Genomic DNA, 57671 nt, shown 5'->3' on the forward strand with positions numbered 1-57671 from the left:
TGGAAGAAATCGTCCGTGCTACCACCAAAAGGTGGGAAGGCGAGGTTCTGGAGTTCAACGGCGAACCGGATCATGTGCATCTGCTCCTGGAGCTGACGCCGCGCACCGCGCCATCTGCGTTCGTGAATAATCTCAAGACCGTCACCTCGCGACTGATCCGCAAGGAGTACGGGGAACACATACGGCGCTACTACTGGCACAAGCCGGTGTTCTGGTCTCGCAGCTACTGCATCATCAGCGTCGGCGGTGCGCCGCTATCGGTCCTGAAGCAATACATCGAACAGCAGGAAGCACCGGAGTGATGGCGCTACGCGCCATGCGCCGCTTCACCACTCCCTAAGCCGCTGAGCGGCTATAGGCGGAGCACTGCGGCGCTATTTGGTAGATGAAGCCCACCCGGGCGCGACGGTGGAGGGTCCGGTCACGCTCGGCCAGGCTGTCCAGGCGCCGACCTTCCACCAGGATCCTGCCATGATCCGGGGCCTCGATGCCGCAGATCAGGTTCAGCAGCGTGGACTTGCCCGAGCCGGAGCGTCCCACCAGGGCCACGATCTCGCCAGCATGGATCCGAGCCGTCACCCGGTCCAGCACTACCCGTGCCTTCCCGCCCTCCCGAAAGGACTTGCTCACCGCCTCCAGCACCACCAGGGCTTCCCGGGCGGCGACGGTCGTCGGCTCTGTGGTCTGCGTCTGCCGATAGTCCATGACTACGAATCCTCCGTTCACAGAATCGTCATGTGAAAACCTTAACATCAGCGGCCGAAACGGCCCCGGCGGGCCGATCCTGATACCCAAGGGGAGTGCACCGGCCCGTGAAGATCCTGATGATCAGTGATGTGTTCTTCCCTCGCATCAACGGTGTCTCCACTTCCATCGCCACCTTCCGGCGTCAGCTGCGCCGGGAAGGGCATGACGTCACCCTGATCGCGCCGGCCTACCCCGCGGGACATGAGGGAGAATCCCATATCCTGCGCATCCCCTCCCGCTACGTGGTCCTGGACCCGGAGGACCGGATGATGAAGGCCCGGCGGATCATGGCCCATGCCGATGAACTGGCCCGGGAAGGGTTCGACCTCATCCATGTGCACACCCCCTTCGTGGCCCATCACGCAGGTCTGGCCCTGGGACGGCGACTGGGCATCCCGGTGGTAGAGTCCTACCATACCTATTTCGAGGAATACCTGTTCCATTACCTCTCCTTTCTGCCCCGGACCTGGATGCGATCCGTGGCGCGTCACCTGTCACGGCGTCAGTGCAATCAGGTGGATGCGGTCGTCGTCCCCTCCCGGGCCATGGCCGAGATCCTGACGGGCTACGGGGTGAAAACCCCCATGTCCATCATCCCCACGGGGATTCATCAGGAGGCCTTCGCCGGCGGGGACGGCGCCGCGTTCCGCCACCGCATGGGCATCGACCACGACACCCCCCTGCTGGTTCATGTGGGACGGATTGCCTTCGAGAAGAACATCGATGCCCTGCTGCACATGATGGTCGACGTCCGCCGGACCATCCCCGACGCCATGCTGGTGATCGCCGGCGACGGACCCGCCATGGGCCATATCCGCCGCCTTACCGGGCAACTGGGGCTGGAACCGGCGATACGGTTTGCCGGTTACCTGGATCGGCGCACCACCCTGCTGGATTGCTACCGGGCCGGCAACGGCTTCGTCTTCGCCTCCCGCACCGAAACCCAGGGACTGGTTCTGCTGGAGGCCATGGCCCTGGGCGTGCCGGTGGTCTCCACCGCCGTCATGGGTACCCGGGACATCCTCTCCACCGGCGAGGGCGCCCTGGTGGCGGCGGATGACCGGGACCTGGCGCGACAGGCCATCCGACTGCTGTCCGATCCGGAGCTGCAACAGACCCTGTCGCACCAGGCCCGGCAATGCGCCCTGGCCTGGAGTGCGCCGGAGATGGCCGCGCGCATGCTGGCGCTTTACGGCGAAGTCAGTCACGGCGCCCGGGTTGACGGGCTGTCACGAGACATTCCGTAGCGCCGGACGGATTGCTATAATCGACCGCCCTGCACCCAGAGGCGGCCGATGCCCATGGCGCCGTCCCCGGTTCCCGTAACACGCATCGCTTGAGCGACCCTCCCCCGTGCCATCCGTTGCCGCGGATGGAGTGTGTCCTTGGCGGAGGCTGCCGATGGAGTTGGAATTCGAACAATACCTGCCCGAGATCCGCGAACTCCTGGCGCGGGACGAGCACGAGGCCCTGCGCCGTACCCTGGACTCCATGCGCATCCAGGACATCGCCCATGTGCTGATGGCCCTGGAAGATGATGCCGTGGAACGGGTTTTCAACGCCCTTGCCCGCGGCCGCAAGGTGGACGTCTTTTCCTACCTGGATCCCCATCACCAGCACGCCCTGCTGGACCGCATCGCCCAGGCCGATGCCCGCCATATCCTGTCGGAGATGCTGCCCGACGACCTCACCGCCCTGCTGGAGGATCTGCCCCGGGACGAGGTGCGCCGGCTGCTGCGGCTGTTGCCCTTTCGCGCCATCCGCCGTGCCCTCACCCTGCTGGACTACCCGGATAACAGCGTCGGGCGCCTGATGACCCCCGAGTTCGTCGCCGTGGCGGCGGACTGGTCCATCCAGGACAGTCTGGACTTCATCCGGGTGCAGAAGGCACGGGGCGAGATGGCCAACGTGATCTTCGTCATCGATGACGAGCGTCGCCTGCTGACCAGCATCCCCCTGGGGCGTTTCGTCATGGGCCGGGCCGACGAGCCGGTCTCCAGCCTGGGCACCGAGCCCATGATCACCCTTTCCGTCAACGCGGATCGGGCCGAGGCGGTCCGGTTGATCCAGCACTATGACCTGGAAGTGCTGCCGGTCACCGACGATGACGGGGTGCTGCTGGGCATCGTCACCGTGGATGACGTGATGGACGTGGTGAAGGAAGAAACCACCGAGGACTTCCACAAGCTGGGCTCGGTGGGCGCCCTCAACCTGAGCCTGCGGGATGCCCGGCCTTCGCTGCTCTACCGCAAGCGCATCGGCTGGCTGCTGGTGCTGGTGTTCCTGAACATGTTCGGCGGCATCGCCATCGCCAGTTTCGAGGACACCATCTCGGCGGTGGTGGTGCTGGTGTTCTTCCTGCCCCTGATCATCGCCTCCGGCGGCAACGCGGGGGCCCAGGCCTCCACCCTGATGGTCCGGGCCATGGCCACGGGAGACGTGAAATCCTCCGACTGGTTCCGGCTCTGGGGCAAGGAGCTGTTGGTGGCCACCTCCCTGGGCCTGACCATGGGCATTGCCGTCTCGGCAGTGGGCCTGTGGCGGGGCGGCCCCGAGATCGCCCTGCTGGTGGCCATGGCCATGGCCATGGTGGTGGTGGTGGGCAGCATGGTGGGAATGATACTGCCCTTCATCCTCAGCCTGGCGCGCCTGGACCCGGCCACCGCCAGCGCCCCCCTGGTGACCTCGGTGGCGGACGTGGCCGGCATCCTGATCTATTTCAGCCTGGCCGTGGCGATTCTGAACCTGCCCGCCGCCGGTGGAGGCCTGTGACATGACCGAGACTGCCACCCTGGAACGCCCCGGCCTGGCCGATCTACCCGCCCTGCTGGTGGAACAGGACTGGGAGTGCATCCAGGCCCTGCTGGCGGATCTGGCGGAGCCGGACATCGCCCACGCCCTGCTGCCCGGATTGGCGCGGGCCGAACGGGTGCGGCTGATGCAGCTGCTGCCGCCGGAGCGGGCCTCCTCGGTCTATGCCTACCTGGATACCGGCCTGCAGACCGAGCTGCTGGAGGATCTCACCGACGAGGAAAAGACGCGCCTCATCGGTGAACTGTCCTACGACGATGCCGCCGCCATCCTGGACGAACTGCCGGATGAACACACCGATTCCCTGATGGAGATGCTGCCGGAGGCGGACCAGCAGGTGCTCAAGGCCCTGCTGGCCTTCCCGGAGCACAGCGCCGGCCGTCTCATGACCCCGGAGTTCGTGGCCCTCTCCCCTGCCTGGACCGTGCGCGAGGCCCTGGATCATGTGCGTGAACAGGCCCATGTGGGGGAGACCCTCAACACCCTGTTCATCACCGATGACGCGGGTCGCCTGCTGGGCTGGATCAGCCTCCAGGACCTGCTGCTCTCCCGTCCCCGGACCCGAGTGGAACAGCACTACCACCGGGATGTGATCCGCATCCACACCCAGGAAGACCGGGAAGAGGCAGCCCGCCTGATCGGCCACTATGACCTGCAGGCCTTGCCGGTGGTCGACGAGGACAACATCCTGGCGGGCATCATCACCGTGGACGACGTCATGGACGTGGTGGAGAAGGAAGACACCGAGGACTTTCACAAGATGGGCTCGGTGGGCGTGCTCAACCTGAGCGTGAAGGATGCCACCGCCGGCATGCTTTACCGTAAGCGCATCGGCTGGCTGGTGATCCTGGTGGTGGTGAACATCATGAGCGGGGCCGCCATCGCCTTCTTCGAGGCGGCCATCGAGAAGGTGGTGGCCCTGGTGTTCTTCCTGCCCATGGTCATCGCCTCCGGCGGCAACGCGGGGGCCCAGGCCTCCACCCTGATGGTGCGCGCCCTGGCCACCGGCGATGTCCAGGCCCGGGACTGGTTCCGGCTCTGGGGCAAGGAGTTGGTGGTGGCCCTGGGCCTGGGCACCACCCTGGGACTGGCGGTCTGGCTCATCGGTCTGTGGCTGGGGGGCACGGAAGTGGCCATCGCCATCGCCATCTCCATGGTGCTGGTGGTCATCACCGGCAGCATGTTCGGCATGGTACTGCCCTTCATCCTGGCCCGGTTCAGGCTGGACCCGGCCACCGCCAGCGCCCCCCTGGTGACCTCGGTGGTGGACGTGGCCGGCATCGTGATGTACTTCGCCGTGGCCACCCTGGTGCTGCGGATGGCGGGGATGTAGCGCTCAGAAGACGTGCTCCACCATCATCTGGACCGAGCACAGGCCCCGGTACTCGTTGCTGTCCAGACGATAGGCCAGGTGCATCCGGTCCCGGTCCTCCGGCCAGTCATCCGGATCGGCGTTGAAGGCAATGCCGGTGATCGCTTCCCCCCCTTCGGGATGGCGCAGGCGCAGGCGCAGATGCCTGCCCTTGAGCCAGCGTCGCTCCAGCACCAGGAACTCCCCGTCGAACAAGGGTTCCGGGAAACCCTGCCCCCAGGGTCCCCCGGCGCGCAGGGCCTCGGCGGCCTCCAGGGTCAGCTCATGGGGGGCCAGCGGGCCGTCGCTGAGGACCACCCCTTCCAGCGCCGCCGGATCGACACGCCGGCGCACGGTCTCGTCAAACACCCGCCGGAAGGTCTCGAAATGCGCCACCGGCAGGCTCAGACCCGCCGCCATGGCATGGCCGCCGAACTTGCTCACCAGGCCCGGATGGGCCGTGGCAATGGCATCCAGGGCATCCCGGACATGCAGCCCGGGGATGGAGCGGGCCGACCCCTTGAGCAGACCGTCACCGGCATCGGCGAAGGCAATCACCGGCCGGTGCACCCGGTCCTTGATGCGGGAGGCCACGATGCCGATCACCCCCTGATGCCAGGTCGGTTCATACAGGCACAGGCCGTGACCCGCCGTCTCCGTCAGCCCGCCTTCCAGCAGCCGACTCAGGCCGTCCAGGGCCTGATCCTGCATCTGCGCCTCCACCTCACGGCGATCCCGGTTCAGGTCGTCCAGGGCCTGCGCCAGGGTCAGGGCGCGCACCGGATCATCGGTGAGCAGACATTCGATACCGATACCCATATCGTCCATGCGCCCGGCCGCATTCAGGCGCGGCCCGGCGGCAAACCCCAGGTCCGTGGCCACCGCCCGGGCCGGATTGCGGCCCGCCACCTGCAGCAAGGCCAGGATCCCCGGCGCCGCCTGCCCGGCCCGCATGCGCCGTAACCCCTGCTCCACCAGGATGCGATTGTTGCGATCCAGGGGCACCACGTCCGCCACGGTGCCCAGGGCCACCAGATCCAGCAGATTGCCCAGGTTGGGCTCGGGGATGCCCCGGTGCTGGAACCAGCCCTGCTCGCGCAGGTGGGCGCGCAGGGCCGCCATCACATAGAAGATCACCCCGACCCCGGCCAGGGCCTTGCTGGGAAAGAGGTCATCGGCCAGGTTGGGATTGACGATGGCCTCGGCCTCGGGCAGCCGCGCCCCGGGCAGGTGATGATCCGTCACCAGCACCCGCATGCCCCGGTCCCGGGCCGCCATCACCCCGTCCAGACTGGAGATGCCGTTGTCCACGGTCATGATCAGGTCCGGCCCCCGGCCCGCGGCCACCGCCACGATCTCCGGCGTCAGTCCGTAGCCGTACTCGAACCGGTTCGGCACCAGATAATCCACTGCCGCCGCCCCCATGGCCCGCAGGGCGCGCAGGGCCAGGGCGGTGCTGGTGGCGCCGTCGGCATCGAAATCCCCCACCACCAGGATCCGCTGCCCCTCGGCCAGGGCCTGGGCCAACAGGGCCGTGGCCCGATCGATCCCGCCCAGGGCACGGAACGGGGCCAGACGGGACAGGGAGTGATCCAGCTCCGCCGGGTCCATGACACCCCGGTTGGCATAAAGCCGGGTCAGAAGGTCGGCGCCGTCGACCGCGGCCCGCGCCCGTTCCAGCCTGCGGGCGGCCTTCATGGGGCGTGCTCCGAGTCGGCGACCCCATGGTATTCGCCGAACGGACGGGGTCGCCGCCACCAGCGCCAGCGCGCCCGGCCATCCAGCCATACTCCCCGGCCATCCTCACCCTGGATCACCAGGTGCCGGAACCGGCCCCGCCCCAGGCCCTGACACAAGGGTTCGAACCAGGCCTGCTCCAGAGCGGCCAGGGCGTGCATCCAGGCCTCCAGGTCATCCGCGACGGCGGCCGCAAAAAGGTCTTCCAGCACCACCAGCACCGGCCCGGAGGTCCGCCATGCCGCGGCGGTGTCCGGTGGGGGATGCAGGGGCGTCCCGGTCCAGCGGCACAGCCCTTCCAGCAGTGGGCCGCGTCCGTGGGCCGCCGCCCATCTCCCCGGCGGTGGTGGGTTGGGCCAGCGGCCGCCGCCCCAGAGCCACAGGCTGTTCACCGGGGCCTCGCCCCGGGCCTCCCGGGCCTCGTTCGCCGGCGCGCCGAACAGCAGCATCTGCAATTCCGTCAGATCCCGTTGCCAGTCCCGGGCGGCGGCACCCTCCCGGGGCAACAGCCCCCCCACCCGCTGTCCCATGGCACGGGAAAGGGGCACCGTGGTCAACCCTGGGTCCGCCTCCAGGTACAGATGCCATTGCCCGGGGGCGGTGGCGTGCAACGTCCAGGGGCGCGCCTGAAAATGATCATTGATCCGGGCGACCAGGGAATCGCTCTCCGCGTCGGTCAGCGACGGGCCGACGGCCCGGGAAAGGATCAGATCATCCATGCCCACCGTCAAATGCACCGGGTCGGCACAGAGCCAGTACCCTTCGGGCACGCCGTCGGTGACGGCCAGCCGGGTCAGGGCGCCCATGGGGGCATCGGCACCGGCGCCAAAATGCCGGCACAGCAGGGTTTCCAGGGCATCCGCGCAGGACTCGACCGGCCGGCCCCGCGACCACAACCATTCCAGCGCGGGATAGCGTCCCAGGCCGCCATAGTCGGCCTGCCACCGGGCAACGCGCATCAGCAGGCCCGGCAGGATCAGGTAAAGGGCCTGATCCGCCACCGGTGAAACGGGGTGCGGCATCATGTGAGTTCCCTGGTCGGCATAGCCCTGCCCACCGCCGGCGGCTGCCCCGACGCCAGTTGCCGATCCAGCAGGGCCATGAAGACCGGAATGTCCAGAGGCTTGGTCAGATATTCATCAAAACCAGCGGCTTTCCCGCGGGCCACATCCCGCTGGGTGGCATTGGCGGTCAGGGCAAAGACCGGCGTCGCCGCTGTCTGCACATCTTCCCGCAGGCACTGCAATACCCGATATCCGTCCATGCCCGGCATGTTGATGTCCAGAATGATCAGATCCGGCCGATGGCTGCGGGCCAGGGCCAGCCCCAGATCGGCGCTGGGCGCCTGCAACAGACGAATGCCCGGATACCTGGCCAGGATCTGTGCCACCAGGCGCAGGTTGGCCGGATTGTCGTCCACATGCAGGACACAGTGATGCAAGCCGTCGTCCCAGGAGGAATGCGGGGCGCCGTTGGTGCCTGTCGGTGCCGCCATCGAAGGTGCCTCCACCGCCACCGGCAACTCGAACCAGAACAGGCTCCCACCGCCCGGCCGGGGTTCCACTTCAATGCGGCCCCCCATCAGTTCCGTCAGACGCAAGGCGATACTCAGGCCGATGCCCGTCCCCTCGGTGATCGCCCCATCATCCTGCCCCAGGCGGTTAAAGGGTTCGAACAACTCGTCCAGACGCGAGGGATCGATGCCCGGGCCGGTATCGGCCACGCTCACCCGGATCGTCTCCCCCGCGGTGTCCAGCCGGGTCTCCAGCCACACTTCGCCTTCCGGGCGATTGTACTTGATGGCATTGGACATGAGATTGATCAGCACCTGCTTGAGCCGGGTGCGATCAGCCAGCACCACGTGCGTCTCGGGGCAGCTCGGATGCAGGCGTATCCGCCGCTCTTCCGCCAAGGGACGCAGCAACATGACACACTCGGTCAGCACCGAGGCCATGGCCACCGGTTCCAGGGACAGCTCGATCTTGCCGGCCTCCAGCCGTGACAGATCCAGAATCTCGTTGATCAGTTCCAGCAGGTGCCGACCGCCACGCAGGATCTCGCGCACATTGTCCTGCTGCTCCTCACCCAACGCCGGGTCCGCTTCCAGCAACTGGGAAAACCCCAGTACCGCGTTCATGGGCGTTCTGAGTTCGTGACTCATGCGGGACAGGAATTCGGACTTGGCCCGGTTGGCCTGCTCCGCCCGCTCCTTGGCCTCATGCCACTGCTGCATGGCAAGGTGACGTTCCTCCTCGGCACCGAGTGCGGCCGCCAGCAGGGTCAGCAGGCGCTGTTCCTCCTCGGTCGGGCGCCAGTGACGCACAAATACGACACACAGGGAACCCACCGCCTCACCCTGGCAATATACCTTGTGGCCGAAATAGGCCTTGAGGCCATAGCGCCGTATCGCCGGATCCGTCTCAAAATAGGGGGAGCGCTCCAGATCCTCGATGATGAGGCATTCCAGACCGGCGTCCTGGATCAGGCCATAGCAGACATGGCCTTCGGGGTCATCCTCCAGGGGCATATCCGGCGGACTGTTCCAATGGCCCAGGCTGCAGAGTCTGCCGTCGATCATTCGGTTGTACAAGGCCGCATCGCTGCCGAACAGTTCACCGCACAGACGGGTGATCTTCTGGACGTTGTCGTCAAAATTCGGTCCCATGCTGGACAGGCTTTCGGTCAGATTCATCAGTCGCCGCTCGGCCTGCTTGCGGTCGGTGACGTCACGGAGGATCCCCAGTGCATGCCAGCCCGTATCCAGATGCAGCAAGGACAGGGACAACTCCACCGTGATCTCGCGGCCGTCCTTGCAGCGGGCCTGCAACTCCAGGGTCCGGCCCATGGCAGTGCCGCAGCCGCTGCGCTCGATATTTACCAACTTGCGCCTTTTGATGCCCGGCAGGCCCCCGGGTACAATCATGTCATGCAGATTCTGTCCGACGGCTTCCTCCCGGGAGTAGCCGAACAGGGCTTCCGCCGCCGGATTCCAGAAGGCCACCCGGCCACCGGGCGCCATCAGGATGATCGCGTCCCGTGCCGACTCGGTGATGGAGCGCATCAACGCACGGCTTCTTTCCAGTTCCTGAATACGCTCCTTCACCTGCCGCTCCATGTTATCCGTCGCCATCATCGGGGCGGCCGGGTCTGACCATCCGATCGGGATTGGCCAGGCGGGCAATCAGTACCGCCAGCACGATGGCCGGCAGGCCGACGAGGGCCGATGACACGAAGAACCAGACCCAGCCCACCTGCTCGGCCAGAAGCCCGGTAAAGCCCGCCAGAAACTGACCCGGCAGCGTCATGATGGAGCTGAACAGGGCGTACTGGGTCGCCGTATAGGCGCTATTGGTGAGGCTCGACAGATAGGCAATGAACACGGAAATGGCCAACCCCCCGCTGATATTGTCCGCCATGATGGCAAAGACCAGACCATACAACTCCGGACCCAACCCGGCCAACCAGGAAAAGGTCAGATTGGTCAGGGGAGCCAGACAAGCGGTGGCGATGAGCATCCGGGTGATGCCGAAACGCATCACCAAAAGCCCTCCCAGGGCGGCCCCGGTCAGGGTCATGGCCAGGCCGAAGGCCGCGGCCACGTTGGCGATCTCCGTCTTGGTAAAGCCCAGGTCCAGATAGAAGGGATTGGCCATCACCCCCATGAAGATGTCGCTGATGCGAAACAGGGCCACGAACAGCAGCACCAGCAGGGCCGTCCTGCCGTACCGGTGCCAGAAATCGGCAAAGGGACAGACCACCGCGCTAATGAACCAGGCGGTGAAGCGGCGGCGCCAACCGCGATGGGGGGTACGATCCAGATAGTCCACCACCCGCTGCTCCAGTTGCCGGGTGCCGCCATCGATGATCACTTCCGGCTCGCGGATGATCAGGGTGGTGATCACGCCCACGGCCATCAGCGCGGCCATCACCCCGTAGGAGAGGCTCCAGTCCCCCACCGCGGCCAGATGCAGGGCGCCTGCCCCGGCGGCCAGAAGGGCCACCCGGTAACCAAAGATATAGGAGGCCGCCATGGCCCCCTGCCGGTCCCGGCTCACCGCCTCGATGCGATAGGCGTCGATGGCGATGTCCTGAGTCGCCGACCCGAAGGCGGTGAGCACCGCCCAGACGGCCACCAACCACAACTGCTCGCGGGGATCGGTCAGGGCAATGCCCAAAAGCCCCAGGGCGATCACCCCCTGGGCCAGGATCATCCAGGCCCGCCGCCGGCCCAACAGACGGGTCAGGAACGGCAGGGGCATGCGGTCCACCACCGGTGCCCAGAAGATTTTGATGCTGTGGGCCATGCCCACCCAGCTCAGGAAACCGATGGCGGCCAGTTCCACCCCCAGATCCCGCAACCAGGCGGTGAACGTGCCTCCCACCAGCAGCAGCGGCAAGCCGGCGGCAAAACCCAGGAACAGCATGCCGATGACCCGGGGATGCCGATAGACGGACAGGGCGCCGCGCCAGTCCCGGCGGTGTTCTGGAACGACCTCGGTACTCATGATGCGCGGCACCCCCGGCAAGGTTCGCGGGAACAGGACGAATGACGGGCACAAAAAACCCGGCCCTAGGCCGGGTTTTTCGGGATTTGGTCGGGGCGAGAGGATTTGAACCTCCGACCACCTGCACCCCATGCAGGTGCGCTACCAGGCTGCGCTACGCCCCGAGAAAGTGCAGCATTATAGGGGGTATATTTTCATTTGTGAAGGTTTTTTCAGTCAAAATTCCGAATATTTTTTCACGAGGACTTCTGCCGCAGGATATGCAGGATCTCCTCCAATTCCAGCCGCATCTGTCGGATGATCTGCTGGCTCTGGGAGGTATCCTCACGGGCCTCCTGCCCCGACAGTTTCTGTCTTGCGCCGCCGATGGTATAGCCCTGCTCATAGAGCAGGCTGCGGATCTGCCGGATCAGGATGACATCCTGTCGCTGGTAATAGCGGCGGTTGCCTCGCCGCTTGACGGGCTTGAGGGAGGGGAATTCCTGTTCCCAATAGCGCAGCACATGGGGTTTGACCCCGCACAGCTCGCTGACCTCCCCGATGGTGAAATAACGCTTCCCCGGAATGGCCGGGAGTTCGCTATTGTTGCCCGCTTCCAGCATAGGACTCGACCCTCGCCTTCAGTTTCTGACCGGGACGAAACGTCACCACGCGACGGGCGGAAATGGGGATTTCCTCACCGGTCTTGGGATTGCGACCGGGTCGCTGGTTTTTGTCCCTGAGGGTGAAGTTGCCGAATCCGGACAACTTCACCTGCTCCCCCGATTCCAGGGCGCTACGGACTTCCTCGAAGAAGAGCTCCACGAGCTCCTTGGCCTCACGCTTGTTGAGCCCGAGTTCTTCATGCAGCCGCTCCGCCATCTCCGCCTTTGTCAATGCCATCGATCAAGCTCTGAGGGTCGCCCCAACCTCTTCTTGTAATTTGGTCACGATGCCGTGGATCATCTCGTCCACTTTTTCGTCGGTAAGAGTGCTGGATAAATCCTGTAAAATCAAGCCTAAAGCGAGACTTTTTCTACCTTCCGGCACACCCTGCCCAGTATACACGTCAAACAGGTTCACACCCTTGAGGGCCTCGTGACCGGCGCCCTCGATGATTTCCACCACCCGGGCGGCCGGCAGGGCGGCATCCACCAGCAAGGCCAGGTCACGACGGATGGCCGGGAACCGGCTCTGCTCCCGGAATCGGGGCAGACGGCCCCGGCAGACCTTGTCCAGGGACAGCTCGAACAGGAACACCGGCATTTCCAGGTCCAGCTCGGCTTCCAGCGCCGGGTTCAGGGCGCCCACCCAGCCCAGGGACTCTCCGTCCAGCACCAGTTCCGCGCTCTGGCCCGGATGCAGTGCAGGATGGCGGGCGGCCCGCCAGCTCACCCGCCGGTCCAGCCCTGCCAGGGCCAGCAGGGATTCCACATCCCCCTTGAGATCGAAGAAGTCCACCGGGCGCTCGGCCTGCCCCCACTGGGCCGGCAGCAGGGCACCACAGATCAGGCCGGAGACGACCTTTTCCTGTTTCAATGCATCGCCTTCGGGCACGAACCTCAATCCCGTCTCGAACAGTCGCACCCGAGTCTGCTGACGATTGAGGTTGTGCCGGGCCGCCTTCACCAGCCCCGGCCAGAGGGTGGTGCGCATCACCGCCAACTCCGAAGAGAGGGGATTGGCCAGCTTGAGCGGTCGGGTATCCGGGGAGAACCGGGCTTCCAGGGCCTCGTCCACGAAACTGAAGGTGATGGCCTCCAGATATCCCAGGTCGCACAGACGGGACCGCAGGCGCCGAGGATCCACCCGCGCCTCGTCCAGCCAGGTGATGCCGGGGCGGACCAGGGGCAGCTCGGAAGGCAGATCGTCATAGCCATGAACCCGGGCGATCTCCTCCACCAGGTCTTCCTCGATGGCCAGATCGAAGCGGAACGAGGGCACCGTCACCTGCCAGGCCTCCCCTGCCCCGCTCACCTCGCAGCCCAGGGCCACGAGGATCTCCCGCATCCGCTCGGGCGGCAGCGCCAGGCCCAGCAGACGACTCACCCGGGCAGGCCGCAGGGTAATGGGCGCGCGCACCGGCACCTGGGATGCCTCCTCGGCGACAGTGGCCGGTCCCGGGGTACCGCCGGCGATCTCGCATAGCAACTGCGTGGCCCGCTCCAGGGCACGCAGGGGCAGCGCCGGGTCCACGCCCCGCTCGAAACGATGGGAGGATTCGGTATGCAGCCCGTGATGACGGGCACGCCCCGCCACGGCCGTGGGCACGAAGTGGGCCGACTCCAGGAATACATCCCGAGTGTCATCGGTCACGCCGCTGGCCTCGCCGCCCATGATGCCCGCCAGGGCCAGCAGCTTGCCTTCGTCGGCGATCACCAGATCATCGCCGCCGAGGGTGAGCGGCTGGCCATCCAGCAGTACCAGGCTTTCCCCGGCCCTGGCCCGACGCACCACGATGGCACCATTGAGCACGGCCAGATCGAAGGCATGCATGGGCTGACCCAGTTCCAGCATGACGTAGTTGGTCACATCCACCAAGGGACCCAGGCTGCGGACCCCGGCCCGGCGCAGACGTTCCTGCATCCACAGCGGCGTGGGCGCGGCGGGATTCACGCCCCGGATCACCCGGCCGGCATAGCGCGGACAGTCCGCGGCCGCCTCCAGGCGCACCGGAAAGACGTCCTCGCAGGCCGCCGGCACCGCCGGCACCTCAAGCACCTTCAGGGGCCGACCGGTCAGGGTCGCCACTTCCCGGGCCACCCCGGCCATGCTCAGGCAATCGGCCCGGTTCGGCGTCAGGTCCACTTCCAGAACCAGGTCATCCAGCCCCAGCAGTGCACGGATGTCCATGCCCGCCGCCGGTTCGTCCGGCAGGGACATGAGACCTTCATGGGCCTCGGACAGACCCAGCTCGCGAGCGGAACAGAGCATGCCGAAGGACGGCACCCCCCGTAACTTGGCCTTCTTGATCTTGAAATCACCGGGCAGGACCGCGCCGACCCGGGCAAAGGGGGCGCGCATGCCCACGTGCACGTTGGGGGCGCCGCAGACCACCTGCACCGGCTCGCCGCTGCCGTCATCCACCTGACAGACCCGCAGCTTGTCTGCGTCCGGATGAGGGTCCACGGCAATCACATGGGCCACCACCACGCCGGTAAAGTCCTGCGCCACCGCCGTGACGGCGTCCAGCTCCAAGCCCGCCATGGTCAGGCGATGGCCCAGGGCGTCCACCGCCAGGCCGTGATCCACCCACTGACCCAGCCACTGATTACTGATTTTCATAGATACTCAACCTTGGATTCGGAATGGGTTAGACGAACTGGCGCAGGAAACGGATGTCATTGTCGAAGAACAGCCGCAGGTCGTTGACCCCATAGCGCAGCATGGCCATGCGCTCCACTCCCAGCCCGAAGGCAAAGCCGGAATAACGTTCGCTGTCGATGCCCACATGCCCCAGCACATTGGGATGCACCATGCCGCAGCCCATTACCTCCAACCAGCCGGTCTGCTTGCAGACCCGGCAGCCGTGGCCGCCGCATTGCACGCACTGGATGTCCACCTCGGCGGAGGGTTCGGTAAAGGGGAAATAGGACGGCCGAAACCGGGTCTTCAGATCGTTCTGCTCGAAGAAGGCCCGCAGAAAGGCGTCCAGCACGCCGCGCAGATGGGCAAAGGTCACCTGCTCATCCACCACCAGCCCCTCCACCTGATGGAACATGGGACTATGGGTGAGATCCGAGTCGCAGCGATAGACGCGACCGGGGGCGATGATGCGCAACGGCGGCGCCTGGTTTTCCATCACCCGCACCTGCACCGGCGAGGTATGGGTGCGCAACAGGGTGGTGGCATCGAAATAGAAGGTGTCGTGCATCGCCCGGGCCGGGTGATGGGACGGGATGTTGAGGGCCTCGAAATTGTGGTAATCATCCTCCACCTCGGGACCTTCCGCCACCGCAAAGCCCAGCTGCTCCAGCAGGGCCTGGATGCGCTCGATGGTCAGGGTGACGGGATGCAGGCCGCCGGGCTCCTGACGCCGCCCCGGCAGGGTGACATCCAGGGTCTCCGCCGCCAGACGGGCCTCCCGAGCCGCCAGTTCCAGGGCCTCGCGGCGCGCCTCCAGGGCTTCGGCCACCACCTGCTTGGCCTGATTGATGGCCTGCCCGGCCTCCCGGCGCTGCTCCGGTGGCAATGCCCCCAGAGACTTCAACTGTTCGGTGATGACGCCCTTCTTGCCCAGGTAGTGCACCCGCAGCTCATCCAGATGGCGCAGATCGGCAGACGCCCGGATCGCTGTGAGCGCCGCGTCGGTGAGATTGGAAAGGGATTCCACGTGGAGCTTCCGTCGTTGCGTTGAAAACAAAAAGGGGAAAGGCCAGGCCTTTCCCCTTTTGACGTTCCCGCCCCGCCGTGCGGGGCAGGCCTGCGTCCGCAGTGCTTACGCCAGGGCAGCCTTGGCCTTCTCGGCGATACGGCCAAAGGCGGGCAGGTCATGCACTGCCAGATCAGCCAGCACCTTGCGATCAATCTCGACGCCGGCCTTGTTCAGACCGTCGATCAGACGGCTGTAGGACAGGTCGAACTCACGGGCCGCGGCATTGATGCGCACGATCCACAGGGCGCGGAACTGACGCTTGCGCTGACGGCGGTCACGATAGGCGTACTGACCGGCCTTGGTGACGGCCTGCACGGCAACGCGATAGACGTTCTTGCGGGCACCATAGTAACCTTTCGCCTTGTTCAGCACCTTTTTGTGCTTGGCGTGGGCGGTTACACCTCTTTTGACTCGGGCCATGCTCTAAACTCCTGGGTGACTCGGCTCAGCCGTTGGGCAGCATCTGACGCACGGCGGCCACATCCGAAGCATGGATGTGGGCGGCGGAACGCAGGTGGCGCTTACGCTTGGTGCTCTTCTTCGTCAGGATGTGACGACGATGGGACTGGGCACGCTTGAAGGCGCCCGAGCCGGTCTTGGTGAAGCGCTTGGCGGCGCCCCGATTGGTCTTCATCTTCGGCATCTTTGAACTCCGGATGATGTCGCCTGGTTGACGACATGTTGGTCGAGACGCACAGGTGTACCGTGACCCGTGCATCCGTTTTATTGTGGCTACCGGCTACTGCCGACTGCTCACTTCTTCTTGGGACTGATCACCATGATCATCTGGCGACCTTCCATCTTGGGGCGCTGCTCCACCGTGGCCAGTTCGCCCAGATCGGCTTCGATCCGGTCGAGCAACCTTGCACCCAGCTCCTGGTGCGCCATCTCGCGACCGCGGAACCGGATGGTGACCTTGCATTTGTCACCATGCTCCAGAAAGCGGTTGAGATTGCGAAGCTTGACCTGGTAGTCGCCTTCGTCCGTTCCCGGACGGAACTTGACTTCCTTGATCTGAACCTGTTTCTGATTTTTCTTGGCAGCCTGCGCCTTCTTGCTGTGCTCGAACTTGAATTTACCGTAGTCCATGACTCGGCAGACCGGTGGTTCGGCCGTCGGCACGATTTCCACCAGATCCAGATCCGCCTCTTCGGCAATTCTCAGAGCTTCGCGAGTCGGCATGACCCCCATGTTCTCGCCGTCTTCACCAATCAGGCGCACCTGGGGAACATTGATCTGCTCGTTTAATCGGTTCTCTTTACCAGCGCTGATATGTCAATCCTCCAAAATGGAATGGCCGCGGCTCGCGGTTTCGAGGGAGAGACGCTGAATCAGGGAATCGATCTCCATCGACCCCAGGTCTCGCCCATCGCGCGTGCGCACGGCGACTGTACCCGTATCCTTTTCCCGGTCCCCCAGGACCAGCAGATACGGCACTCGTTGAAGCGTATGCTCGCGGATTTTAAAGCCGATCTTCTCGTTTCTCAAGTCCGCCTCGGCGCGGAACCCCTGCTCGCGCAGCAGATCGGCCACCTGACGGGCATAATCGCCCTGTCGATCGGTGATGGTGAGCACCTGCACCTGCACCGGCGCCAGCCACAGGGGGAAGTGACCGGCATAGTGTTCGATGAGCACGCCGAAGAAGCGTTCCACGGACCCCAGCAGGGCGCGATGGATCATGATGGGCCGTTTGCGGGTGTTGTCGTCCGCCACGTATTCCATGTCGAAGCGCTCCGGCAGGTTGAAGTCCAACTGCACGGTGGAGCACTGCCATTGACGGCCGATGGCATCGCGGATCTTGATGTCGATCTTGGGGCCGTAGAAGGCGCCGCCCCCCTCGTCCACGTCATAGGCCAGTCCCTTCTTCTCCAGGGCCGCCCGCAGTGCGGCGGTGGCGTGCGCCCAGATGTGATCGGAACCCACGGCCTTGTCCGGGCGGGTGGACAGGTTGATGTCAAAGTCCTCGAACCCGAAGGCCTGCAGCACCGCCAGGGTGAGGTCCAGAATGCGCAGGATCTCCGCCTCGATCTGGTCCTCTCGACAGAAGATGTGGGCATCGTCCTGGGTAAAGCCACGCACCCGCATCAGGCCGTGCAGGGCACCGGACATCTCGCGGCGATACACGGTACCCATCTCCGCCCAGCGCAGGGGCAGGTCCCGATAGGAACGCAGCCGGTCCTTGTACACCAACACATGGAAGGGACAGTTCATGGGCTTGAGCTGGAAGGCCTGGTGCTCATCATCCATGGGCTCGTACATGGACTCGGCATAGAAGTCCGCGTGCCCGGAGGTCTTCCACAGTTCCAGATTGGCGATGTGGGGAGTGTAGAGGAACTCGTACCCTGCCCGCTCGTGCATCTCGAACCAGAACTGCTCGATGGCGCGACGAATGCGGGCGCCGTTGGGGTGCCAGAACACCAGACCGCCGCCGGCATCCTCCTGGATGGAAAACAGGTTCAGCTCCTGACCGATGCGACGATGATCGCGGCGCTCCGCTTCCGCCAGGCGGTGGAGATAATCCTCCAACTGCTGCTTGTTGGGCCAGGCGGTGCCGTAGATGCGCTGGAGCATCTCGTTTCTGGAGTCCCCGCGCCAGTAGGCGCCAGCCACCTTGGTGAGCTTGAAGGCCTTGAGCTTGCCGGTGCTGGGCACGTGCGGCCCTCGGCACAGGTCGGTGAAATCACCCTGGCTGTACAGGGAGATGTCCTCATTGGTGGGGATGTCGGCGATGATCCGGGCCTTGTATTCCTCCCCCTGTTCGCGGAAGAATGCCACCGCCTCGTCACGGGGCATGACCCGACGCTCCACCTTCAGGTCGGCCTTGGCCAGTTCCTTCATCTTCGCCTCGATCTTTTCCAGATCTTCCGGATGGAAGGGGCGCTCGTAGGCGAAATCATAGTAGAACCCGTCCTCGATCACGGGACCGATGGTCACCTGGGCGCCGGGATAGAGGGTCTTCACCGCCTGGGCCATGAGATGGGCGGTGGAATGGCGGATCATGTCCAGCCCTTCCGGATCCCGGTCGGTGATGATGGCCAGACGGACATCGTCCTCGATCAGATGGGACGCATCCACCAGGCGATCGTCGATCCTGCCGGCCAGGGTGGCCTTGGCCAGACCGGGACCGATGTCGGCGGCCACCTGGGCCACGGTGACGGGCGCATCAAAGCTGCGCCGGCTGTTGTCGGGGAGGGTGATGACGGGCATGCGGAATATCTCCTGCGCCGGCCTGTACGAGGGGTCGTGCGCTGTTCGTGATGAAGGGAAAACCCCGTGGGAATGGGCGTCGGCCTGCTCATCCCGGGGTAAGGATGACCGGCGGCCCGGCCGTTGTCGGCGTCTGAACCCGACAACGGCACTCAGGCTAGCGAAATTGATGAAAAATCACAAGTCATCCGCGAGAACCGGGCGTCAGTCGCGGCCAAGGGCCTCTCCCACGGGGGCTGCTACCCAAGCCGTTCCCGGAACGCGTCCATCACCAGGACCAGCGTTCGGGATGAGTCACCGCCTGACCCTCGCCCAGGGCCTTCAATCCCTTCACGCACCGAATGATCAGCCAGACAAACCAGAACAACAGCACCAGATACCCGATCAGGACAAACGCCAGCAACACGCCCACGACCATGTACACCAGCCCCATCCAGAAAGTGCGGATCTGGAAATCATAATGGCTTCTCAACCAGCCACTGCTGTCCCCCCGATAGACATAGGCCACGATCACACCGATCAGCCCCGTCAGACCGACGATGGGCGAGATCAGATACAGCACATAGATGATCTTCGGCATCAGGGTCTGATCCTTGCCCGGCTGTCCAGCCGCCGTGTTTCCAGAAATCTCCGACATGTCCGGTTCTCCCATGAGGTTGAGACGACACTACCGGCCCGCCCCCGCGGTCGGCAGAAAGGCACAGGATAGCATTGGGCCGAGAAAGCACCACTCAGTCGATCAGATCCATCCGCAGCTTGCCGGCGGCCTCCCATTCCCCGAGGCGCCGGGCCGCCTGATCCAACGTCAGCCCCTCACGCGCCGCCAGGATCTGCGCCAGGGCCGTGCGCACCCCCTCTCCCAGGGTCCGGGCATTGCCGCAGACATAGATCACCGCGTCACGGTCCAGCACCCAGTCCATCAGCGTGTCGGCGGTGCCATGCAACCGGTCCTGCACATAGCCGCCCCCATCCGGATCCCGGGAAAACACCGCATCCAGCCGGTGCAGATACCCGTCCCGATGCCAGGCTTCCAGCTGCTCGCCATGGAAGAAATCCCCGGCACGCTTGCGATTGCCGAAAATCAGCCAGGCCGGACGGCGGGATTTCCGGCAGGCCTGCTCGGCGATGAAGCCGATGAACGGGGCAATCCCGCAACCAGCGGCCAGCATGATCATCGGCCGTTCCGGGTCCTCGGGAGGATTGAAATCCGGATGGGCACGCCATTGCCCCTCCAGCACGTCGCCCTCCTTGAGTTGCCGGCACAGCAGACCCGAAGCCTTGCCCAGCCGCTGCGACCCATCCGCCTCCCGATGGGTCACCAAGGCCACGGTCAGCAGGATCGAACGTGGATCATCCTCCGGCGTGCTGCCGATGGAATAGGGTCGCGCCGGCTCACCGGCACCAGGCCGCACCAGCAGTAGATCCCCCGGCCGGAACGCCAGCGGCGCGGCGCTTTCAAACCGCAGGCTCCAGACCTCATGGGTATCCGGGTCGGTTGGGTCATTGAGTTGGCGACGCTCCCGCAGGGTCAGCCGGACCGGCAGGTCCCCCCGGGGCGCGGCCACGTCGCCAAGACCGATACCCAGCAGGGCGGCCACCCGGTCCAGCCATCGGCGCCAGTCCGCCGCCGGATCCCCGTCCACTTTCACCATGGGCAGGGTTTCCTGGCCTCCGGCGGCCAGCAGGGCCGCGCGCAACTGCTCGCCCCCCCGACAGAAGTGGGTATAACCGCGATCCCCCAGGGCCAGGACGGAAAACCGGCAACCGGCCAGATCCGCCCCCTCCAGGGTCTTGAGAAACGAACGCGCCTGTTCCGGTACTTGCCCTTCACCCGCCGTGGACGCGATCAGGAACACCTGACGAAACCCCTTGAGTTCCACCGGGGTCAGCCCCGCCAGCGAGGCATGCATCACCCGGGCACCCCCGGCCTGCAGGGCCTGACGGGTCAGATCGGCGAGCCTGGCTGCCGTCCCGGTCTGACTGGCGTGGGCCACCAGGATATCCGCATCCGCGTCACCGCTGCGCCGGCGACCCTGGCGGATACGTCGGGCCCAAGACCAAAGCCCTGTCCCCATCAATCCCATCAGGAGCACGGACGCCAGCAGATTGAGCAGGCCGGACCAGGCACCGGCCCAGGTGCCTTCATGCAGGGACTTCACCAGGCCCGGGAAGCTGTCCTGCCGGATCACTCCATGACGGCTCACCACGTACACCGCCTCGCCGGCAGGGTCCACCCCCCGCACCGCCGCGGCCGAGTTCTTCACCCGAGTCACTTCCCTCACACCGGACAGATCACCGGTGGCCATGGCCGTCTCAATGGCGGGCGCCATGCCCATGCGCGGGTCCTCGGGATATAGCGGCGGCAGCTGGGGCGTGCCGATGTGCAAGGACATGAGGATCCCGGTCACCGAGACCATCAGTACCAGCGGCAGGGCCACCCAGCCGCCCACCACATGCCAACCCATGAGGGTCCGGCGCAACCGGGGCCAGGCCAGGAAGGGGCCGACAATGATCACCAGCACCATCAGGTAGGTGGCGATCTCCACCACGATGGCGGCATTCAGCAACAGGTCCTTGTGCAGATGTTTGATGGTATTGAAGAAATCACCCTGCTCGCCGCGAGGCTCCAGCGCTTCACCGGTGCTCAGGTCAAAGCTCATGAATTGGGAGCGGCTCTGCTGGCGGAACTCCAGCAGCACCACATCGCCCGCCTCCACCGCCACGGACCGCGCCCGCTGCCCGGGATCGACCTGGTTGAGCAACCGCACCAGCGCGGCGGCATCCGCCGGCGTCTCGGCCGCGGGCCCGGAACGCAGGTCATCCAGGATGGGATCAAAGGAGAGGATCGCCCCGGTCACGATGATGAGGGCGAACAGAGGCAGCAGAAGCAGGCTGAGCCAGCGGTGCAGCCAGCTCAGTGTCCGTTTTAGGCCTGGGGTCATGGGTGTTGTCCTTGATAAGGTTCAATACGCCTTTTTATCATGTACGCATGACGGCATGATCCGTTGACCCGGCCATCCGGCTGCCTGTCCCTCCCCTACGGCAAGGCCCGGAAATGCTGGATGCGAGGGGCGCGATCCCCGATCAGGAAGGTGTCGAGGACATAAAAGCTGTCGTCCGGCGCCATTTCAATCCGTACCGGATCGTCGAAATGGCCGTCCCGCCCCCCCGGCGCACCCAGCCTCACATGCAGTGAACCATCCCCGTGGAAGGCCTGAACATGATGGCCCTCGGTGACGAGGATGTACCCCCTTGAATCCACCACCAGCGCCTTGGGAATCGACAGTCCGCCCAGATACCCCCCCTCTCGCCGGATGAGCCTCAGAAAATCGCCATCGGCATCAAACACCTGGATCAGACCATTGTTCTTGTCCGGCATGAAGATGCGCCCATCGGCCACGGCAAAGGCGTCCTCGGGATACTGGGGGAACCCCTCCATCTCATTGGAGTACCTTTCCCGCTCTCGACCCGCCTGATGCAGAAAGTTTCCCTGAGTATCAAAGCGCAGGACACCGAATTTCATGGGGTCGGTGATCAGCAGGGTACCATCCGGCGCCACGCGGATCTTGCGCGGACTGCGCAACACTCCCGGCTCTGCACGCTGCTCATAGGTGCCGATGGTCCCCCAGCCGCGCAGGAACCTGCCTTCGGCATCAAAAACCTTCACCGGCGGACCGGATTCACCGGCATCCAGCACATAAAACTCGCCTCCCGGCCCAACAGCCAGCGACTCGGGCGCGCTCAGGGCTTCCGGTGTCGTGCCCCACTGCCCGAAGTGCGGCACCCACTCGCCATCCCGGTTCAGACGCAGGATCCTGACCACGCCGACGGCGCCGTCGTCCGTCTTCTCCTCCCAACGCGCCAGCGCCCACAGGGTCCCGTCGGGACCCACCGCGATATCCCTGGCCCCGCGCAGCTCCCAGGTGGCCAGGTGCAACTGTTCCGACAGCATGGGCTTGGGCGCCCTGTCGGAAGAAGCCAGGATCTGCAGACGAATCCGGTGCTTGCGATCAGCGTCGATCATCTCGTCCAGGACATGCAACCGACCGGCATCATCGACCTGCAGGTCCCGCAGGAACATGAACTCGCCGGTGTCGGTTCCCTGCCGACCGATGACATTGAGCAACTGTCCCTCGGGGGAAAACTGCAGTATCCGCCCATGGGCGGTATCGGCAAGAAACACATGCCCCCGGCCATCCACGGCCATGGAGCCACCCCGCCAGGCCATCTCATCAGCCGGGGAGGCCAGGATATTCAGCAGTTCGCCCTCGGCGGACAGGCGCTTCACGCGATGGGTATCCCCCACATGAATGATGCCGTCGGCGGCAATGCGCATGTCGCGGATACGGCCGTACTGATGTGCTTCCCGGCCGTTGGGACCACTGAAAAAGGCCAGGAACCGGCCATCCGGCGCAAATTTCTTCACGCCCTTGACCCCGGAAAAGTCCGAAGCGGCCTCCACTACGTAGATGTTGCCTTCATGGTCCAAGTCCAGATCAAAGGCGCCGCCCACCTGAGTGATCTCGCCGCTGAAGGCAATCACCTCGGAAGGACGCTCCGTTCCCGGAAAGACCTTCACGAGGGGCGAGGCATCCCCCATGGCCATCCGCGAGACGATCAACGCCCCCTCCTCGTCGAAGATGCCGTTGTGGACGTAGCCCAGCGGCCGCCCCTCATGGGTCAGCGGCCAGGGAGACCCCTCCGGCTGCAGGGTCTCGGCGTCCAGCCTTGCGATCGCAGCCTCCGAATGGCGGTCCGACTTGAACAGCACATGCCAGCGGCCCTGCGGATCCCGCAGTAACCGGGATGCCTCCATCCTCGTCTCCTGATCCGGCAGCTTGAGGTCAACCGTGCGGATGACCTCATACCAGGGTCCCGCCCCCGTGACGACCGCGGGATCGGCCTTGGCCGCCACCGTATTGGCGGCACGGGTGTCCTCCGCCGGCGGGCTCATGAGCACCAGCAGCGTCTTCAGCCCGTCAAGCTGTGCCGAAGACAGCGCGGCTTCATCAATCCAACCCTGGATACGACGCCTGTCCGCGGCCAGCAGATCCAGACCCTGCCCTCGCAGTTCCATCGCCAGACTACGGTGGCGATCCGGCAACAGCCCGTAGGCGGCCAGCGCACGCACGGTGAGACGATCCTGCTGCTCCAGTGACAGCAGCTCATCCGGCCAGGACACCGATGCCGCTCCGGACGCGACGGACATGACCGACAGCCAAAGCAGCAACAACAACATCAACCCGCGTATTGCACTCATGGCATGGATTCTCATCATGAAGAAAAGGCCGCCCGTCTCCGGGCGGCAAGGGTGATTGACATCCCGTCAAAACATTTCCTGGTGTAATGCCGCCGGTGCATCGGGTTCTGCCCGCGGCGGCGGCACCTTGGCGCCGCGACCATGCCGCAACGCCATCGAGACGGCCAGCAGGCGGGAGGGATCACGGAGCATGGCCGTGCCCACCACCCGGTCAGGCTGGATGCCCACGTCCGCGCAGCTCTCGCCCCCGGGGAGCCATACCATCCGGTTGGTCAAGCGCAGCACGGAACCGTCCGACAGGCCGACATCCCTCTGGCTGCTGCACTTGCCGAAGGTCGGGCGACCCACGATCTTCGCCCGTCCGTGATACTGCAGGGCACCGGCAAACACCTCCGCCGCACTGGCGGTCTCCGGTCCCACCCAGAGCACCATGGGAAAATCCACCTTCCCGCCCGGCGGGGCATGAAACACCGTGGACCTGCCGTCGGGCCCCTGCATGCTGCCCAGCACCGCACCCGCGGGCAGGAACAGGGCCGCCATGTCCAGCGCCTCGTACAGATCTCCGCCGCCGGAGTCCCGCAGATCCAGGATCAGGGGTGCGGCCCCCTCGGCGGAGGGAGGCGATGCCGCCAGCACGAAATCCAGCGTTGCCAGCAGTGCCGGACGGGTCAGGCCGCCGACGAAATCCCGCACCCTGACGATCCGCTGACCGGAGGCATCCACCAGTTCCACATCCAGGGGCCGGAATCGCTCTCGGACCATCGTCAGCCTCACCGGCGCCGCATTCAACCCCGGGGGCAACAGGGTCAGGGTGACCGTGCTGCCTTCCGTGCCCCGCAACAGGCGCAGCAATTCAGCGGGAGCCACGCCCGTCACGGACAGCCCATCGACCTCCAGCAACCACATGCCTTCCACGACACCGGCCAGGGCGGCACCGCCGCCCTGGTAAGGCAACAGCATGACCTCGTCCTGCTGGAATACCAGATCGGCACCGATGCCGACCCAGGCATCCCGACTGAGCATGGGGGAACGCCAGGTGCCCGCGGGAAAGTAACGGGCATGGGGATCCAGCGCCCGTAACTCCCGCTCGAAATTCGCGGCGGACAGCCCCTCCAGTACCGACTCGGCAGGTGGATGCAATGCGTGTTCCCGCATGACCTGACGAATCTCATCCAGGGGAACCGAGCCCTCACCGTCCCCATGGCCCCAGGCCGTGCCTGCGATGGCAATGGCGATGGCGCAGGCCAGAACCGTCAGCCCCCGTTTCAACGGGCAAGTTCCAGGGACAGCTGCATCAACAGCTCATATTCCTGCTGCAGGGCCTGGCGCTGCTGCTCCAGCTGGCGGCGGCGCAGATCCGCGTCGCTGTCGCCAAGCCCGTCGCCTTCCAGGGCATCCAAGGCCGATTGCTGACGTCCCATCTGCTGTTTCAGCGCCGCCAGACGGCTCTGCAGTTCCCGTACCCGCTGGTCACCCCGTCCATGCTGCGCGCTCAGGGCCGCGACCTCGCGATCCAGGGACGCCACGTCCCCGTCGAGCCGTTGCAAACGGGCACGCTCCGCCGCCACCTGTCGGGTCTGCTCGGCCCTGCGGGTTTCCAGGTCACTCCGCTCGCCTTCCAGTTCCTGCTGGGTCCTGCGCAACGCCTCCAGACGCGCCTCGCGCTCCTGCACCCGGGCGTCATAGGCACCGCTGCCCAATCCCTGAATGCCGCCCAGAAGCCCGCCTTCCCGGGGGTCGGTGGAAGTGGCGCACCCACCCAGCCACAACACCATGGGCAGGGTGATCACCATCCGTCTGCAAGCCTTCATACCGACAACCTCTGATCAATGCGGGCCAGCTGGGTGCTGCCTTCCCGGAGCTGCTCCAGATTGGCCTGCAAGGCCGCAACCTCCTGCTCCAGGCGGGCGATGTAGGGGTCATCCTTGGGACGCCCCTTGCTCTCCTGGGCGAGGATGGCGTTCTGAACCTTGAGTTCGTCCTCCAGGGTCTTTTCCAGCTTCTGTGCCGTCTCGATACGTCCCCTGAGGTCATCCCGACGGGCCTGCAGGGTACGGCGGTCCGCGTTGCCGGCGTCAAAACGGGCCCGCAGGTTGCTGGACTCGGTTTCCAGCTGGGCAATTTCGCCGCTCAGACGCTGGTTGTAGGCCACCGTGGTGGTGTTGAATTCCGCCACCCGGGCGATCTCGCCGTCCAGGAAATCCTCGGTGCTGGCGTAGGCCTGCTTGCGCTTGGCTATCTCGTTGCCGACGGCCAGGCCGACCCCGCCGCCCAGCAGGGCACCCACCGCGGCACCACGTTCGCGGTCGATGGCATAGCCCAGCAGGCCGCCGATCAGGGCACCGGCGGCGGCCCCCTCTCCCCGGGTACGCTGCTGGTCATCCATGGTGGCGCACCCGCCCAGCAATGCCGCCGCGCACAGCAGTGTCAGCCCCTTGCACGTCTTGTTCATCTTCATCCCCTCATGGTCACAATCGAATGATGCATCAGCCGTCGGTGAAGTCCCGGAAACGTGCCCGGTAGTCTTCCAGCCAGAGATCCAGGTCGGCCCGCCGCTGCTCGTTGAAGTCCTCCGCATGGGTCTTGAGCAGTTCCAGCACCACCTGCTCGCGCCTGGGTGTCTCACGGGCGGCCAGGGCGGCAAAGGCCTGTTCAATGTAGGCCGGCTCGTAATCGCCCAGGGTGGAAACCTTGTCCCGGTAGCCCTGCAATTGCGCCCGGGCGGCCTCGTCCAGATCCCTGATCGAGGCCTCCACCGCCGTCACCTGCTCCTGGTAGCGGGTGGACAGTTCCGCCAGCCGGCGGGCGGTTTCCAGACTGCCTTCAAGACGCTGGAGACGGGACAGGTAGACACTCAGGTTCACCCCGTTGCGGGCGGCATCCTGGGCCAGACTGCGGGCACTCTCCCGCTGGGCCATATCCAGTCGCTCCCTGGCCCGGTCCATGTGGGCCTGCACCGCCGTCAGCGGTTCCCTGAGCGCGGCATTCTCCTGCATCAGCCGGGCCAGGATGGGCTCCACCGTCCCCAGTTGCACCGAGGCCTGGGCCACCAGGTTGTCCAGGGTGCGCCCCACAGGCATGGTGCGTCGCCACTCCGCCCGGTACTGGTCGTATTCCTGCTCGATGCGCTGGCGCTGGGCGGTACTGACCACCACGTTGGCGCCGATGGCCAGACGCACGCCGGTATTGAAGGACCGGCGTTCCTCCATGCGCCCCTGGTCCGGATTCCAGGCATAGGCATCCAGCTCGGCCCGCAGGGCACTTCTGAGCTCGGCCGGCGGCGTGGAGACACTGCCGCCCCGGACGGCGATCCCGCCCGGCTTGCCCTGCCAGACCTCGGGCCGGAACAGGCCGGCGGTCATTTCCTGGGCATTGCCCAGCAAGTCATGGAACCCCAGGGCGTCGGCCCGGCGCAGGCCGACCGACCGCAACTGATGACGGGCATTGCCCAGATGCCAGGCATATTCATTGATTTCCCGCTCGGCAAAGGGCAGACGATCGTTGAAGGTGCCCGCCTGCAGGGCCGGCAGCCCCCCTCGGGCCACATATTCCCACTCATCCTCGGTGGGCAAGCGCAGGAAGCCGGGCACGCCATCCACCCGGGGCAGTGCCTTGACGCGTTCCGGGTGTGCCGGATCGAACAGCCACTGGTTGTAGCGACGCACGAAGGCCTGGATGTCCTGATGGCTGACGAAGGTCAGCGGCAGGGTCAGGGCATCCCGCAATGCCCGCCCCTGCAGGGTCGGTAATTTCTGATCCTCCGGGTCGCCGCTGACTGCCAGCAGGGATTCCATGCCCATCACCGCCACATACTGGGCCCGGGTCAGTTCGTACTTGGCCAGGATGATGTCCCAGCCCTGCCCGTCCGCGCTGGGAAACGAACCGCTGATCTGAGTGCGCTGCAAACCCTCGAAGATCCCGCCGGCCGCATCCCCGATCTGGATAATGCGGTCCTGATCGCCCCAGAACCCGCTGCCCGGGACCCGCACCGCCCGGAACACCATCTCGGCGTTGTCGGGCATGGGCAGAACGATGTCGCCCGGCGCCGGACGAGGGTTGAAGAAGGTGGGCGTGAGTCCCTCGTCGGCACCGGCCCAGGGGGCCGGCAGGACCATGATCAGCAGCATCCAGAGAAGCCGGAACCGACGATGCATGGATGTACGCCGTTCATTGTTCACGGATGGCCTCCGCGGGATCGATATGAGTGGCGCGCCAGGCGGCCACCAGGGAAGCCAGCACCGCCAGCGACAAGGTGGCGACGATGGCCGTCAGGACATGGCTCGGCGGCAGGGCGCAAAAGCGCTCACCGGGCGCCAGCTCACCGGCAAAGGTACGGTTGATGGTCATGGCCAGGGCGGCGTAGCCGGCAAAGGCGGCCAGCAGCCCCAGGGCGGCGATCATGGCCCCTTCCGCCACCGGGAAGAAAAACACATGCCGGCGCGCCAACCCCAGCAGACGCAACACGCCCAGATCCCGCCGCAGACGTTCCACGGAAGCGTAGAGACTGGCGATCAGGACCGCCGTCCCACCGCTGATCCCCAGCAGGGCGATCAGCTGGAACAAACGGCTCAGTCCGGCATCCAGGATCCGGATGCGTTCGATGGCTTCCACCTCGGCGATGAACTCGATGCCCTGGGCTTCCAGCCTGCGCGCCAGATCGGGGACATCGTCGATGCCCTGGGCATAGAGACGAAATCCCCGATACCCTCCCCGCGCCATCTCGAAACGACGCCCCTCCGGATCGTGGATCACGGCCCGCTGGGTGGCTGTGCGCAACACCCCCAACAGTTCCACCGGCACCACGGGTCGATCCAGGTCGGTCTGCCCCCGGACCCATAGTTCCAGGGCCAGGGGGGCCACGCCATCGCTGCCGAGAACCAGACGGGATGCCGGGACCTCGACATTCCCCGGCAACAGCACCGAGGCCAGACGATCTCCATCCGCGGCCGTCCCGGTGAAGCCGCCCCAGGGCAAGGGGTCCAGCCCCAGAGACGCCGCCTGTTCCGGGGTCAGAGACAACCCCGCCGGCGACCCGGGCAGTCCCGTTCCGGCATGGAGCCTGACCTGCGTCACATAGGGCAGCAGCCAGCGTTCCTGACCCCTGAGCTTCTGTTCGATGGCGCGCAGATTGGAGAGGGTGATGGCCGTCCCCGGTGTCAGCAGTTCATAGGCATGCAGGCGCGACGGCGGGGTGAAGCCCAGCAGGGCGCGGATGCGTTCCGAAGATGCCTCCTGCATCCGGGCGAAGCCGGTATTGATCACCAGGCCGGTGCGCGCAATGGGATCCAGCGGACTCTCCAGCAGGAGGATGGCGCCATCAAAGCTCAAATGAGGCTCCGGCGTCTCTCCAGGCCACCCCCGGCGGGACGCACCGTAGCCTTCCTTGTAGGCTTCCACATCCAGTACCAGCGACAGGGGGGCGTAGATCCGGGGCAGATGTCCGGCCCGGGATGCCAATACGGAGACGATCTCCAGCACTTCCTCGGCCTGCTCGGTGCGCCCTGCCCGCGACCGCGTCACCCGCACCGTGAGCCGATCACCGGCGGCCACTCCCAGGCGCCGCGCTGCCTCATGACTGAGCACCAGCTGGTCCTCGCCGGGGATGCGGGCGCCGTTTTCCAGCAGCAGCGGGTCTCCCGCCGCCGTGGGCACCAGATCAAAAAGCTCCGTCCTGCCGGTCCCCGGATGCACCACCTGCAGCACCGAGGAGAGGGGCAGGATGGTCGGCGTGACAAAGGCCACCCCGGGCCACCGGGCCACCTCGTCGAACCAGGCGGGGGCATACTGTCGGGTCTGGGCGGGCCGGATCTCCCGGAATACCGGGTCCTCCACCAGGCGCTCGCGCAGGGTCTCGATGGTGCCGTGCTTGAGTCCCATCAGCACCAGCAGGGGGGCAATCACCGCCGCCAGGGCCACCACCAGGCACAGGGTGAGAATCCAGTCATGGCGCAGATGGGAGGCCGCCAGGGCGGGAATGAGTCGAAACGGGCTCGGCCGTGGCATGGACAGCTACCGTCCGGCAGGGAGCGGACGACAGACGGAGCGAGTCCTTTGCGCGGTAATCTGTTGTACGTCGAAGGTATAGAAACGGTCGGCATGGTCACTGACCAGATCCACGTCATGGGTGACCATCACCACCGCCATGTCTTCATCCCGTGCCAGGGCATGAAAATCCTGCATGATGTCCCGGGCGCGGGTCTTGTCCACCGCCGCCGTGGGTTCATCGGCCAGCACCAGACGGGGGGAATGGGCCAGGGCCCTGGCAATGGCCACCCGCTGACGCTGCCCCACCGACAGGGCGTGGGGCATGCGATCCAGGCAGACCGTCACTCCCAGACGCCGGGCGAGGTCGCTAATGCGCTGCGCCTGCCCTGCCCCGGAACCGCCCCGGATGCGCCCCGGCAAACGGATGTTGTCACGCACGCTGACAAAGGGCAGCAGCCCGCCGGTCTGCAGCACATAGCCCAGATAATCACGCCGCAACCCCGCCAGTTCGGCCTCCCGGGAACGGTTCCAGAGTACCCGCACGTCGATGGACGGGGTATCCCGGCGAGGCTTGAAGTGGAACCGGTCCGCCTCCGTCGGCGCCATCACCATCGCCAACAGATCCAGCAGCGTGCTCTTGCCGCAACCGCTGGCACCCACCACCGCCACCATTTCTCCGGCAGTCACCGAGAAGGCCGGAACCTCCAGCTCAAAACGACTCCCCCCCTGCTCCCGGTGCTTGACGACCCCTTCCAGGCTGACCATGGCCGTGGACATGCCTTGCATCCTCACCATTCGCTCAGGGCAAATAATCAAGATGCAGCGGATAGACCATGTCCCTGTCTTCATCGGCATCGTTGAGACGGAACCAGGCATCCACCTGTTCGTTGATGGCCCGGTACTGCTCCAGCTTGGCCAGGATGCTCCACTCCAGCTGGGAGCGCTGCTCCGTGGTCATGCTGGCAAACATCTCATCGGTCAGGGACAGGATGTCGCTGCGATAGGGCAGGCTCTGGATGAAGGCGGGCAGCAGACCCGTCTCCGCCAGACGGGCGCCCCGACCGATCTCCTCCGGTCGCTTCATGGTCTGTCCGGCCACGCCCTGCAGGGCCTCGAAGAACTGGGCCTGGGTCACCTCGGCCCGCATCAGGGCCTGCACCACCATGTCCAGGGACTGGGCCAGAGAGCTGAGCTGCTCCCGGTTCACCAGTACGCGCACCTCCAGGGCCCGGTCGGCGGGATTCACCAGGTCACGATCCAGCGACCAGGCCACCACATCCTTGGGCGGATGGGCATCCCGCCCGATGTATTCCACCATGGCCGCCTTCCAGAGACTTTCCACCGACTCCGGCACCGACACCGGCGCGTTGGCGCTACCAGGCAATTCGGCACCGATGGTGGTGGTGAGCAGCTGGCTGATACCACCGGTCACCCGGTCCGCCAGGGATTGATATTCGGCTTCCTCAAAGGCATTGACCGCTTCCAGGGCGGAACGGGACTCATCGCCGCGAACGCGGGAAAGCCGGCTGAACTGGGCATGGGCAATGGGATGATCCTCCACTGCCCGGGGGTCCTGCAGATGAATGGCAAGCAGGTGAACCTGGGCATCATCCAGTTCCCGGCGCAGGTCCGTTTCATCCTTCCCGGTGACGTTCTGGGGATGCCCCTTGGGATGGGAACTGGCATCCCCGATCATGATCATGAAACGCAGGGCCCCCTCGCGCCACTGGCTGCGCAAGGCCGCATCCACGCCGGCAAAGACCTCCTCGGCATAATCCAGACTGCCCACCTGCGTGGCCCGGGCGGAATTGCCCAGCAGTTCCACCAGCGTGTTGCCGTCCACCAGGGTCGGCGTATGATTGCGGGTCACGTATTCCAGGGCGGGAATCACCTGGGTGGAGTCCCGGAACGTCACCAGACCGAAGCGGAAGCGGTCGGCGGTCTCGCCGGTGAAGCGGCGGGTCATGCGGATCACCGCCTCGCGGGTCATGTCGATGAAGGGCTGCATGCTGCGGGTGGTGTCGATCACGAATACCACGTCCACGTTCAGATCACCGGTACTGCTGCCGGCCTGGGTTCTGCCCACCTGGGACTGGGTCCGATAGGATGCGTCCTCCAGGGTGTCGGCACCGCGCTGACGCGGCACCGCGGCCGCCAGTTGCAGCAAGCGGGCATCGTCGCCGTGGATTCGGGTCTCCCGCCAGTCAATGATGGGCAACATGTAGAACTGACGGGTGATGTCAACGAAACGGGCCGGCTCCATGCTGATCACGGAGTCGGGCACCTCGCCCTTGCCGATGCCCTGATAAATGGCCCTGGCCCGTCCCGCCATGTCCATGTCATCCACCACGGCTTCCAGGGCCTGGAGATCCCGGAACATCAGCACCGGGCTGCGTCCTTCGATGGCATCCCCCGGGTGGGTATAGGACACCAGCAGTGCCTGCCGCCACTCCAGCAGGTCCCTGGCCTGCATCCAGCCGTCGGACTGGGTCCGACCGGCGCCGACCCGGTACCATCCCCGAGGATCCGCCCCCTGGGTGAAGTCCAGGTCACGGCGTTCGAACACATAGAGGGGGCGAAAAGCCGGCACATTGGCCATGGCGATCATGCCTTCTTCCGCCCGGGGTTCCCGATAGATGTGGGAGAACGGCCTTGGCAATCCCCTGAGCGGCAGATCGGTGGCGATCTCCAGACAGGGGACGTCGCCGGAACAGCGTATCTCGTCTTCCCGGACGCTGCCGGCGGAGGCGGACTCATGCCCCTCGGTGCCTTCAAGCGCCCAGAGCGCGGAAGTGGGCGAAGGATGGCCCGCAGTCCCCTCCAGGGCCGAAAGATCGGCCACGGCGGGGCCGCTCAGCAACAGCCCAAGCCAGAGGGTGGCGCGACTGATTTGCCGGTCGGCAATGGACGCAGGATTCATCAGCGACTCTCCGGAGGCTGTTGTGGTGACAGCCCCATTCTGCGCCGGAGCGCTCCTTTTAATAAGTCGTCAACCTGTCAACCATCCATTGGAGCGATGTAAACCATGGTGTAGACTCCCGCACAAGATCAGCAACTTGGGATGTCAATGACGCTTGCTCCCCAACATATGGTGAGGATCGGCATCGCCGCTTTCTTCATCGCCTGGCTGACCACGTTCCCCATGTCAGGAATCCTGCTGACTCACGAGCAGTTGATGCCGTGGTTCCTGGCCCCCCACATTCTCGTCCTGCTCGGATTGGGCCGCCTTGCCGGCCGCATGCCGTTGCAGCGACTCCAGCAGCTGATACGCATCAGCCTGATCGGGACGGTGGGTTTGAGCTTGCTGGCCCTGGAACTCAACGGCGGATGGTCCATTCCCCTCATGGTCTTGCTGGGCATCGCCTCCGCGCCGGTCTCCCTGCGCATGGGGCAATATCTCAAAGCCTCTGAACGTCCCATCGTCTTTGCGGCGCTGGCCCTGGCCGCCGGCAATCTGCTGTCCCTGATCGTGGTCCTGATCCCCCTCTCGCCCCAGCTCAAGCTCACCTTCGTCAGCGTCCTGCTGCTGTTCCTGCTCACGCCGCTGGGACCCGGACAACACCGCCGGGAACCGGAAACCGCAAAACTGGGGCGATTGCTGAGCTACCTGCCCTTCATCTTCGTGTTCCAGATCGTCTCGGGATTGATGTACGGCGGTCTGATCCCGGCCTATGAGGCCCATGCCGTCGCTCCCGGGCTGGAGGTGATCTTCTACGGCGCCGGGGCCATCGGCTGTCTCTGGCTGGTCAAATACACCCAACCCACCGCCATGCTGATCGGCGTGGTCTCGGCCCTGACGGCGTTCGCCCTCTGGTCACTGCTGCCCAGTGGGGCGGGCATCCACGGGGCCATGTTCTTCATGATGGTGGCGGCCGGCATCATTGATCTGCTGCTGCTGTTCCTGGTGCTGAAGCAGACGGATCTGGTCCGTGCCTATGGTTACGGCGTCGGGGTACTCTGCGGGGGGATCCTGGTGGGACATCTGCTGAGCATGGCTCTGGGAGGGGCGGCCGATACCATTGCCTTTATCGGCCTGATTCTGCTGAACATGGCCGTGCTCAGCCTGTATCTTCCCAGGAGAAAATCCGAAGTCCAGGCAGTCGATGAACCTGCCGAACAGACGCCGGAGACGCGGTTACCCGACACCCTCGTCCAGATCCTGTCGGACCAGGAACAGCAGGTATTGCGCCAGGTGTTGACCGAAAAGACCTATCGGGAGGTCGCCGATGCCCTGTCCATCTCGGAATCGTCGGTCAAGACGTACATGCATCGCATTTTCCAGAAAACCGGGGTCTACCGGCGGCATCAGCTACTGGAGTTGATCCGTAACCCGCGGGCGGGACTGCATGCCGTCCCGAAACAAGTGACGGATCCCGACAAGAAAGCCAAGGTGGCCTGACCCCAACGGGGACGGCCAAGGTCACTGGGGTTGGGGACAGCCCCCCCACGGAACACTCCGTGGGGGGGGATAAAGATCAGCTCTCCCGTTCGGGGGCCAGATGCCAGTGCTCCGGCGACCGCCACAGCCCCGACAGCAACAGCTCCCGCATGAAGAAGAACTCCTTGGGCAACTTGTCATAGAGCTTGGAGAACAGCTCCTCGTGGGCCATCAGTTCCTCTTTCCAGGCCTCGCGATCCACTTCCATGACCTTGTCGAAATCCCTCATGGAGAAATCCAGGCCCTTGAAGTCGATGTCGTTGTAGTGAGGCATCCAGCCGATAGGGCTCTCCACCGCCGAAGTCTTGCCCTTGACACGGTCGATGATCCACTTGAGCACGCGCATGTTCTCGCCGAAGCCGGGCCAGACGAAGTTGCCGTGATCGTCCTTGCGGAACCAGTTGACCCCGAAGATACGCGGCGGCGACGGCAGATCACGACCGAACTGCAGCCAGTGATTGAAGTAGTCGCCCATGTGATAGCCGGCAAAGGGCAGCATGGCGAAGGGATCCCGACGCACCTGACCCAGCTTGCCGAAGGCCGCGGCGGTCATCTCCGACCCCATGGTGGCCGCCAGGTAGACCCCGAAGCTCCAGTTGAAGGACTGGTACACCAAGGGAATGGTGGTGCTTCTGCGGCCACCGAAGATGAAGGCACTGATCGGCACCCCCCTGGGGTTTTCCCACTCGGGATCGATGCTCGGACACTGACCGGCCGGCACCGTGAACCGGGCATTGGGATGGGCCACCGGCTTGCCGGAGGCCGGATCATACACCGCTCCGGTCCAGGTGATGGTGCCCTTGGGCGGCTCATCGCTCATGCCCTCCCACCAGACATCCCCGTCCGGCGTCACGCCCACGTTGGTGAAGATGGCATTGGCCTTGACCGTTTCCATGGCATTGGGATTGGTCTTGTAGTTGGTGCCCGGCGCCACCCCGAAATAGCCCGCCTCGGGGTTGATGGCATGGAGCTGTCCGGATGAGTCGGGCTTGATCCAGGCGATGTCGTCACCCACCGTGGTGATCTTCCAGCCGTCCAGAGAGTCCGGCGGGATCATCATGGCGAAATTGGTCTTGCCGCAGGCGCTGGGGAAGGCGGCCGCCAGATAGGTCTTTTCCCCTTCGGGAGATTCCGCCCCCAGGATCAGCATGTGCTCGGCCAGCCACCCCTCCTGCCGGGCCATGGACGAGGCAATGCGCAGGGCGAAGCACTTCTTGCCCAGCAGGGCGTTGCCGCCGTAGCCGCTGCCGTAGGACATGATGGAGCGCTCTTCGGGGAAGTGCACGATGTACTTGGTGTCGGGATTGCAGGGCCATTTGGCATCCTGCTGACCCGGAGCCAGGGGGGCGCCCACCGAGTGCAGACACTTGACGAAATCCCCCTCGCCGAGGATATCGATGACCTTGCGGCCCATGCGGGTCATGATGCGCATGTTGACCACCACATAGGGAGAATCGCTCAGCTCCACGCCGATCTGGGAGATGGGCGAACCCAGCGGCCCCATGCTGAAGGGGATGACATACATGGTACGCCCCTGCATGCAGCCGTCGAACAGACCGTTGAGGGTCTGCTTCATGGTCTTGGGGTCTTCCCAATTGTTGGTGGGGCCCGCGTCTTCCTTGCGCAGGCTGCAGATGAAGGTACGATCCTCCACCCGGGCCACGTCGCTGGGATCGGAAAAACAGGCAAAGCTGTTGGGGCGTTTTTCCGGGTTGAGCCGGATGAAGGTCCCCTGATCCACCAACTGGCCGGTAAAGAAGTCGTATTCCTCCTGAGAGCCGTTGCACCAGTAGACCGCGTCCGGTTTGCACAGATCCGCCATCTCCTGAACCCAACGGACCAGGGCTTCATTCCTGACCTCGCTGGAATAGTCGGCACCGGGGACTGACTGGGTTCTTGCTTGTTCGCTCATGATTCCTCTCAGGTTTGAATTGAAAATGCCTGTCTGCCGAGACTAGCTCAGCCTGCCGAGTATTGCACCCGTCGAATCAGACCGACGGCCTCAAACAAGTTCACCATCGGCATCGGCCAGCACCTGAAGATGCGCCAGAACGCTGCGCCCCAGTGCCGGGAGGTCATAACCGCCCTCCAGCACGGATACCACGCGGCCCCGGCTGTATCGACAGGCCAGATCCATGATCATCTCCGTCAACTCGGCATAATCCGCCTCCACCAGCCGGAAACTCGCCAGCGGATCATCCACATGCGCGTCGAACCCGGCGGAGACCATCACCAGTTGTGGCGCAAAATCCTCCAGCACCGGCAGCCAGCGCGCCTTCATGGCGCTGCGCAGGGCCGGACCATCGGTACCGGCATGCAGGGGCAGATTGAGGATATGATCGCTGCGGGTATCGGCGCCGGTGCCGGGATACAAGGGGTGCTGAAAACTGGAACACAACAGCACCCGCGGCTCATGACGGAAGATGTCTTCGGTACCGTTGCCGTGATGGACATCGAAATCGACGATGGCCACCCGCGTCAGGCCATGGATCGTCATGGCATGGGCCGCCCCCACGGCAACATTGTTGAACAGGCAGAATCCCATCCCGAACCGCCGCCCGGCGTGGTGTCCCGGCGGCCGCACGCTGCAAAAGGCCGTGCTGCCGGGGGTTTCCATCACCCGGTCCACCGCCGTCACCACCGCACCCGCCGCCAGCCGGGCCGCCTCGAGGCTGTGTTCACACAGATAGGTATCGCCGGTATCGAGCATGTCCCATTGTCCCGGTGGCGGCACGGAGGCCTCCACCAGATCCAGGTACTCCGGTGCATGAACCCGTTCCAGCTGGTCACGGGTGACGGGGCGAGCCTCAAGGCGGATCACCCGCCGCCCCAAGGGGGAAGCGTCCAGGGCCTGCTCGATGGCCTGCAGACGCTCGGGACATTCAGGATGGGATGAAGGTGCCCGATGCAGCCGACAGGTTTCATGGGAGACGAAGAAGAGCGACATGGGCCGGGGATCCTGAAAAAGTGGCTGGGTTCTTCCTATTGATATAGCCCACCGTCCGCCACCCCGTTGGCGGACCGGAAATCACGGACTCTGAAACCGGATCATGAACCCATCACCCTGCGCTTCACCCACCTCGGCCAGCAGGCCGATCAGGGCCGAATCATTCCTGTCGCGGGGCGTGGCGACGGCCTCGAATTGCACCCCGCCCCGGCGAAGATCTCCGGTCGCTCTCCCCTGCAGCGCCAAAGGCCCCCCCTGATCCCTCAACGTGCCCTGAAATTGATCGCCTTCGGTATGGAACCGGCCCGATAACTGTCCCAACGGGACGGGACGATCAGCGAGAATGGCGGCATGGTGCCATTCCAGTTGCCCGCTGGCCGATTGGAGCCGGCCGTCATCGGTCATGTCCAGCCGTCGCAGGTCCAGCCGAACAGTGCCGTCCAGGCCAACGCCCTGCAGCCCCGCTCCCTCCAATATCCGTCCCAGGCGTGCGGCAGGTAACTGAGCCTGACCCTCGGTGATACGCCAGCCTGTCAGACTTCGACTGGCCACACCCTCAAACCGGCCGCCGTCGAAATGTGCTTCCACGTCGGCAGCGATACGTCCGGTGACGGCCTGCATGGGTCTCAACTTCCAGGACAGGTCCACAGCCCCCAGATCCGCGCCCGCCGTCCCGGGAAGAACCACCTGTCTCACTTGGCCGGAGCCCAGGGAACCCTCAATGTCCAACCTGGCCAAGGGCTCCGGGACGGGAAGATGTCGATCGGCAAATGCCTGCAAGGGCGGTAGCGGAACCTGCGCCACTACCCAGACCGAAGCGGTCAGCAGGATGGCCAGAAGGGACAATGAAAGCAACAGGGACAGGAAGAGTCGGCGCATGGGGAGATTATAAACGGAACGGTGACGGATCTGCCGGACCGCCATGTTTACAAAGTGTTTGACACACCAAAGACAGGCTGTATAATGCGCCCTTCAACAACGACAGGCGCGTAGCTCAGCTGGTTAGAGCACCACCTTGACATGGTGGGGGTCGTTGGTTCGAGTCCAATCGCGCCTACCAAAAAATGCTGTAAAAAGAGCGGCTTGCGGGATACCCGGGCCGCTTTTTTTGTGCCTTCGGCTATCTCGGTCCGAATCGGGTAATGCTCTCCATGAGCATGGCCATGTCCTCCACCACATCCGGGATCGACTTGCCGCCGGTGAGCTGATGGATACGGCGATTGGCCTCCAGCGGGTCCAGCGTGTTGTTGCCGAAATCCTCCAGCACACGAACCACCTCCCCCCAGTGATTCCGGGACTGCCGAAGCGCCTCGGCAGAAGCCGGCGAGGCGGCGGTCACCCGGCCGATCTTGGCAAAATCCTTCGCCGCCCCCCTCGAAACCTCCTGCAGCCTTTCAAAATGACTCAAGGAAGGATCGTTGAGCATGTGCCAGGACTTGTAACGGGTCACATCCGCCGCCTGCTGCCCCCAGGCCCTGGAGATATTGCGTCGGTTGGAGGATAGCCAGGCCACGTCCCTGTAGCTCTCGGGATGAACGCTGGTGGTCACGTTCTCCCAGGCCTGCTGAGCACTGCGTCCGGTCACCTTGCGATAAGCCTCGTCCCAGGCCCGCTGGGCATCCCGCTGCCATTCATGCACGCCCGCGGGCCTGCCGCCTTTCTGCAATGAACGCACCAGGGCCTCATCCAGACCGATGTCATAATCCATGCCCACCGAGCCGGCACTGGCGGCATTGCGGAACTCCCGCAACGGCTGTCGATTCCAGCCACGACTGCCCATGCCCGCATGGAAACCGGCCTCCACTTCGGCATGAATCGATTTCAAATGGGCGTTGTAGGCAGCCTGGGTGCCATAGGCGCCCTGATATTTGAGAAAATTCTTTGCACTGGGATTGCCGTTGATGGCCGCCGCCTTGTTGCGAACCATGTTCTGCAGCAGGGTGATCTCACTGGCAGACCTGCCCGCCCTACCCGCCGCCAGGAGCTGTTGCTGGCTGGCCTGAAACTCTCGCACCAGACGCTCGCCCTCGGCACGTGCCCGATGGAATTCCGCCTGGGCCTGGCGATCCGCGGCCGAAGGCAGCGCCATCGGCCGCTGCCCGGCGCCGGAGGCCCCCTGGGTTTGCTGCCGAGTCCCTGCCCCACCCCCGAGCAGCTTGCTGAAGCCATATTCCATGGCCTTGGAAGTGGCAAAAGAAACCGCCCCGCGCCGGACACCCTCCATCAGGCCATCCTCCTGATAGCCGCGGACCGCCTCGGCGGCCGCGTTCACCTTGGGTCCCATGTAGGCCGCGGTCTGCAACATCGCCTCCCTCGGCCCCCCCTGTATGTACCCGGTGATGCCCTGGTAGGCCAGATTGGCGGGGCGCCCTCCGAACAACGAAGCCACCATCATGCTCCGGTTGGCCGCGGCCTGAAGGGTTTCGGCGGTTTCCACCTTGTACTGATGCCAGGCCAGTTCCTCCTCGGCCCGGGCCTGCTCCAGCTCGTGGAATCCCCGTACCTGCTGGCCGATGGCAGAGGCCATCCGCTGCACGACATCCTGATCCATTTTTTGACGCACCTCTGGGGTGAGCTGGTTTTCGATGAAGCGCCGCGCCTGTTCTCGCTCATGGTCGGGCAACATCCCGCTCAACCGATACAGGGCATCCACGCCCCGGGTGAAATCCTCCATCTGCCGCTGAGACTGGCGGATGTTCTCGATAAAGCCCTGATGGGCATAGTCATCGAACACGCTGCGGGTGCGCACCAGCGTACCGGTACGAATGGAATCGATCAGATCCTGCTCCGACTGCAGGTCGGCCATGCGGGTGATGATGCGGAACTCCAAGGCGGCACGGCGCTCCGGGTCGGTCTCTACGGCCAGCTCTTCCTGCTCCCGACGCAGATAGTGCCCGATCATGGTGATGTTGTGCTCGTGAGTCTTGATCCGCGCCTGCTTTCGCTCGGCTTCGGCCTGCGCTTCGGCCAGCTCAGCCTGCTGCCGTGCCGCCTCCTCCGAGCTCTGCGCCACGGGAGGCGCGGACGGCCGAGGCCCTGGGGCATCGCCGGTGGCCACAGTCACGCCGGCGGCGTGCCGGTCGAACAGGGCGTTGAACTGACGCAAGTCCTCTTCCAGGCTGGAATCCTCGCTCCAGGGGCGCTGACTCAGCCATTCCCGGGACGCCCGCTGAAACGCCGGCGTCAGGGCGAACGTGGTGCGCGCCATGTTCACATAGGCCGTCGTGATGGCTTCGGCCACCGCCAGCCCGGCATGGGCACCGACCAGGCGGGCGGCATTTTCCACCGGGTCTCCACCTTCCGCCGCCACCAACGCCTCCCGCTCCCGCGCCAACGCTGCCATCTTCTGTCGATACGCCCTTTCAAAGGCGGCGCTATCGATGTCGGAAGGATAGACCACCGCCTGGTTCGGATCGGTCAGCTGCCTGGCCTGGATGATCAGGGTATCCTCCCCATCCTCATCTTCGAATTCCGCGTGGAAATGCCCTCGGGAAAACCCATGGAACAGCCCCGGAATGAACGCGTGCTCCCCATCGCGCATGGGCAGTATCTGCACATATTCATGGATGCCTTCCTCCTCGTCCGGCTCACCGAGGAAAAAGGCTCGGTATTCGGGATCATCCCGATCCCCCACCGCATAGACGAGAAACAGCACGGGAAAACCGGGCAGCTCGTCCATCACCATACTGCCGGCCACACCCCCTTGCCCCACCCAAAGCCCCTCATGGGGGGCATCGGGCGGCAAGGCTTCCAGAATGGCATCGATGGCGGACTGATGACGGCGGGCGGCCTCGGCCTTCTGTTCCACCGGATCGGGCGGGTCACCCAGCGCATCCATGGCACGGGTCACGTCATCCATGCGCGCCTGCAGGGCACGCATGTAGTCCTGCTGCATCAGCGCCAGATTCAATGCCGCCCGGGTGTCCGCCTCGCTGTCATAGGCGGCCGCCAGCATGGCCTCCTCCCAGGCATCATCGAACGCTTCGGCGGCCTTCGCCTGCGCCTGGCGCAACACCACGAATTCCGACAACAAGGGGATCGCCGCCTTGAAGTACGCGATGATCGATGCATCGGGAAAATCAAAATAGGGTTTCCAGTAGGCCTCGAACCGCGCCTCATCCGCCGAAGACATCGGCCCCATCATCGCCCGGGTACCTTCCATGGCAATGGAGATCAGGGCGGTGTAATGGGTCTCCCCCATCTGTTCCAACGGGAACGAGGGCGGCATCGGCAAGGCCGGCAGGGAGACAAAGGCAGGTACGGGAGCGGCCTCTCCCGCCCCTTCCGCGAGACCGAGCGTATCCTGCATCTGTTGCAGGATCACGGTCAGGGTCCGGCGCGAAGCTTCGGGCAGATCGGCCGGTGCCCCGGTCAGTAGCCGCTCCAGGTCTCCGATCGTCATGGGCAATACATCGATGCCGGCCTGACGCAGGCGGACCAACTCCGAGACGGTCTGTGCCGGCAGCAGATCGAACCCCACCAGCGCCCGGACCGTCAGCGCCTCTTCCGTGCGCAACGCCTCCGGCAACAATGGCCCGGCGTGCAACCGTGAGGATTCCAGGGCCAAGGGCACCAGTGTACCCACGACCACAAGGCCGGACGCCAAGACAACCGACCGCCGAAGACTGCTGGAAGACAATCTGCTGGACACGTGTGCGCTCCCGTCAACCAAGAAGCTCATGGTTGTACGGCGCAAGCACCCCGTAAAGTCGACCGCGTGTCGACTTTATTATTCGGATGCCTTGACTGGGATTGATTCGATCACCGGCGACGCGGCTAGATCATCCGCCGCAACAATCTGCGTACCTGATCCACCTCGAAGGGCTTGTCGCAGATGGCGGACACTCCCGCCTTCTTTACCGAGGACAGCCGGGAGGCGTCCGACTCGGACGTCACCATCATCACCGGAATGTGCACATAGGCGGGATTGCCGCGGATCTCGTTGACCAGGGCCTGGCCATCCATGACCGGCATGTTGTAATCGGTCACCACCAGGTCATACTCATGCCGGCGCAACTGCTCCAGGGCCAGGGCACCGTTTTCCACCTGGTCGATGTGCTGTATCCCCACATGCTCCAGCACCCGGGACAAATGATTGCGCGCCATGCGGGAATCATCCACCAGCAACACCCTCACGTCGGCGATGTCCCGATCCTCCAGTTCCAGTTCCTCTTCCTCCAGATAATCCAGGGTCACCGTCAGGGCCCGTTCCAGATCATCCCGATCAAAGGGCTTGGGCAGCAGGGCCAGCACGCCGCTCTGACGCACCGCATCCAGCTTGTCATGGTGCTGCTCGCTGGAAATGACCATCTTGGGCACCTCCACCAGGCGAGGGTCCTCCAGCATCCTGGCAAACAGCTCGGGTGCTTCCATGTCCGGCAGGTAGAAACTGGAAATCAGCAGGTCCGGTATGTAGGTGGCCATGAGTTCAAGGGCGGCCGCCGCGCTGTCCACGCTTTCGATCTTGAGGATATGCCCCTCGGACAGCAGCCGGATGATGATCTGGCGCTGTGTCCGTGACGGCTCGATGAGCAAGATGGCCAGATCTTCCACACACACCCTTTGACGCATGAATCAGTCCCGTTCCGGTTAACCAGGATTGGATGCCGATGCCGCACACAGGGGGTGCATCGGTACCACGGAACCATCATGCCTCATTCAGGCAAGATGCTGAAGACGAGAAACGCAGGAACATGCCGCCGGACAACTCAGGGGGCATGGGAGACAGGTAGGAGGGGGGGGGTGGTGCCCATGGGCAGGATCGAACTGCCGACCTCTCCCTTACCAAGGGAGTGCTCTACCACTGAGCCACATGGGCAAGACACTTGAAAAACAACACACCCTGCAGCCTTCTGCTCCAGGGATTCAAAAATGGCGGAGTGGACGGGACTCGAACCCGCGACCCCCGGCGTGACAGGCCGGTATTCTAACCAACTGAACTACCACTCCAGATTGCTTCACCACACTGCCTGTGTGATGGAGGCGCATTATAACGGCTTTTTTGAAAAATGCACGAAAAATTTCAATCGCCGAATCGGTACCGATCCAGGGTCAAATCTCCAGCAGGCTGTCGCTGGCGCACGCCTCCAGGAAGCCTTCCATTTTTCTCGCCGCCTCGTCGGTCAGCCACAGGAACACACGACGCCGGTCGGAAGGATCACGCTCCTTGCGCACCAACCCCCGGTTGACCAGGTCCTCCACGTGGCGCAGCGCGGTGGTCAGCGGGATGCCGGACCCCACCGCCAGACTGGACACATAATCGGGCCGGTTGGCCAGCCGGGCAATCATCAGATCCACCATAATGTTCCAGGTTGCCCCGGAGCACAGTTCCGGGTCAAAAAAACGGCCGCGCAGGGCGCGGGCTTCCGCGGCATTTTTCAGGATGCGCCGGGCACCGGCACTGGCCAGCCCGCCGTCCTTGCCGTCAGCCGCCGTCCGGCTACCCCCCCTGACCGATTCCGGCTCGATATCTTCCTTTTCCGAATGCAGGTAGCGTAGACGGGACTCGATCTTGCTGAGTTGTCCCTGGGTGATGCTCAGGACTTCCCTGAGCTGACGCTTTTCCAGATCCCGGCGCAGGGCACGCCGCACCGCCAGGATGAACTCCTGCTCCCGGAATGGCTTGAACAGGAAATCGGCCGCCTCCATGCGCAATGCACTTTGCACATGATCACGGGAGGCGTAGCCGCTCATGAAGACGATTTCAGCACGATCCTCCCCCTGGCTCTTGGTCAGGGCCCTGACCAGATCCATACCGTCCCAGCCGGGCATCCGGATGTCGGATACCAGAATGCGAATGCCGATGTCCTGTTCAAGGCATTCCAGCGCCTGGCGAGGGTCCGTTCTGACGATGGGATCGAAGCCGGCGCGCTTGAGCATCGCCTCCAGTTCCTCAAGGATATCCGGCTCGTCATCCAGAACCAGCACCCTGCTCATTTCATGATTCGGCAGTGCCTTCAAGCCACATCCCTCGCGCGTTGCACTTCTGAAAATATCCAAAGCCTTAATTAATTTGGATATTTTATCCTTTGCAATGCAGTAGTGACAGGACGATGACCACCCAATAGTTCCAAATCCGAGCCTTTTGTCGGAAAACACGGGAAGCGGCATACACCCGAAGCGAGCCACCTCCGGAATGGATTCTTTTTCATTTCCATTCCGGGCACGGCAAAGGCATCGTTAAAACCTGACACTTCAGGGATCTTGAAATGACACACATCGTGCATCGGCCGGCCGCAGTCTATCGCAGCGTGGAAACCCTGCTCCCCGAAAGCCCTCAGACCCCGATGCAGATCAATCTCATTCTTGTGAATGACGACAAGGACCTGAAGCAGGATCACGGCATCCAGCGACGGCATGAAGATCCACAGGTCAGTCTCATGATCGCCATATCCGCGGTCACGTTACTGATCAGCATGGTGATCTTCACCCTGAGCTACCTTCTGTGGGTCATCTGACATGATCAAGCGCCCCCTGGACATCCTCATCATCACGGGAGAAGGCCACAGCCTTGGCAACGTGATCGCCGCCCTATTCCAGCATACCGCCCGATTGCCCCCGGATACCCGCATTCGGTCCATGAGCCTGACCTCACGCCCGCCCGCGCCGACCCGGCCACAGCTACGGGACATTCTGCACCCGGTCGGCATTGAACCCGATCAGACAACGGGCATGGCATTCAGCCGGTCCGCCCTGATCTCGGCCACCCATGTCCTGGTACAGGACAACCGTCAAAAACAACACCTCATGCAGCAGTTCCCCGACTGCCGGCACAAAATCTTCAGGGTTGCACAATGGAGTTCACGGGAACTCTTCGAGCCGGACCCTGATGACCGGGAAAACCTCCTCGACGTCATCACCCGAATCTCCGAATCCATCGGCGGCTGGTGTGCGGCTCTCAATCGTGCCGGCGCCCGGTCGCTTCCGCAGACGGTTTCGGACACGTCCATGGCCCCGGTGCCCTCCTACAGGGTCACCGGCGGCAACACCCCTTCCCTGTACAGGGCCTGAATCACTTCTTCCAGGTTCTCCTCGGGCACCAGAGATTGCAGAATCGAGCGGGCCTCCTGGGCTGAAATGGAGGGTTGGCAGCCGGGAATGCCTTGACGCAGCAGCTGCATCCTCAACCGGGTCAGGGCGCATCCTCTCAGGACCACGTCACGAAAGCCCGCCATATCCGCGGGCTTGAGCAGAAAGTCATCCACCTTCTTGCGAAAGATACCTCGGATGAACGCCTGCTCCACGCTCCCGGTCATGACCACCAGCGCAGGGATGAGCCATCCATGGTGGGTGTAAAACCGTCGGACATGATCCACCAGCCAGAACCCGTCTCCCTCGGGCATCATCAGATCGATGAGGATGCAATCAGGCCGAAAACCGTCGTGCAGGAGCAGCAACGCCTGCTCGGATGACTCCACCGGGACACTCTCCACGCCCCGCCTTTCCAGATCGGAGATCAGCTCCTGGGAAATGCCCTGCTCATCTTCAACGATCAGCACCCGCAATGCCGAGCAACCATTCCCTGTCCCGGCGCTATCGCCGCCGAAGATCTCGTCACGATAACGCAAGCCGCCGCCATGAAACTCGTTTGCAATCGTCATCAGCCCTGCTCACGCCGGTTATTGACTGACCAGAGCATCGTGGACATCCAGACTGGCCCGGGTGATTTCCCGTAGCTGGCGGATGGTTACCGGCTTGTTCAGAAAGGCAAAGGCACCCTGGGTCCGAGCTTCCTCGGCCAGCACGGGCGTACCATGCCCGGTGATGACCACCACCTGAATGCCATGGTGGGCACGCCAGCTTCGGAAGGCGGGATCCTTCAGCAACTCCATACCGCTGCCGTCCGGCAGGCGCAGATCGAGGAACACGATGGAAGGCGGCGGGTCATCCATCATCAGACGCCTGGCCTCGCCCAGATTGGCTGCATGCCAACACAGGATGCCCATCCTGGAAATGGCCGAAGCCAGTTCGCTGCGGATCAGACCATCGTCCTCGACGATCAGCGCCCAGCGATCCAGGGAATGGCTGGAGTTTCGGGGATGAGAGTTCAAGTGGTTGATGAAGGCGATCTCTTCGGCGGTCAGAGGCGATTGATTCTGCTGCATGGCCAAGCTTCCGATTTTTCACGCTATTAGAGCATGTCCGGAACCGACCGACCGACCATACCCATCCATTCTGGAAGCATTCCAGACATTCAGGCATGCCCCTCGCCCAGCCACTTCTCCAGAATCAGCGCCAGCTCCTTGCGGGTATAAGGCTTGGGCAGCCAGTCATCCATACCGATCTGCAAATATCCGTCCCGCTGTTCCGTGGTCAGGGCCGCGGTCAGGGCAATGATGGGCACCCGGCGTCCCGCCCTTTCCTGTTCACGAATGATCCGCGTCGCCTCGATGCCGCTCATCACCGGCATCTGGCAATCCATGAGCACCAGATCAAAGTCAGAAGACAAAAACGCATCCACACCTTCCCGGCCATTGCAGGCAGACTCCACCTCGCACCCCAGCAGCTCCAGGGTTTCCACCACCAGTTCCCTGACATCCGCGTTGTCCTCCACCAGCAGGATCCGGGGTTTGCGGGGCTTGTCGGGCTGAGCCGGTCCGGCACTCCCCGCTTCCACGATCGGAAACATCTCGAAGAAGCCGCTGGGGTCGCGATCTTCAAGGCAGGCCTCTTCCAGGGTCAGGTAAAACCGGACCTCGGTACCCTCACCGACCACACTGCTCACCTCGACATGCCCTCCCATCGCATGGAGCAGATTGCGCACGATCGGAAGCCCCAGGCCCGTACCTCCCTCTCCAATGGTGCCGGAACCGGGGTCACGCACCTGAAAGAACGGCTCAAACAGATGCTGGATGACATCAGGGGCGATACCGATGCCGGTGTCCCTCACCTCGAAGACCAGGGGATGGAAACCAGAGGGCACGGCCTTGTCCGGATCACGCCGCACGCGCAGGGTAATGAAGCCGTTCTGCGTGAACTTGATGGCATTGCCCACCAGATTCCACAGGATCTGTCGCATCCTGAGCACATCCACCAATACCGCTTCGGGCAGATCCGGGGCCAGATCCACCACCACCACGTTATCCCGCTTCCTGGCCGCCGTTTCCAGGATATGCAGACTGTCGCGCAGTACGCGATACAGGTCGACCACCTCATGGTTGATGCGAACCTGCTCGGACTCGATCTCGCTGAAATCCAGGATGTCATTGATGATGCTGCGCAGGGCCTCCCCGGAGCGTACCAGCGACAAGGCATGCCGACGCTGCTTCGCGTCCAGCGGAGAATCCAGCAACAGCTCCGCCATCCCGAGCATCGCCGTGATGGGGGTACGAATCTCATGGCTCACCGTGGCCAGAAAACGGGATTTCGCCTCGTTGGCCGCCTTGGCCTTCATGGCCAGCTGATTGGCCTCGTCACGGGACTGGATGAGGGCCTCTTGTACCCGGCGAATCTCCCGCTGCTGCCGGCGCCGGATCTCCGCATTGGCGAACATGTCCGCCATGGTGCGCAGGATGGCCACATCGATGCTTCCCCACTGGCGATGCTGATGCACGGCATCAAAACCGACAAACCCCTCGCAATGGCCGTCCTTGCCCATGATGGGAATGGTGATATTGCTCCGGATGCCCTGGGGTTCGAGGGCATGACGCAGGGATGACTCCGGAGGCAACGCCGGCACATCGGGTACGTAATGCACCTCCCCGGCCCGATGTGCCTCCACCCAGGCCTCCAGTCCTTGCAGTGGAAACTGCTGCAGATTGGCCAGCTCGCTGGAAATACCCGGCGCGCACCACTCATGGGTATTGGTGGCGGTATAGGCATTCAGGTCATAGGAAAACAGGAAGGCACGATCGGCCCGGACCAGGCTGCCGATCTGTTCCAGTCCCGCATTGATCAGCGGATCCAGCTCATGCTCCTGCGCCGTCATGAAGCGCATGGAAAAATGGGTCAGCAGACGCTCGAACTCCCCCCATTTTTCCAGTTCCTCGCTTTGCTTGCAGGCCAGGCAGGCCTGAGCCAGCTTGTCGGCAACCGCGCAGAATGACTCGCAGAAGGAGACCGGCAAAGGTTCGCTGGAGAAGGTGATCAGCAGACCGTAACCCGGTAATTGAAATACATGAACGCTGCCGCGTTCATGCTCAAGGATCAGAAAGCCGGAACCTCGCCGAGCCTCAAGCATGGCCCACAGTTGGTCACATCGTTGCTCGCGCAGAAAGTCGGCAAATGCGGCATCGGCGGACAGCCGCATGGGCATGCAGCGCATGACCGGCCAGCGGGACTGCCTGGGCCCCTCGCGGTCCTGCCGCAGCACGGCCGCCCCCAGACTGTTGGTCGACCGGACCAGGGTCGCCAGGCAGATCCCGAGCATGGAATCAAGCTCAAGGCTCCTGCCCACCGACAGGGAAATCTGCAACAAAACCTGCGTTTCAACGACCAGATTCACACCGGCGACTCAATGCTGTGATCCCAGCAGTCCAAGGACGATGGTCTTGTTGTAAAACTCCAGACACTCCTGACCATTATTGGCAATCTCGCCGATGGACAGAATCCCCACCATGGGATAATCACGCTGCATCTTGCGCAGCTCGGAAGGAAATTTGTCCTGAAGGTACAAGGATCGGGAAATACAATCACAGACAAACCCCAGCGCCGGCAGCCCCTGCCCCGGGTACAACCGCTCGGCCGCCTTCACCACCGAATCCGCCGCCTGTGTCAGATCCCGCACATCTCCATGCAGGATTTCCACATAGCCTCCCTCGGGCACATCCCCCACACAGACCAAGGCACCCTCCTCATCCAGGCTCAGTGGGTCACGCACCACGAACTCCCCCCGCAAACGGCAGATGCCCAGTGGATAGCCCTTGGCCACATCAAAGAAATTGTCGGCACGGATACGAACTCCGGAATGGGCCGCGATCAGTTCCGCATACACGTCCAGGGCCGGCCGGGAATTCAGGGACAGAACCCGGTTCCTGAGGGACTTGGAAACCTTGACCGGCGAAGAGATCGATCGCCACCCGTGGGAAACACCGATGCCGGACTTGAGGTTCATCAGGGCCATGATTGCGCCATCCTTGAGCAGGCCGTCACCGGTGAACAGGCACGGGGTTTCGGGGCAGGACAGGTTCCCGGCCCCGCCTCCCAGATAGTTGCAACTCAGGCCCATGCCGTCAAACACGCCGGAGATCAGCTTGGAAATATGGCTTGAAAAGCCGTTCACCAGCACAACCATGACGGCATCCTGCTCCTGATGACAGGTAAAAGCCCCCTCCAGAGACAAGGCGATGGACTGCTCCGAAGCCGCCGCCAGATCCGGTACCACGACCATGGTCGGCGCCTGCGACAGGGCCACCACGATGGTGCCACGCTCAAAACGCTGGCCCTCATACAGCAGCCCAGGAAAGATCCCGCCGAACACAGGCAGTCGTTGGGCGCGCATCAGGGCTTCCAACCGCGGCGGTGTCCAGACATTGTCCACGCAGGTCAGCACCATCAAGCCGGCACACCCCGGCATATTCGATGCCGCCTTCATCAGGTGCGCCATCCCGGTCAGGGTGCCGGTTTTGTCAAACAGGGCTCCGATCATGGGGTCGCTTGCTCCGGCTCCACGGCGGGCAGAACGATCTGGAACACGGCACCATCCTCCGTATTGCAACAATCAAGGTGGCCGCCAAGATCCCGGATGATCCCGTAACTGATGGAAAGTCCAAGCCCGGTACCCTGCCCCACCGGTTTGGTGGTAAAAAACGGTTCAAACAGATGTTCCATGGCTTCCTCGGAGATGCCACCGCCATTGTCACGGATTTCCAGTACCGCCTCCTTCTTCCCACAGCCGGAGTCGCGAACAAAGGTGCGCAGCCAAACCCGGGGATGGTAATCATCACGCCCCTCCTGGGAGGCCAGGGCGGTCCGCTCCCTGAGGACATCCCGGGCATTGCTGACGCAGTTGAGCAGTACCTGCTCCAGTTGCTGAAGCTTTCCATTCACCAGGGCCGGCGGCTCCTGGTGGGACACTTCATGCCGAATCCCGCTCATGAGCAACTGCTGTCCCACCAGGGACAGGACACCCTCCGTGACCTCGGACAGAGAAAGCACCCGACACTCCTGTTCGGAGCGCCGGCCAAACACCCGCATGTGATCGATGATGTCCGCCGCGCGACGGGCCTGATCCGTCACCCGGTTGAGTCGTGCCCGCACATACGCCACGCTTGCCGGCGTCAGTTCGGCATCCTCCAGGACTTCATAGGCGTTATCCGCCGCCAACTGGATCACCTGCAGCGGCTGGTTCAGCTCGTGGGCCACCCCCGTGGTCATCTCCCCCAGGGTCGCCATCTTGGCCGCCTGCACCAGCTGCGACTGGCTGTACTTAAGTTCGCTGATATCCATCATCAGGCAGACCATCTCCGGGTTCTCGCCGACCGGATCTTCCAGCAGACTATAGTGGACCCCGATATCTAGACAGCAGTTTAAGCTCTGAGTGGGGGGCTGAATCGGGATACTAACAAGATGACTGAAAAACGGAAGAGAAACACGTACAACGCTGAATTCAAGGCGAAAGTTGGTCTTGAGGCGATTCAGGGGGTCAAGACCGTCAACGAGATCGGTCAAGCCTACGGGGTCCATCCCGCCCAAGTGACCCAGTGGAAGAAGGCGATCCTCGAGCAGGCTGGCACGCTCTTCGAAGGCAAGCGGGGCCCCAAGCCAGTGTCGGAAAAGGATGCCCCGGACCGTCTCTACGGTGAGATTGGGCGCCTGAAGATGGAACTCGATTGGCTCAAAAAAAAGTCCGGGATCAACCTGCCGTGAACCGTCAAGACTGGATTGACGCGGGTGGCGAGATCTCCATCGTTCGCCAGTGTGCGCTGGCCGGGGTTTCCCGGGCGACCGTGTATGCGCGCTGGCGTTTGTCACCGGATGAGGCCGGCGACCTGCTGCTGTGTGGACTCATCGACGAGATCTACACACGACGGCCGTTCTACGGGAGTCGGCGCATGGTGGTCGAGCTGCGGACCCAGGGCCATAAGGTCAACCGTAAGTGTGTCCAGCGCCTGATGCGTCGGATGGGGTTGGCGGCGATCGCGCCGGGTCCGCATACCAGTCGTCCGCACCCGCAGCACAAGGTTTATCCGTATCGGCTGCGTGGCGTTGTGGTCAACCGGCCCAACCAGGTTTGGAGTACCGACATCACCTACATCCGTCTGGCTCAGGGCTTCGCCTACTTGGTCGCGATCCTGGACTGGTACAGCCGCAAGGTCTTGAGTTGGCGGCTCAGCAACACCATGGATACGACCTTCTGCGTTGACTGCCTCGAAGAGGCCCTGCAGCTGTACGGGCCACCGGAGATCTTCAACAGTGACCAGGGCTCGCAGTTCACGGCTGACTCGTTCACTGGCGTGCTCAAGCGAGAGGGAGTCACTATCAGCATGGATGGCCGCGGAAGGGCCTTTGACAACATCTTCGTCGAGCGACTCTGGCGGACGGTGAAATATGAAGACGTCTACCTCAAGGGCTACGCCAATCTCAAGGAAGTCACGCTGGGACTGATGGACTACTTCGCGTTCTACAACGGCGAACGCCCCCACGCGGCTCTGGCGAACGAGACACCGGATACGGTCTATCGGAACCGGCAGGGCGGAGGCGCACTGATCGTGGATAAGTACGGCCCGTCGGCTGTGACGCCACCCAGTGAAACCGCAGTACCAGGGCAGCGCTGTTCCGCTGCGAGCGACCCCCAAGCTATTGCTTAAACTCATACTCTTTCTGTCTTGACGATGGGGTCCACTTTAGACTGATATTCATGTAGAGCCAAACCTGGCGATTGTTGCAGTCCTTGAAACGCAACTCTTCCTTCACATAGCCCCGCCGGTGTACCGCACGGAACATCCCTGCCAGTTTGTCCGCATCCACCGGATGCACGCGCTCAAAGAAGGCAGTGGAATCGGGAATGGCATTCAGACCGATGAATTCTTCAAACCGGCCGTTGGCAAAAGTGGTTTTCACCGCGCCATCCGTTTGCGCCCGTCCGCACCAGATGGCGATGGGCGCGTTGAACACCAACCGCTGCAGCCGCTTTGACTGCATCTCCACCTGATGCCGCTCCTCGCGCAGGGCCAGGGACAGGTTCACCAGGGCCTGATTGAGCACATCCGGCTCCAGGAGCCGGGTCGCCATCCTCGGCACCGTCTGATCCTCGGTCAAACCCTGCACCGCAACGGCGGTCTGCGTCAGCGAGCGGCTGATCACGACACTGAGCCAGTATGCCAGCATCAGGCCGGACAACAGCAACAGTATCGACAGGAGCAGATAGTCCAGGAAGTCATGGGTGGACCGCAGCCACGCCATGTCATCTCCCAGCAGATAGGCATGGAAAAAGATGAAAAATACCGCAGGCAGCAGGGTCATCAGCACGAAAAGGTTGAATACGACCGCGCGGATGGAATACACCCGCTGCCGCATCGGCGCAGGAATATCCATCAGATCGCGCTTGAATACCAGCACGATCAGCCCTGCCGTCGTGGTGGCCGCCACCCCGTTCAAGGCCTGCTTGAACAACACCACCGCAGCGGCGAGTTGGTCCAGACGCGGATCGAACTGATACACAATCCACCACAGGGGCAAGCCCAGCAAGCCCCAGAAGGCGATGTCCGCCACCGGCAGCATGAGATGCCGGCGATGGACCAGCCAGGCCACCACCAGCATCTCCAGCAGCAGGACCAGGATTGCAAGCACGGTGTGCCACAGCAACAGGGTCGGCAAGGCGACGATGGCGGTCGCCAGCAATGCCCATCGGGTTCCGAACAGAATGAGGACCAGGAAGGCCGCCGCCAGGCCCGGCAGCGGGTACAGCTGAAGTGGCAGATCCGGATGGTGCAGCGACACCATCGGGAACAGATTGAGTGCGGCACCCAGGCCGCCCAGCAGCAGCGTCCACAGCCAGCGCTGCCACTGGGGGGACCGGATACCTGGCATGAACATCAGTGACAAAAGCGGGAAATAAGAAGCATCATCCCTTCAGTTTATCGGGACTTGAGTTCAGTACGGAAGTCACGGCACTGGAATCATCTTCATCACGGCGCCGGGCGGCCATGGCCAGCAAGGCTGCCAGCACCATGCCGGCGGCACCGCCCAGCATCAGAGCCGCATAGACCGCAAGCCAGCAATTGATTTCCATCACATACCCCACGTTTCGGTTCAGTACCCGGCACCGGCCGTGCCAAGCCTGGTGGACTATAAGCCCGAAATGGCGGCAATCACAAAAACGAAGCATCCATTTCGGATGGATCGATCCAAATCACCTCCTCTTCACGTTTTCAATAGACAAATCAACCACCTGTCTGGTTCGCACCGAATCGGCCGCTGCGCTGGGAATGGCGGGCCGGCCCACGCGCAACCATTCCGCCGTCACCGTAAGGGCCGCTATCAGCGCCACCCACAGCAAGGTCATGACCAGGGCCGATGTCGCAAACAGCGCCTGCCAGATGCCCGTGCCGACCATGACGGCCTGCACACCCAGCATGACCGCCAGGGTCTGATTGACGCCCAGGCCGCGAGCCTGCAGCAGGTGATGAAGGTGATCGTGCCCAGGCTGAAAAGGCGAAACACCGGCAGCCATGCGCTTGAGCATCACGCGCAGGGTATCGATGACGGGAAGCCCGAGGAACCACAGGGCGGCCGTGGCCGGAATGAGGGCATCGGTCGACTGGCTCATGACGATCACCCAGTAGGCCATCAGGAACCCCAGGGTGGTGCTGCCGGCATCGCCGAGAAAAACCAGCCCACGGGGACGCCCCAGGCGCATGTTCAGCAACAAGAAACCAGCCAGTGCGCCGAGCAGAATCAGTAGCAACATCCCCTGTGCGCCGAGGTCGGCCATGAACAGCACCGCCGCCAGCCCTGCCAGAGACACCACCCCCAGTCCGGCGGCCAGGCCATCCATGCCGTCGATCATGTTGAAGGCATTGATGCATCCCACCACGGCAAAGAGCGTCACCAGAGCGGCCACGGCCCATCCCCAGACACCGAACACGTCATTCAGTGCAAACAGGCCGATATCCAGAATCAGAACGCCGGACCACGCCATCATGCCCACGGCAAGGATCTGCGCCACCAACCGCAGTCGGACGGAAACGGGTCTGGCATCATCCACCGCGCCCACCACCAGCAACAGCAGCAGGGCCGACAGCACCCCGGGAGGCAGGAGAAGCACTTCGCCCGCGCCCGACAGGTGCCAGGCCCAGACCGGCAATGTGCAAAGCAGCAAGGTGAGGATGACGGCAATGCCGCCGATGAGCGGAGTGGGTGTGACATGGGTTTTGTGAGCACCGGGATGATCCAGCAAACCGAAATAATCGGTACCCACTTTCAGACTGAGAGCCAGGGAGACAACGACGACAATCATCGCCGTCAGCATCATGACCATCGGCATCCATTCCGATGAAGGGAAAAACTGTACAAGCAGCATGTCCCGTTCCGCACCGCCCATGCATACTCTCCCTTGAAAAGACCGAAACCATCAGCGAGTGAAAAACCAACATCACCCGATGCGCTGAACGTCACTCTTTTCTCAAGTTAGCAGCATGAAACCAGGGCACAACAAAAGACTGATTCAAAATGAAAGTGATAACTTAAAAAACAAGCAATAAAAGTAAAACCGGAAAACCAGAAACCTCCATTTTGAACATAAAATCAATCCTTACCCTCTGTATCGGAAGGATTTTTCCTGGAATGCCTCATTAACCAGTCCGACAGGTAAATCAGCCTCTGACGCTGCGGCAAGGTCAGCTCTCCCAAACGCCTGTAGAGCCGGATCAGACCAAATACTTCCTCATAGACACGTCCTTCCCATGGTGAAATACCCTGCAATGCAAGGATGGCTTCATCATCCTCCCTGGACTCGAATCCCTCATGAAACCACAGCACCTCCCACCGCCCGTCAGGCAGCTTGTGCAGGGTGCTCATGGGACAGTCATGATGCGTATTGGGCCATGACTGAGGGACGCCATTCGAGGGTCCTGAAAAGTCATCGGTGATCAGGCCGCAATCATGCAACTGCTCCCATGTACCGATGAACCGGGTATAGGCAAGGCTATCCTCCAGCCGCCCCGATACCGCCTCGATCATGAAAATATTCTCCTTACATTCACCCGCTGTGCCGATTCGATGAATCGTCAAAAAGTATCCATTGACTGTAAACAGGTTCAAACCGTATCGCAGCGAATGAATGGTCCATTCTGAAACCAAAAAAAACCCGGCAGCATGCACTGCCGGGCAAGGTACTGCCCCTTACACACCCGAATCGGACGACACGCCGGTCAGGCCGCCTGTCGACGTGCCTCCTTCAACTTCAGCCCCATGGATCGACCATACTCACGGCAGGCCGCCAGGGCGGCCTCATCCGGGGCAAATCGCACAAACACCCCCCCCCCCTGCATCTTCAGCTTCAACTGCTCCAGACTGGACGGAATGATCCTGGCCGCCTCTCCGCTCCAGCCATAGGAACCAAAGGCACCGCAGAGCTTGCCCTTGTCCCGCACCGGATTGATCACCGCAAACAGCTTGTATACCGGCAACAGGATGTTCTGGTTGATGGTGGGACAGCCCACCACCACCGCCTGGCAGCGGGCCATGTGCTCTTCCATCTCGCCCAGGGCCATCGTCTCGATATCCGCCACCTGCACCTGGAACTCACCGGCACTACCGAGCCCCTCGGCGATGGCCCGGGCCATGGCTTCCGTATTGTGGTGGGCCGACACATAGGGCACGAACACATAATCCTGATACGGATACTGCAATGCCCGGCGCGCGTGAACCTCGGTCAGATCCACCCACTTGCGCCAGTCGGACATCAGCAACGGCCCATGCCCCGGAAGTATCCCCCGCACATCCAGTCCCCGCACCTGCTCGATGGCCTTGAGCATGAAACGGGAAAACGGCTTGAGGATGACGTCAAAGTAATACTGGAAGGCTTCGCTGAAATCCCCCACCCGGTCATCGAGCATGGCCGCATGGGCATAATGGCAACCGAAGGAATCACAGGAAAACAGCAACCCATCCTCCCGCAGGTAGGTGTACATGGTGTCCGGCCAGTGCAGATGGGGCGCGGCCACGAACTGCAGGGTCTTGTTGCCCAGATCCAGCGTGTCGCCGCCCTTCACCACCTGGTGGGGGAAATCACGCCCCAGGAACTCACGCAGATACCCGATCCCCAGCCGGCTGGCCACCACCGTGGCATTGGGGGCCAGCTCCAGCAGACGGTCCAGACAGCCGCTGTGATCCGGTTCGGTATGGTTGAAGACAATGTAATCGATCAGCGCCGGGTCGATGACCTGACGGATCTTCTCCACATAAACATCGAAAAAGTCCGCCTTGACCGCGTCCACCAGCACCTTCTTGTCCGCATTGATCAGATACGCGTTGTAGGTCGTGCCATGTTCCGTGGTCATGACCACATCGAAGGTGACGATGTCATGATCCAGCACACCGACCCAGTGGACATCGGGACACACCTCAATGCCGGCACGATCCTGCCGCTCTTCACACGCTGTTCTCATCCCACCTTCCTTATTCAGGCTTTGCCAACCCGCCATCATAGCAGCCGGAAGACAAAATTTAGACTTACCCTAAATCATTCCCGATACGCCCGACGGAAAAACCTTCCAGAGCGGATCATGACCGCTCAGGATCTGGCCATCCCCTCCGGAGTGGAGGATTTCCCGTCTGAAACCCGCCCTTCGCTGCCTACACTGGGCACAGACATCCAGCCTGTGCCGTCTCGGCAGGGGCGCTTTCCAGGCGCAAAGAGGAGAACCATGGCCAGCACTCCCGACCCGAAGCCCAAAGCACGCAGAACTCAAGGCAAGAAAACCGTCGCCCGTGGGAAATCCACTCCCCCCCGCTCATCCAGCATCGACAGCGGCGACATCTCCCCGGATCTCAGCCAGCGCGGCATCCAGCAGTTCGAAGCCCGGGAATCCACCCAGGGCGCCCAGTTCAAATTGGAGTCGGTGCTGCTGGATCTGGGCCGCAAGGGCAAAAAACGTAAGCAGCACACCTCGGAACCCAAGGAACTGGAACGCCTGGCCACCGGTCTGACGGCCATCGTGGACGGTGCCGCGCCCGACGATCTGGCCTTGCTGCGACGTGCCCTCTGGCATCACGAACGAAGCCAGGGGGCGCCGCCGGGCAGCGGCGGTGACGACGCCCTGGCCAGCAACTGGCGCGAAGGCGGTTACCCCTATCGAAACCGACTACGCCGCAAGAGCTATGAAAAGCAGAAATACGACCTGCAGGTGGAACTGCTCAAGCTCCAGCACTGGGTCAAGGAAACCGG

47 protein-coding genes, 4 tRNA genes and 1 pseudogene (2 of these 52 running past the window's edge) are annotated in these 57671 nt (G+C 63.5%); 10 read left to right on the top strand and 42 right to left on the bottom strand.

Translation table 11 applies throughout. The features are described from left to right. On the top strand, positions 1–302 hold the 3' portion of the coding sequence (gene tnpA, locus ACLF6L_RS07890; RefSeq protein ID WP_412852764.1) for an IS200/IS605 family transposase. Its footprint begins 115 nt before the window's first position; the window shows 302 of its 417 coding nt (coding positions 116–417); its start codon lies beyond the left edge, outside the window; its stop codon occupies positions 300–302. A 34-nt stretch (positions 303–336) separates the two neighbouring features. Here the strand turns inward: tnpA and ACLF6L_RS07895 are convergent, their stop codons facing one another. After that, the gene (locus ACLF6L_RS07895) at positions 337–705 is read right to left on the bottom strand and encodes an ATP-binding cassette domain-containing protein (protein ID WP_412851355.1); all 369 of its coding nucleotides are present in this window, start codon (positions 703–705) and stop codon (positions 337–339) included. Positions 706–812: 107 nt separating this feature from the next. Between ACLF6L_RS07895 and ACLF6L_RS07900 the strand changes: the two genes are divergently transcribed. From ACLF6L_RS07900 to mgtE (ACLF6L_RS07910), 3 genes are all read left to right on the top strand, one after another. Next, complete coding sequence (locus ACLF6L_RS07900; protein ID WP_238616940.1) at positions 813–1994, top strand: glycosyltransferase; 1182 nt, start codon at positions 813–815, stop codon at positions 1992–1994. Between the two features lie 154 nt (positions 1995–2148). After that, complete coding sequence (gene mgtE / locus ACLF6L_RS07905) at positions 2149–3519, top strand: magnesium transporter (RefSeq protein ID WP_238616939.1); 1371 nt, start codon at positions 2149–2151, stop codon at positions 3517–3519. A gap of 1 nt (position 3520) precedes the next feature. Beyond that, positions 3521–4891 (top strand): magnesium transporter, encoded by a 1371-nt coding sequence (gene mgtE, locus ACLF6L_RS07910; protein ID WP_412851356.1) that lies wholly within the window; start codon positions 3521–3523, stop codon positions 4889–4891. A 3-nt stretch (positions 4892–4894) separates the two neighbouring features. Here the strand turns inward: mgtE (ACLF6L_RS07910) and recJ are convergent, their stop codons facing one another. The 23 genes from recJ to ACLF6L_RS08025 form a co-directional block, all read right to left on the bottom strand. Next, entirely contained in the window at positions 4895–6607 is a 1713-nt protein-coding gene (recJ, locus tag ACLF6L_RS07915; protein ID WP_412851357.1) for a single-stranded-DNA-specific exonuclease RecJ, read from the bottom strand. Beyond that, a complete protein-coding gene (locus tag ACLF6L_RS07920) occupies positions 6604–7671 on the bottom strand; it encodes a hypothetical protein (protein WP_412851358.1) in 1068 nt (355 codons plus the stop codon). The genes recJ and ACLF6L_RS07920 overlap by 4 nt, the downstream gene beginning before the upstream one ends. Next, positions 7668–9749 carry an ATP-binding protein gene (locus ACLF6L_RS07925; RefSeq protein ID WP_412851359.1) on the bottom strand — a complete coding sequence of 694 codons (2082 nt, stop codon included), beginning with the start codon at positions 9747–9749 and terminating at the stop codon, positions 7668–7670. The genes ACLF6L_RS07920 and ACLF6L_RS07925 overlap by 4 nt, the downstream gene beginning before the upstream one ends. Before the next feature lie 13 nt (positions 9750–9762). Beyond that, complete coding sequence (locus ACLF6L_RS07930) at positions 9763–11151, bottom strand: AmpG family muropeptide MFS transporter (RefSeq protein ID WP_412851360.1); 1389 nt, start codon at positions 11149–11151, stop codon at positions 9763–9765. An 87-nt stretch (positions 11152–11238) separates the two neighbouring features. Further along, positions 11239–11315 (bottom strand) — tRNA-Pro (locus ACLF6L_RS07935). A 72-nt stretch (positions 11316–11387) separates the two neighbouring features. Beyond that, positions 11388–11753: a MerR family transcriptional regulator gene (locus ACLF6L_RS07940; protein WP_238616932.1), complete on the bottom strand. Its 366-nt coding sequence runs from the start codon at positions 11751–11753 to the stop codon at positions 11388–11390. Then, positions 11731–12033, bottom strand: coding sequence for an integration host factor subunit alpha (ihfA, locus tag ACLF6L_RS07945; RefSeq protein ID WP_238616931.1), 303 nt, complete (start codon positions 12031–12033; stop codon positions 11731–11733). The genes ACLF6L_RS07940 and ihfA overlap by 23 nt, the downstream gene beginning before the upstream one ends. A 3-nt stretch (positions 12034–12036) precedes the next feature. After that, the gene (pheT, locus tag ACLF6L_RS07950) at positions 12037–14415 is read right to left on the bottom strand and encodes a phenylalanine--tRNA ligase subunit beta (protein WP_412851361.1); all 2379 of its coding nucleotides are present in this window, start codon (positions 14413–14415) and stop codon (positions 12037–12039) included. Positions 14416–14443: 28 nt separating this feature from the next. Next, complete coding sequence (gene pheS / locus ACLF6L_RS07955; RefSeq protein WP_090206202.1) at positions 14444–15463, bottom strand: phenylalanine--tRNA ligase subunit alpha; 1020 nt, start codon at positions 15461–15463, stop codon at positions 14444–14446. Positions 15464–15568: 105 nt separating this feature from the next. Then, positions 15569–15925, bottom strand: a complete 357-nt coding sequence (gene rplT, locus ACLF6L_RS07960; protein ID WP_238616929.1) for a 50S ribosomal protein L20 — start codon at positions 15923–15925, stop codon at positions 15569–15571. 25 nt (positions 15926–15950) lie between these two features. After that, positions 15951–16148: a 50S ribosomal protein L35 gene (gene rpmI, locus ACLF6L_RS07965; protein WP_008931335.1), complete on the bottom strand. Its 198-nt coding sequence runs from the start codon at positions 16146–16148 to the stop codon at positions 15951–15953. 110 nt (positions 16149–16258) lie between these two features. Continuing rightward, positions 16259–16777, bottom strand: coding sequence for a translation initiation factor IF-3 (gene infC, locus ACLF6L_RS07970; protein WP_238617033.1), 519 nt, complete (start codon positions 16775–16777; stop codon positions 16259–16261). Between the two features lie 3 nt (positions 16778–16780). Further along, positions 16781–18712 (bottom strand): threonine--tRNA ligase, encoded by a 1932-nt coding sequence (thrS, locus tag ACLF6L_RS07975; RefSeq protein ID WP_412851362.1) that lies wholly within the window; start codon positions 18710–18712, stop codon positions 16781–16783. Between the two features lie 268 nt (positions 18713–18980). After that, positions 18981–19349: a DUF4870 family protein gene (locus ACLF6L_RS07980; RefSeq protein WP_008931338.1), complete on the bottom strand. Its 369-nt coding sequence runs from the start codon at positions 19347–19349 to the stop codon at positions 18981–18983. Positions 19350–19443: 94 nt separating this feature from the next. Continuing rightward, a complete protein-coding gene (locus ACLF6L_RS07985) occupies positions 19444–21654 on the bottom strand; it encodes a PepSY domain-containing protein (protein ID WP_412851363.1) in 2211 nt (736 codons plus the stop codon). 95 nt (positions 21655–21749) lie between these two features. Continuing rightward, on the bottom strand, positions 21750–23972 hold the full coding sequence (locus ACLF6L_RS07990; RefSeq protein ID WP_412851364.1) for an NHL repeat-containing protein: 2223 nt from the start codon (positions 23970–23972) through the stop codon (positions 21750–21752). A 66-nt stretch (positions 23973–24038) separates the two neighbouring features. Continuing rightward, complete coding sequence (locus tag ACLF6L_RS07995) at positions 24039–25241, bottom strand: S41 family peptidase (RefSeq protein WP_412851365.1); 1203 nt, start codon at positions 25239–25241, stop codon at positions 24039–24041. Continuing rightward, a complete protein-coding gene (locus tag ACLF6L_RS08000) occupies positions 25238–25783 on the bottom strand; it encodes a hypothetical protein (protein ID WP_238616924.1) in 546 nt (181 codons plus the stop codon). Before ACLF6L_RS08000 ends, ACLF6L_RS07995 begins: the two co-directional genes overlap by 4 nt. After that, positions 25780–26424: a YMGG-like glycine zipper-containing protein gene (locus ACLF6L_RS08005; RefSeq protein ID WP_238616923.1), complete on the bottom strand. Its 645-nt coding sequence runs from the start codon at positions 26422–26424 to the stop codon at positions 25780–25782. The genes ACLF6L_RS08000 and ACLF6L_RS08005 overlap by 4 nt, the downstream gene beginning before the upstream one ends. A gap of 34 nt (positions 26425–26458) precedes the next feature. Then, entirely contained in the window at positions 26459–28126 is a 1668-nt protein-coding gene (locus tag ACLF6L_RS08010; protein WP_412851366.1) for an SUMF1/EgtB/PvdO family nonheme iron enzyme, read from the bottom strand. A gap of 13 nt (positions 28127–28139) precedes the next feature. Then, positions 28140–29975 (bottom strand): ABC transporter permease, encoded by a 1836-nt coding sequence (locus ACLF6L_RS08015; RefSeq protein ID WP_412851367.1) that lies wholly within the window; start codon positions 29973–29975, stop codon positions 28140–28142. 6 nt (positions 29976–29981) lie between these two features. Continuing rightward, positions 29982–30734: an ABC transporter ATP-binding protein gene (locus tag ACLF6L_RS08020; RefSeq protein WP_238616920.1), complete on the bottom strand. Its 753-nt coding sequence runs from the start codon at positions 30732–30734 to the stop codon at positions 29982–29984. A gap of 22 nt (positions 30735–30756) precedes the next feature. Beyond that, a complete protein-coding gene (locus tag ACLF6L_RS08025; protein ID WP_412851368.1) occupies positions 30757–32877 on the bottom strand; it encodes a VWA domain-containing protein in 2121 nt (706 codons plus the stop codon). Between the two features lie 147 nt (positions 32878–33024). On the opposite strand from ACLF6L_RS08025, the gene ACLF6L_RS08030 reads away from it, so the two are divergent. Beyond that, a complete protein-coding gene (locus ACLF6L_RS08030; RefSeq protein WP_238616918.1) occupies positions 33025–34356 on the top strand; it encodes a helix-turn-helix transcriptional regulator in 1332 nt (443 codons plus the stop codon). A gap of 76 nt (positions 34357–34432) precedes the next feature. Here the strand turns inward: ACLF6L_RS08030 and ACLF6L_RS08035 are convergent, their stop codons facing one another. The 3 genes from ACLF6L_RS08035 to ACLF6L_RS08045 all read right to left on the bottom strand — a co-directional run bounded on the left by ACLF6L_RS08035 (position 34433) and on the right by ACLF6L_RS08045 (position 38221). Further along, entirely contained in the window at positions 34433–36307 is a 1875-nt protein-coding gene (locus ACLF6L_RS08035) for a phosphoenolpyruvate carboxykinase (GTP) (protein WP_238616917.1), read from the bottom strand. A 90-nt stretch (positions 36308–36397) separates the two neighbouring features. Further along, the gene (locus ACLF6L_RS08040) at positions 36398–37342 is read right to left on the bottom strand and encodes a histone deacetylase family protein (RefSeq protein WP_412851369.1); all 945 of its coding nucleotides are present in this window, start codon (positions 37340–37342) and stop codon (positions 36398–36400) included. Positions 37343–37423: 81 nt separating this feature from the next. Further along, positions 37424–38221, bottom strand: a complete 798-nt coding sequence (locus tag ACLF6L_RS08045) for a type II secretion system protein N (RefSeq protein ID WP_238616915.1) — start codon at positions 38219–38221, stop codon at positions 37424–37426. 104 nt (positions 38222–38325) lie between these two features. Here ACLF6L_RS08045 and ACLF6L_RS08050 point away from each other — a divergent pair. Next, a tRNA-Val gene (locus ACLF6L_RS08050) sits at positions 38326–38402 on the top strand. Positions 38403–38462: 60 nt separating this feature from the next. Here the strand turns inward: ACLF6L_RS08050 and ACLF6L_RS08055 are convergent. The 5 genes from ACLF6L_RS08055 to ACLF6L_RS08075 form a co-directional block, all read right to left on the bottom strand. Beyond that, a complete protein-coding gene (locus ACLF6L_RS08055; RefSeq protein WP_412851370.1) occupies positions 38463–41948 on the bottom strand; it encodes a hypothetical protein in 3486 nt (1161 codons plus the stop codon). Between the two features lie 170 nt (positions 41949–42118). Next, positions 42119–42913, bottom strand: coding sequence for a response regulator (locus ACLF6L_RS08060; protein WP_008933088.1), 795 nt, complete (start codon positions 42911–42913; stop codon positions 42119–42121). A gap of 172 nt (positions 42914–43085) precedes the next feature. Then, positions 43086–43160: transfer RNA gene (locus ACLF6L_RS08065), tRNA-Thr, on the bottom strand. 54 nt (positions 43161–43214) lie between these two features. After that, a tRNA-Asp gene (locus ACLF6L_RS08070) sits at positions 43215–43291 on the bottom strand. Positions 43292–43393: 102 nt separating this feature from the next. Beyond that, positions 43394–44278 (bottom strand): response regulator, encoded by an 885-nt coding sequence (locus tag ACLF6L_RS08075; RefSeq protein ID WP_238616802.1) that lies wholly within the window; start codon positions 44276–44278, stop codon positions 43394–43396. A 272-nt stretch (positions 44279–44550) separates the two neighbouring features. On the opposite strand from ACLF6L_RS08075, the gene ACLF6L_RS08080 reads away from it, so the two are divergent. Next, positions 44551–44799 (top strand): hypothetical protein, encoded by a 249-nt coding sequence (locus tag ACLF6L_RS08080; RefSeq protein ID WP_412851371.1) that lies wholly within the window; start codon positions 44551–44553, stop codon positions 44797–44799. Between the two features lies 1 nt (position 44800). Then, entirely contained in the window at positions 44801–45352 is a 552-nt protein-coding gene (locus ACLF6L_RS08085) for a hypothetical protein (protein ID WP_412851372.1), read from the top strand. On the opposite strand, the gene ACLF6L_RS08090 is transcribed toward ACLF6L_RS08085, so the two are convergent. The 5 genes from ACLF6L_RS08090 to ACLF6L_RS08110 all read right to left on the bottom strand — a co-directional run bounded on the left by ACLF6L_RS08090 (position 45307) and on the right by ACLF6L_RS08110 (position 50731). After that, positions 45307–45942 carry a response regulator gene (locus tag ACLF6L_RS08090; protein WP_412851373.1) on the bottom strand — a complete coding sequence of 212 codons (636 nt, stop codon included), beginning with the start codon at positions 45940–45942 and terminating at the stop codon, positions 45307–45309. The two genes, ACLF6L_RS08085 and ACLF6L_RS08090, sit on opposite strands and share 46 nt — an antisense overlap. Positions 45943–45960: 18 nt before the next feature. Next, positions 45961–46446, bottom strand: coding sequence for a response regulator (locus tag ACLF6L_RS08095; protein ID WP_238616798.1), 486 nt, complete (start codon positions 46444–46446; stop codon positions 45961–45963). 89 nt (positions 46447–46535) lie between these two features. Continuing rightward, positions 46536–48785 (bottom strand): ATP-binding protein, encoded by a 2250-nt coding sequence (locus ACLF6L_RS08100; protein WP_412851374.1) that lies wholly within the window; start codon positions 48783–48785, stop codon positions 46536–46538. A gap of 9 nt (positions 48786–48794) precedes the next feature. Continuing rightward, positions 48795–49928 (bottom strand): FIST signal transduction protein, encoded by a 1134-nt coding sequence (locus ACLF6L_RS08105; protein WP_412851375.1) that lies wholly within the window; start codon positions 49926–49928, stop codon positions 48795–48797. Beyond that, on the bottom strand, positions 49925–50731 hold the full coding sequence (locus ACLF6L_RS08110) for a sensor histidine kinase (protein ID WP_412851376.1): 807 nt from the start codon (positions 50729–50731) through the stop codon (positions 49925–49927). The genes ACLF6L_RS08105 and ACLF6L_RS08110 overlap by 4 nt, the downstream gene beginning before the upstream one ends. A gap of 117 nt (positions 50732–50848) precedes the next feature. On the opposite strand from ACLF6L_RS08110, the pseudogene ACLF6L_RS08115 reads away from it, so the two are divergent. Then, positions 50849–52089: pseudogene (locus ACLF6L_RS08115) on the top strand (IS3 family transposase). On the opposite strand, the gene ACLF6L_RS08120 reads toward ACLF6L_RS08115, so the two are convergent. The 5 genes from ACLF6L_RS08120 to ACLF6L_RS08140 form a co-directional block, all read right to left on the bottom strand. Further along, complete coding sequence (locus tag ACLF6L_RS08120) at positions 52079–53311, bottom strand: hypothetical protein (RefSeq protein WP_412851377.1); 1233 nt, start codon at positions 53309–53311, stop codon at positions 52079–52081. The pseudogene ACLF6L_RS08115 and the gene ACLF6L_RS08120 sit on opposite strands and share 11 nt — an antisense overlap. Before the next feature lie 34 nt (positions 53312–53345). Continuing rightward, entirely contained in the window at positions 53346–53513 is a 168-nt protein-coding gene (locus tag ACLF6L_RS08125) for a hypothetical protein (RefSeq protein WP_238616793.1), read from the bottom strand. A gap of 120 nt (positions 53514–53633) precedes the next feature. Continuing rightward, positions 53634–54803, bottom strand: coding sequence for an MraY family glycosyltransferase (locus tag ACLF6L_RS08130; RefSeq protein ID WP_412851378.1), 1170 nt, complete (start codon positions 54801–54803; stop codon positions 53634–53636). Positions 54804–55027: 224 nt separating this feature from the next. Further along, a complete protein-coding gene (locus tag ACLF6L_RS08135) occupies positions 55028–55462 on the bottom strand; it encodes a hypothetical protein (RefSeq protein WP_238616791.1) in 435 nt (144 codons plus the stop codon). Between the two features lie 191 nt (positions 55463–55653). Next, positions 55654–56892 (bottom strand): FprA family A-type flavoprotein, encoded by a 1239-nt coding sequence (locus ACLF6L_RS08140; RefSeq protein WP_412851379.1) that lies wholly within the window; start codon positions 56890–56892, stop codon positions 55654–55656. Positions 56893–57150: 258 nt separating this feature from the next. Between ACLF6L_RS08140 and ppk2 the strand changes: the two genes are divergently transcribed. Continuing rightward, positions 57151–57671: the beginning of a polyphosphate kinase 2 gene (gene ppk2 / locus ACLF6L_RS08145; RefSeq protein WP_412851380.1), read on the top strand. 709 nt of this gene lie beyond the right edge of the window; only the first 521 of its 1230 coding nucleotides appear in the window; it begins with the start codon at positions 57151–57153; the stop codon falls past the right edge of the window.

It is taken from the genome of Ectothiorhodospira shaposhnikovii (genome assembly GCF_047222355.1).
Classification (GTDB): Bacteria; Pseudomonadota; Gammaproteobacteria; order Ectothiorhodospirales; family Ectothiorhodospiraceae; genus Ectothiorhodospira.

Excerpts from the sequence above, each read along its gene's own strand:
- ACLF6L_RS07895 (WP_412851355.1), bottom strand. The coding sequence starts at position 705 with ATGGACTATCGGCAGACGCAGACCACAGAGCCGACGACCGTCGCCGCC.
- mgtE (WP_238616939.1), top strand. The coding sequence starts at position 2,149 with ATGGAGTTGGAATTCGAACAATACCTGCCCGAGATCCGCGAACTCCTG.
- mgtE (WP_412851356.1), top strand. The coding sequence starts at position 3,521 with ATGACCGAGACTGCCACCCTGGAACGCCCCGGCCTGGCCGATCTACCC.
- recJ (WP_412851357.1), bottom strand. The coding sequence starts at position 6,607 with ATGAAGGCCGCCCGCAGGCTGGAACGGGCGCGGGCCGCGGTCGACGGC.
- ACLF6L_RS07920 (WP_412851358.1), bottom strand. The coding sequence starts at position 7,671 with ATGATGCCGCACCCCGTTTCACCGGTGGCGGATCAGGCCCTTTACCTG.
- ACLF6L_RS07930 (WP_412851360.1), bottom strand. The coding sequence starts at position 11,151 with ATGAGTACCGAGGTCGTTCCAGAACACCGCCGGGACTGGCGCGGCGCC.
- ACLF6L_RS07940 (WP_238616932.1), bottom strand. The coding sequence starts at position 11,753 with ATGCTGGAAGCGGGCAACAATAGCGAACTCCCGGCCATTCCGGGGAAG.
- ihfA (WP_238616931.1), bottom strand. The coding sequence starts at position 12,033 with ATGGCATTGACAAAGGCGGAGATGGCGGAGCGGCTGCATGAAGAACTC.
- pheT (WP_412851361.1), bottom strand. The coding sequence starts at position 14,415 with ATGAAAATCAGTAATCAGTGGCTGGGTCAGTGGGTGGATCACGGCCTG.
- rplT (WP_238616929.1), bottom strand. The coding sequence starts at position 15,925 with ATGGCCCGAGTCAAAAGAGGTGTAACCGCCCACGCCAAGCACAAAAAG.
- rpmI (WP_008931335.1), bottom strand. The coding sequence starts at position 16,148 with ATGCCGAAGATGAAGACCAATCGGGGCGCCGCCAAGCGCTTCACCAAG.
- thrS (WP_412851362.1), bottom strand. The coding sequence starts at position 18,712 with ATGCCCGTCATCACCCTCCCCGACAACAGCCGGCGCAGCTTTGATGCG.
- ACLF6L_RS07980 (WP_008931338.1), bottom strand. The coding sequence starts at position 19,349 with ATGTCGGAGATTTCTGGAAACACGGCGGCTGGACAGCCGGGCAAGGAT.
- ACLF6L_RS07985 (WP_412851363.1), bottom strand. The coding sequence starts at position 21,654 with ATGACCCCAGGCCTAAAACGGACACTGAGCTGGCTGCACCGCTGGCTC.
- ACLF6L_RS07990 (WP_412851364.1), bottom strand. The coding sequence starts at position 23,972 with ATGAGTGCAATACGCGGGTTGATGTTGTTGTTGCTGCTTTGGCTGTCG.
- ACLF6L_RS08000 (WP_238616924.1), bottom strand. The coding sequence starts at position 25,783 with ATGAAGGCTTGCAGACGGATGGTGATCACCCTGCCCATGGTGTTGTGG.
- ACLF6L_RS08005 (WP_238616923.1), bottom strand. The coding sequence starts at position 26,424 with ATGAACAAGACGTGCAAGGGGCTGACACTGCTGTGCGCGGCGGCATTG.
- ACLF6L_RS08010 (WP_412851366.1), bottom strand. The coding sequence starts at position 28,126 with ATGCATCGTCGGTTCCGGCTTCTCTGGATGCTGCTGATCATGGTCCTG.
- ACLF6L_RS08015 (WP_412851367.1), bottom strand. The coding sequence starts at position 29,975 with ATGCCACGGCCGAGCCCGTTTCGACTCATTCCCGCCCTGGCGGCCTCC.
- ACLF6L_RS08020 (WP_238616920.1), bottom strand. The coding sequence starts at position 30,734 with ATGTCCACGGCCATGGTCAGCCTGGAAGGGGTCGTCAAGCACCGGGAG.
- ACLF6L_RS08025 (WP_412851368.1), bottom strand. The coding sequence starts at position 32,877 with ATGAATCCTGCGTCCATTGCCGACCGGCAAATCAGTCGCGCCACCCTC.
- ACLF6L_RS08030 (WP_238616918.1), top strand. The coding sequence starts at position 33,025 with ATGACGCTTGCTCCCCAACATATGGTGAGGATCGGCATCGCCGCTTTC.
- ACLF6L_RS08035 (WP_238616917.1), bottom strand. The coding sequence starts at position 36,307 with ATGAGCGAACAAGCAAGAACCCAGTCAGTCCCCGGTGCCGACTATTCC.
- ACLF6L_RS08040 (WP_412851369.1), bottom strand. The coding sequence starts at position 37,342 with ATGTCGCTCTTCTTCGTCTCCCATGAAACCTGTCGGCTGCATCGGGCA.
- ACLF6L_RS08045 (WP_238616915.1), bottom strand. The coding sequence starts at position 38,221 with ATGCGCCGACTCTTCCTGTCCCTGTTGCTTTCATTGTCCCTTCTGGCC.
- ACLF6L_RS08060 (WP_008933088.1), bottom strand. The coding sequence starts at position 42,913 with ATGCGTCAAAGGGTGTGTGTGGAAGATCTGGCCATCTTGCTCATCGAG.
- ACLF6L_RS08075 (WP_238616802.1), bottom strand. The coding sequence starts at position 44,278 with ATGAGCAGGGTGCTGGTTCTGGATGACGAGCCGGATATCCTTGAGGAA.
- ACLF6L_RS08080 (WP_412851371.1), top strand. The coding sequence starts at position 44,551 with ATGACACACATCGTGCATCGGCCGGCCGCAGTCTATCGCAGCGTGGAA.
- ACLF6L_RS08085 (WP_412851372.1), top strand. The coding sequence starts at position 44,801 with ATGATCAAGCGCCCCCTGGACATCCTCATCATCACGGGAGAAGGCCAC.
- ACLF6L_RS08090 (WP_412851373.1), bottom strand. The coding sequence starts at position 45,942 with ATGACGATTGCAAACGAGTTTCATGGCGGCGGCTTGCGTTATCGTGAC.
- ACLF6L_RS08095 (WP_238616798.1), bottom strand. The coding sequence starts at position 46,446 with ATGCAGCAGAATCAATCGCCTCTGACCGCCGAAGAGATCGCCTTCATC.
- ACLF6L_RS08105 (WP_412851375.1), bottom strand. The coding sequence starts at position 49,928 with ATGATCGGAGCCCTGTTTGACAAAACCGGCACCCTGACCGGGATGGCG.
- ACLF6L_RS08110 (WP_412851376.1), bottom strand. The coding sequence starts at position 50,731 with ATGATGGATATCAGCGAACTTAAGTACAGCCAGTCGCAGCTGGTGCAG.
- ACLF6L_RS08120 (WP_412851377.1), bottom strand. The coding sequence starts at position 53,311 with ATGCCAGGTATCCGGTCCCCCCAGTGGCAGCGCTGGCTGTGGACGCTG.
- ACLF6L_RS08125 (WP_238616793.1), bottom strand. The coding sequence starts at position 53,513 with ATGGAAATCAATTGCTGGCTTGCGGTCTATGCGGCTCTGATGCTGGGC.
- ACLF6L_RS08130 (WP_412851378.1), bottom strand. The coding sequence starts at position 54,803 with ATGCTGCTTGTACAGTTTTTCCCTTCATCGGAATGGATGCCGATGGTC.
- ACLF6L_RS08135 (WP_238616791.1), bottom strand. The coding sequence starts at position 55,462 with ATGATCGAGGCGGTATCGGGGCGGCTGGAGGATAGCCTTGCCTATACC.
- ACLF6L_RS08140 (WP_412851379.1), bottom strand. The coding sequence starts at position 56,892 with ATGAGAACAGCGTGTGAAGAGCGGCAGGATCGTGCCGGCATTGAGGTG.